At 47.1% G+C, this 55,976-nt stretch carries 60 protein-coding genes and 1 pseudogene (2 of these 61 cut by a window edge); 16 read left to right on the top strand and 45 right to left on the bottom strand.

Annotated elements, in window-relative coordinates:
- The 5 genes from AB8S08_RS05495 to AB8S08_RS05475 form a co-directional block, all read right to left on the bottom strand.
- Window positions 1-2,621, bottom strand: partial view of an efflux RND transporter permease subunit gene (locus AB8S08_RS05495; RefSeq protein ID WP_369744041.1) — the 5' portion only. The gene continues 505 nt to the left of window position 1, outside the view; the window shows 2,621 of its 3,126 coding nt (coding positions 1-2,621); it begins with the start codon at window positions 2,619-2,621; its stop codon lies off the left edge, out of view.
- Entirely contained in the window at window positions 2,614-4,140 is a 1,527-nt protein-coding gene (locus tag AB8S08_RS05490) for an efflux RND transporter periplasmic adaptor subunit (protein WP_369744040.1), read from the bottom strand. The genes AB8S08_RS05495 and AB8S08_RS05490 overlap by 8 nt, the downstream gene beginning before the upstream one ends.
- Window position 4,141: 1 nt before the next feature.
- Window positions 4,142-5,431 carry a TolC family protein gene (locus AB8S08_RS05485; RefSeq protein WP_369744039.1) on the bottom strand — a complete coding sequence of 430 codons (1,290 nt, stop codon included), beginning with the start codon at window positions 5,429-5,431 and terminating at the stop codon, window positions 4,142-4,144.
- Window positions 5,432-6,091: 660 nt separating this feature from the next.
- Window positions 6,092-7,726 (bottom strand): PepSY domain-containing protein, encoded by a 1,635-nt coding sequence (locus AB8S08_RS05480; RefSeq protein WP_369744038.1) that lies wholly within the window; start codon window positions 7,724-7,726, stop codon window positions 6,092-6,094.
- Window positions 7,727-7,734: 8 nt separating this feature from the next.
- Window positions 7,735-8,466 (bottom strand): hypothetical protein, encoded by a 732-nt coding sequence (locus tag AB8S08_RS05475; protein WP_153827119.1) that lies wholly within the window; start codon window positions 8,464-8,466, stop codon window positions 7,735-7,737.
- A gap of 332 nt (window positions 8,467-8,798) precedes the next feature.
- On the opposite strand from AB8S08_RS05475, the gene AB8S08_RS05470 reads away from it, so the two are divergent.
- A complete protein-coding gene (locus tag AB8S08_RS05470) occupies window positions 8,799-9,545 on the top strand; it encodes a MauE/DoxX family redox-associated membrane protein (RefSeq protein WP_369744036.1) in 747 nt (248 codons plus the stop codon).
- Window positions 9,546-9,571: 26 nt separating this feature from the next.
- Here the strand turns inward: AB8S08_RS05470 and AB8S08_RS05465 are convergent, their stop codons facing one another.
- The 26 genes and pseudogenes from AB8S08_RS05465 to AB8S08_RS05340 all read right to left on the bottom strand — a co-directional run bounded on the left by AB8S08_RS05465 (window position 9,572) and on the right by AB8S08_RS05340 (window position 26,813).
- A complete protein-coding gene (locus AB8S08_RS05465; protein ID WP_369744035.1) occupies window positions 9,572-10,882 on the bottom strand; it encodes an APC family permease in 1,311 nt (436 codons plus the stop codon).
- Window positions 10,883-10,903: 21 nt separating this feature from the next.
- Window positions 10,904-11,338, bottom strand: coding sequence for a DUF4440 domain-containing protein (locus AB8S08_RS05460; protein ID WP_055437789.1), 435 nt, complete (start codon window positions 11,336-11,338; stop codon window positions 10,904-10,906).
- Between the two features lie 17 nt (window positions 11,339-11,355).
- A complete protein-coding gene (locus AB8S08_RS05455) occupies window positions 11,356-12,204 on the bottom strand; it encodes a copper resistance D family protein (RefSeq protein ID WP_369744034.1) in 849 nt (282 codons plus the stop codon).
- Window positions 12,201-12,551: a copper resistance CopC family protein gene (locus tag AB8S08_RS05450; protein ID WP_011234483.1), complete on the bottom strand. Its 351-nt coding sequence runs from the start codon at window positions 12,549-12,551 to the stop codon at window positions 12,201-12,203. The genes AB8S08_RS05455 and AB8S08_RS05450 overlap by 4 nt, the downstream gene beginning before the upstream one ends.
- Before the next feature lie 26 nt (window positions 12,552-12,577).
- On the bottom strand, window positions 12,578-13,321 hold the full coding sequence (locus AB8S08_RS05445; RefSeq protein ID WP_110076776.1) for a copper resistance protein B: 744 nt from the start codon (window positions 13,319-13,321) through the stop codon (window positions 12,578-12,580).
- Window positions 13,322-13,332: 11 nt separating this feature from the next.
- Window positions 13,333-15,090 (bottom strand): copper resistance system multicopper oxidase, encoded by a 1,758-nt coding sequence (locus AB8S08_RS05440; protein ID WP_369744032.1) that lies wholly within the window; start codon window positions 15,088-15,090, stop codon window positions 13,333-13,335.
- Window positions 15,080-15,298: a twin-arginine translocase TatA/TatE family subunit gene (gene tatA, locus AB8S08_RS05435; protein WP_290654276.1), complete on the bottom strand. Its 219-nt coding sequence runs from the start codon at window positions 15,296-15,298 to the stop codon at window positions 15,080-15,082. Before tatA ends, AB8S08_RS05440 begins: the two co-directional genes overlap by 11 nt.
- A 2-nt stretch (window positions 15,299-15,300) precedes the next feature.
- Window positions 15,301-15,792, bottom strand: coding sequence for a DUF411 domain-containing protein (locus tag AB8S08_RS05430; RefSeq protein WP_034732809.1), 492 nt, complete (start codon window positions 15,790-15,792; stop codon window positions 15,301-15,303).
- 66 nt (window positions 15,793-15,858) lie between these two features.
- The gene (locus AB8S08_RS05425) at window positions 15,859-16,203 is read right to left on the bottom strand and encodes a hypothetical protein (RefSeq protein WP_092842002.1); all 345 of its coding nucleotides are present in this window, start codon (window positions 16,201-16,203) and stop codon (window positions 15,859-15,861) included.
- Between the two features lie 661 nt (window positions 16,204-16,864).
- A pseudogene (locus tag AB8S08_RS05420) lies at window positions 16,865-17,329 on the bottom strand (site-specific integrase); the annotation flags it as partial.
- Between the two features lie 78 nt (window positions 17,330-17,407).
- Entirely contained in the window at window positions 17,408-17,590 is a 183-nt protein-coding gene (locus AB8S08_RS05415) for a hypothetical protein (RefSeq protein ID WP_369744030.1), read from the bottom strand.
- 148 nt (window positions 17,591-17,738) lie between these two features.
- On the bottom strand, window positions 17,739-17,954 hold the full coding sequence (locus AB8S08_RS05410) for a GDCCVxC domain-containing (seleno)protein (protein WP_072243337.1): 216 nt from the start codon (window positions 17,952-17,954) through the stop codon (window positions 17,739-17,741).
- A complete protein-coding gene (gene merC / locus AB8S08_RS05405; protein WP_034823179.1) occupies window positions 17,942-18,331 on the bottom strand; it encodes an organomercurial transporter MerC in 390 nt (129 codons plus the stop codon). The genes AB8S08_RS05410 and merC overlap by 13 nt, the downstream gene beginning before the upstream one ends.
- Window positions 18,332-18,396: 65 nt before the next feature.
- Complete coding sequence (locus tag AB8S08_RS05400) at window positions 18,397-18,774, bottom strand: MerR family transcriptional regulator (RefSeq protein WP_008950466.1); 378 nt, start codon at window positions 18,772-18,774, stop codon at window positions 18,397-18,399.
- A 214-nt stretch (window positions 18,775-18,988) separates the two neighbouring features.
- Window positions 18,989-20,074: a saccharopine dehydrogenase family protein gene (locus tag AB8S08_RS05395; RefSeq protein ID WP_369744028.1), complete on the bottom strand. Its 1,086-nt coding sequence runs from the start codon at window positions 20,072-20,074 to the stop codon at window positions 18,989-18,991.
- 125 nt (window positions 20,075-20,199) lie between these two features.
- Entirely contained in the window at window positions 20,200-20,613 is a 414-nt protein-coding gene (locus AB8S08_RS05390) for a hypothetical protein (protein ID WP_369744027.1), read from the bottom strand.
- A 108-nt stretch (window positions 20,614-20,721) separates the two neighbouring features.
- The gene (locus tag AB8S08_RS05385; protein ID WP_369744026.1) at window positions 20,722-21,222 is read right to left on the bottom strand and encodes a DUF2199 domain-containing protein; all 501 of its coding nucleotides are present in this window, start codon (window positions 21,220-21,222) and stop codon (window positions 20,722-20,724) included.
- 91 nt (window positions 21,223-21,313) lie between these two features.
- Window positions 21,314-21,988 (bottom strand): hypothetical protein, encoded by a 675-nt coding sequence (locus AB8S08_RS05380; RefSeq protein ID WP_092839476.1) that lies wholly within the window; start codon window positions 21,986-21,988, stop codon window positions 21,314-21,316.
- Between the two features lie 75 nt (window positions 21,989-22,063).
- Window positions 22,064-22,507 (bottom strand): T6SS immunity protein Tdi1 domain-containing protein, encoded by a 444-nt coding sequence (locus AB8S08_RS05375; protein WP_110077045.1) that lies wholly within the window; start codon window positions 22,505-22,507, stop codon window positions 22,064-22,066.
- A gap of 100 nt (window positions 22,508-22,607) precedes the next feature.
- Complete coding sequence (locus AB8S08_RS05370) at window positions 22,608-23,030, bottom strand: hypothetical protein (RefSeq protein ID WP_153827398.1); 423 nt, start codon at window positions 23,028-23,030, stop codon at window positions 22,608-22,610.
- 108 nt (window positions 23,031-23,138) lie between these two features.
- On the bottom strand, window positions 23,139-23,561 hold the full coding sequence (locus AB8S08_RS05365; protein WP_369742930.1) for a hypothetical protein: 423 nt from the start codon (window positions 23,559-23,561) through the stop codon (window positions 23,139-23,141).
- 138 nt (window positions 23,562-23,699) lie between these two features.
- Complete coding sequence (locus AB8S08_RS05360; RefSeq protein WP_369744024.1) at window positions 23,700-23,999, bottom strand: hypothetical protein; 300 nt, start codon at window positions 23,997-23,999, stop codon at window positions 23,700-23,702.
- 92 nt (window positions 24,000-24,091) lie between these two features.
- Entirely contained in the window at window positions 24,092-24,397 is a 306-nt protein-coding gene (locus AB8S08_RS05355; RefSeq protein ID WP_369744022.1) for a hypothetical protein, read from the bottom strand.
- Between the two features lie 110 nt (window positions 24,398-24,507).
- On the bottom strand, window positions 24,508-24,915 hold the full coding sequence (locus tag AB8S08_RS05350; RefSeq protein ID WP_369744020.1) for a hypothetical protein: 408 nt from the start codon (window positions 24,913-24,915) through the stop codon (window positions 24,508-24,510).
- Window positions 24,916-25,334: 419 nt separating this feature from the next.
- Window positions 25,335-25,961, bottom strand: coding sequence for a hypothetical protein (locus AB8S08_RS05345; RefSeq protein ID WP_369744018.1), 627 nt, complete (start codon window positions 25,959-25,961; stop codon window positions 25,335-25,337).
- 390 nt (window positions 25,962-26,351) lie between these two features.
- Window positions 26,352-26,813: a hypothetical protein gene (locus tag AB8S08_RS05340; protein ID WP_369744017.1), complete on the bottom strand. Its 462-nt coding sequence runs from the start codon at window positions 26,811-26,813 to the stop codon at window positions 26,352-26,354.
- Window positions 26,814-26,933: 120 nt separating this feature from the next.
- Here AB8S08_RS05340 and AB8S08_RS05335 point away from each other — a divergent pair, with 120 nt between their 5' ends.
- The 3 genes from AB8S08_RS05335 to AB8S08_RS05325 all read left to right on the top strand — a co-directional run bounded on the left by AB8S08_RS05335 (window position 26,934) and on the right by AB8S08_RS05325 (window position 29,318).
- Window positions 26,934-27,377 carry a hypothetical protein gene (locus AB8S08_RS05335; RefSeq protein ID WP_369744015.1) on the top strand — a complete coding sequence of 148 codons (444 nt, stop codon included), beginning with the start codon at window positions 26,934-26,936 and terminating at the stop codon, window positions 27,375-27,377.
- Window positions 27,378-27,486: 109 nt separating this feature from the next.
- Entirely contained in the window at window positions 27,487-28,194 is a 708-nt protein-coding gene (locus tag AB8S08_RS05330) for a hypothetical protein (RefSeq protein WP_369744014.1), read from the top strand.
- 500 nt (window positions 28,195-28,694) lie between these two features.
- Window positions 28,695-29,318, top strand: coding sequence for a hypothetical protein (locus AB8S08_RS05325; RefSeq protein WP_369744012.1), 624 nt, complete (start codon window positions 28,695-28,697; stop codon window positions 29,316-29,318).
- 83 nt (window positions 29,319-29,401) lie between these two features.
- Here the strand turns inward: AB8S08_RS05325 and AB8S08_RS05320 are convergent, their stop codons facing one another.
- Together AB8S08_RS05320 and AB8S08_RS05315 are read right to left on the bottom strand one after the other, a co-directional pair.
- Window positions 29,402-29,566 carry a hypothetical protein gene (locus AB8S08_RS05320; protein WP_369744010.1) on the bottom strand — a complete coding sequence of 55 codons (165 nt, stop codon included), beginning with the start codon at window positions 29,564-29,566 and terminating at the stop codon, window positions 29,402-29,404.
- Window positions 29,567-29,631: 65 nt separating this feature from the next.
- Entirely contained in the window at window positions 29,632-30,336 is a 705-nt protein-coding gene (locus tag AB8S08_RS05315; protein ID WP_369744008.1) for a zeta toxin family protein, read from the bottom strand.
- A gap of 691 nt (window positions 30,337-31,027) precedes the next feature.
- Between AB8S08_RS05315 and AB8S08_RS05310 the strand changes: the two genes are divergently transcribed.
- The 5 genes from AB8S08_RS05310 (at window position 31,028) to mobF (ending at window position 35,962) form a co-directional block, all read left to right on the top strand.
- On the top strand, window positions 31,028-31,294 hold the full coding sequence (locus AB8S08_RS05310) for a hypothetical protein (RefSeq protein WP_369744007.1): 267 nt from the start codon (window positions 31,028-31,030) through the stop codon (window positions 31,292-31,294).
- A gap of 78 nt (window positions 31,295-31,372) precedes the next feature.
- A complete protein-coding gene (locus AB8S08_RS05305) occupies window positions 31,373-31,654 on the top strand; it encodes a hypothetical protein (protein WP_349276134.1) in 282 nt (93 codons plus the stop codon).
- Window positions 31,654-33,414, top strand: coding sequence for a type IV secretion system DNA-binding domain-containing protein (locus AB8S08_RS05300; RefSeq protein WP_349276133.1), 1,761 nt, complete (start codon window positions 31,654-31,656; stop codon window positions 33,412-33,414). The genes AB8S08_RS05305 and AB8S08_RS05300 overlap by 1 nt, the downstream gene beginning before the upstream one ends.
- A complete protein-coding gene (locus tag AB8S08_RS05295) occupies window positions 33,411-33,641 on the top strand; it encodes a hypothetical protein (protein WP_369744006.1) in 231 nt (76 codons plus the stop codon). Before AB8S08_RS05300 ends, AB8S08_RS05295 begins: the two co-directional genes overlap by 4 nt.
- Before the next feature lie 20 nt (window positions 33,642-33,661).
- Window positions 33,662-35,962: a MobF family relaxase gene (gene mobF, locus AB8S08_RS05290; protein WP_369744188.1), complete on the top strand. Its 2,301-nt coding sequence runs from the start codon at window positions 33,662-33,664 to the stop codon at window positions 35,960-35,962.
- 57 nt (window positions 35,963-36,019) lie between these two features.
- On the opposite strand, the gene AB8S08_RS05285 is transcribed toward mobF, so the two are convergent.
- The 5 genes from AB8S08_RS05285 to tehB all read right to left on the bottom strand — a co-directional run bounded on the left by AB8S08_RS05285 (window position 36,020) and on the right by tehB (window position 39,197).
- Window positions 36,020-36,640 carry a hypothetical protein gene (locus AB8S08_RS05285; protein WP_289096986.1) on the bottom strand — a complete coding sequence of 207 codons (621 nt, stop codon included), beginning with the start codon at window positions 36,638-36,640 and terminating at the stop codon, window positions 36,020-36,022.
- A gap of 3 nt (window positions 36,641-36,643) precedes the next feature.
- Window positions 36,644-37,627: an RHS repeat-associated core domain-containing protein gene (locus AB8S08_RS05280; protein ID WP_369744005.1), complete on the bottom strand. Its 984-nt coding sequence runs from the start codon at window positions 37,625-37,627 to the stop codon at window positions 36,644-36,646.
- 338 nt (window positions 37,628-37,965) lie between these two features.
- Window positions 37,966-38,238: a type II toxin-antitoxin system RelE/ParE family toxin gene (locus AB8S08_RS05275; protein ID WP_369744004.1), complete on the bottom strand. Its 273-nt coding sequence runs from the start codon at window positions 38,236-38,238 to the stop codon at window positions 37,966-37,968.
- The gene (locus AB8S08_RS05270; RefSeq protein WP_110076941.1) at window positions 38,235-38,522 is read right to left on the bottom strand and encodes a CopG family ribbon-helix-helix protein; all 288 of its coding nucleotides are present in this window, start codon (window positions 38,520-38,522) and stop codon (window positions 38,235-38,237) included. The genes AB8S08_RS05275 and AB8S08_RS05270 overlap by 4 nt, the downstream gene beginning before the upstream one ends.
- Before the next feature lie 105 nt (window positions 38,523-38,627).
- Window positions 38,628-39,197 (bottom strand): tellurite resistance methyltransferase TehB, encoded by a 570-nt coding sequence (tehB, locus tag AB8S08_RS05265; RefSeq protein ID WP_110076940.1) that lies wholly within the window; start codon window positions 39,195-39,197, stop codon window positions 38,628-38,630.
- A gap of 114 nt (window positions 39,198-39,311) precedes the next feature.
- On the opposite strand from tehB, the gene AB8S08_RS05260 reads away from it, so the two are divergent.
- On the top strand, window positions 39,312-39,614 hold the full coding sequence (locus AB8S08_RS05260; RefSeq protein WP_258306669.1) for a hexameric tyrosine-coordinated heme protein: 303 nt from the start codon (window positions 39,312-39,314) through the stop codon (window positions 39,612-39,614).
- Between the two features lie 12 nt (window positions 39,615-39,626).
- Here the strand turns inward: AB8S08_RS05260 and AB8S08_RS05255 are convergent, their stop codons facing one another.
- The gene (locus tag AB8S08_RS05255) at window positions 39,627-40,580 is read right to left on the bottom strand and encodes a GlxA family transcriptional regulator (protein WP_369744003.1); all 954 of its coding nucleotides are present in this window, start codon (window positions 40,578-40,580) and stop codon (window positions 39,627-39,629) included.
- A 97-nt stretch (window positions 40,581-40,677) separates the two neighbouring features.
- On the opposite strand from AB8S08_RS05255, the gene AB8S08_RS05250 reads away from it, so the two are divergent.
- Complete coding sequence (locus AB8S08_RS05250; RefSeq protein ID WP_369744002.1) at window positions 40,678-41,574, top strand: MBL fold metallo-hydrolase; 897 nt, start codon at window positions 40,678-40,680, stop codon at window positions 41,572-41,574.
- Here the strand turns inward: AB8S08_RS05250 and AB8S08_RS05245 are convergent.
- Window positions 41,571-42,110 carry an alpha/beta hydrolase gene (locus AB8S08_RS05245; RefSeq protein ID WP_369744001.1) on the bottom strand — a complete coding sequence of 180 codons (540 nt, stop codon included), beginning with the start codon at window positions 42,108-42,110 and terminating at the stop codon, window positions 41,571-41,573. The two genes, AB8S08_RS05250 and AB8S08_RS05245, sit on opposite strands and share 4 nt — an antisense overlap.
- A 271-nt stretch (window positions 42,111-42,381) precedes the next feature.
- Entirely contained in the window at window positions 42,382-42,519 is a 138-nt protein-coding gene (locus AB8S08_RS05240) for a hypothetical protein (RefSeq protein ID WP_369744000.1), read from the bottom strand.
- 23 nt (window positions 42,520-42,542) lie between these two features.
- On the opposite strand from AB8S08_RS05240, the gene AB8S08_RS05235 reads away from it, so the two are divergent.
- Complete coding sequence (locus AB8S08_RS05235) at window positions 42,543-44,402, top strand: hypothetical protein (protein ID WP_369743998.1); 1,860 nt, start codon at window positions 42,543-42,545, stop codon at window positions 44,400-44,402.
- Between the two features lie 12 nt (window positions 44,403-44,414).
- Here AB8S08_RS05235 and AB8S08_RS05230 read toward each other — a convergent pair whose 3' ends face one another.
- Window positions 44,415-46,697: a sulfatase-like hydrolase/transferase gene (locus AB8S08_RS05230; RefSeq protein ID WP_369743996.1), complete on the bottom strand. Its 2,283-nt coding sequence runs from the start codon at window positions 46,695-46,697 to the stop codon at window positions 44,415-44,417.
- Between the two features lie 75 nt (window positions 46,698-46,772).
- On the opposite strand from AB8S08_RS05230, the gene AB8S08_RS05225 reads away from it, so the two are divergent.
- Window positions 46,773-47,819, top strand: a complete 1,047-nt coding sequence (locus AB8S08_RS05225; RefSeq protein WP_369743994.1) for an LLM class flavin-dependent oxidoreductase — start codon at window positions 46,773-46,775, stop codon at window positions 47,817-47,819.
- Window positions 47,820-47,847: 28 nt separating this feature from the next.
- The gene (locus AB8S08_RS05220; protein ID WP_369743993.1) at window positions 47,848-48,264 is read left to right on the top strand and encodes a VOC family protein; all 417 of its coding nucleotides are present in this window, start codon (window positions 47,848-47,850) and stop codon (window positions 48,262-48,264) included.
- A 9-nt stretch (window positions 48,265-48,273) separates the two neighbouring features.
- Here the strand turns inward: AB8S08_RS05220 and AB8S08_RS05215 are convergent, their stop codons facing one another.
- The 3 genes from AB8S08_RS05215 to AB8S08_RS05205 form a co-directional block, all read right to left on the bottom strand.
- On the bottom strand, window positions 48,274-50,490 hold the full coding sequence (locus tag AB8S08_RS05215; protein WP_369743992.1) for a sulfatase-like hydrolase/transferase: 2,217 nt from the start codon (window positions 50,488-50,490) through the stop codon (window positions 48,274-48,276).
- Window positions 50,491-50,499: 9 nt separating this feature from the next.
- Window positions 50,500-52,647 (bottom strand): multiheme c-type cytochrome, encoded by a 2,148-nt coding sequence (locus AB8S08_RS05210; RefSeq protein ID WP_369743991.1) that lies wholly within the window; start codon window positions 52,645-52,647, stop codon window positions 50,500-50,502.
- 91 nt (window positions 52,648-52,738) lie between these two features.
- Window positions 52,739-53,818: an AraC family transcriptional regulator ligand-binding domain-containing protein gene (locus AB8S08_RS05205; RefSeq protein WP_369743989.1), complete on the bottom strand. Its 1,080-nt coding sequence runs from the start codon at window positions 53,816-53,818 to the stop codon at window positions 52,739-52,741.
- A gap of 87 nt (window positions 53,819-53,905) precedes the next feature.
- On the opposite strand from AB8S08_RS05205, the gene AB8S08_RS05200 reads away from it, so the two are divergent.
- Together AB8S08_RS05200 and AB8S08_RS05195 are read left to right on the top strand one after the other, a co-directional pair.
- Window positions 53,906-55,225 (top strand): flavin-containing monooxygenase, encoded by a 1,320-nt coding sequence (locus tag AB8S08_RS05200; protein ID WP_369743988.1) that lies wholly within the window; start codon window positions 53,906-53,908, stop codon window positions 55,223-55,225.
- A gap of 8 nt (window positions 55,226-55,233) precedes the next feature.
- Window positions 55,234-55,976 carry the 5' portion of a bile acid:sodium symporter family protein gene (locus tag AB8S08_RS05195; protein WP_369743986.1) on the top strand. 139 nt of this gene lie beyond the right edge of the window, so the window shows 743 of its 882 coding nt (coding positions 1-743); its start codon is at window positions 55,234-55,236; the stop codon falls past the right edge of the window.

The following is a 55,976-nucleotide window of genomic DNA, read 5'->3' as shown; positions in this document are numbered from 1 at the left end:
GCGAGCGTTAACGGAATCACGTAAGTCAGTTTTTCCTTTGCCCTTTCCATATATTCGTACTGCCCGGACCAGGTAACTGAATACCCTGCTGGCAACTCGAGTTCTTGTTCTACAACCTTCATTGCTTTTTCAACATAAGTGCCGACATCAACTCCCTCAATGTCGACAAAAGTCCAGCCATTAAGTCTTGCGTTTTCGCTTTTAATTGCCGGCGGTCCAAGTTCAACGTAGACATCAGCCACATCCGCCAAACTAATACGCTGCCCGTTTGGCGTAACTAAAGGTAGCTTCTTTAATTCTTCCGGCGAATCACGGTAATCTTGAGGGTAGCGCAAGTTTATTGGGTAACGTTCAAGCCCTTCAATGGTCTCTGAAACATTCATTCCGCCAATAGCCGTGGCAACAACCTGCTGAACATCCTCAATGTTCAAGCCATAACGTGCAGCCTGCTCTCTTTTTATGTCGACTTTGACATAGCGTCCACCAGCCACTCGCTCTGAATAAACAGAAGCCGTACCATCGACATCATCAAGTATCGTTTCAAGCTGCTGACCGATCTTCTGAATTTCATTAAGATCAGCTCCGGCAACTTTTATACCTACCGGCGTTTTTATACCTGTCGATAACATATCAATGCGAGTTTTAATGGGGTAAACCCACGCATTGGTCAGCCCCGGAAACTTTACAAGCGCATCCAGTTCTTTTTTCAACTTCTCAGTGGTCATACCGTCTCTCCACTGATCTTTCGGTTTCAGTTGAATAAAGGTTTCAATCATCGTTAGGGGTGCCGGATCAGTGGCGGTATCCGCTCGACCAATTTTGCCAAAAACCGTCTTCACTTCCGGTACCGTTTTTATGAGCTTGTCGGTTTGCTGCAACAGCTCCCTTGCTTTACCAATTGATAATCCGGGATAGGTAGTGGGCATATACATCAAATCGCCCTCATCCAAATCTGGAATAAATTCACTACCAATTTTGTCAATCGGCCAGACACCAACGGCCAGGATAACAAGCGCTCCGCCAATTGCTGTCTTGGGGTATTTCAAAATGCCTTTTAAAAGCGGTTTATACCCGGCGATCAATAACCGATTAAGCGGGTTTTTCCCCTCAGGTGTTACCTTTCCTCTGATAAAATATCCCATCAACACGGGGATAACGGTAATCGCTAAGGCTGCACTGGCTGCCATTGCGTAAGTTTTCGTGAAAGCAAGCGGAGAAAACATCCGCCCTTCCTGGGCTTCTAAGGTAAATACCGGCATAAAGCTGACGGTAATAATGAGCAAGCTAAAGAAAAGAGCAGGGCCCACCTCTGAAGCAGAGGCGGCAACCACCCGCCAGCGGTTCTCTGCTGTCAGTGGCGTTTTTTCCATATGCTTATGCATATTTTCAATCATGACGATGGCACCATCGAGCATAGCGCCAATAGCGATTGCGATCCCTCCAAGTGACATAATATTCGCGTTAATTCCTTGCCAATACATGACAATAAACGCGGTTAAAATACCCAAAGGCAAGCTGATAACGGCAACCAGCGAGGAGCGGACATGGAAGAGAAATATCACACAGATAAACGCGACAATAGCGAGTTCTTCTACTACACTTTTCCAGAGACTTTCCACGGCATCCGAGATAAGCCCCGAACGATCATAGACAGTGACTATATCGACACCTTCTGGTAGCCCAGACTTTAATTCTTCCAACTTTTGTTTAACGCCATCAATCGTTTTTTGGGCATTTTCTCCGAAACGCATTACCACAATACCACCCACGGTTTCTCCCTCACCGTTGAGTTCGGCGATACCGCGTCTCATTTGGGGGCCCACACCCACATCAGCAACGTCTTTAAGTAATAATGGCGTGCCATTTTCATCAACGCCAAGCGGGATACTCTCTAAGTCTGACACACTATCAATATAGCCTGAGGCCCGGACCATATACTCAGCTTCCGCCATTTCAACCACCGACGCCCCCACTTCCCGATTGCCTCGCTGGATAGCATTTTGTATGTGAGCAAGAGGAATATTGAATGCGCGCAGCTTCTCCGGATCCACTTTCACCTGGTACTGCTTTACCATCCCGCCGAGGGCGGCAACTTCCGAAACCCCCTCGACCGTTTGCAGTTCATACTTTAAAAACCAATCCTGCATACTGCGTAACTCACTCAAATTGTGGTTACCCGTGCGATCAACCAAGGCATACAAATACACCCAACCAACCCCTGTTGCATCAGGGCCTAATTGCGGTCTTGCATTAGAAGGCAGTTTCGGAGCAACCTGAGACAAATATTCCAGTACTCGCGAACGCGCCCAGTAAGCGTCTGTATCTTCGTCAAAAATGATATACACATAGGAGTCGCTGTAAAACGAATATCCACGGACGGTTTTAGCGCCGGGGACAGACAGCATAGCGGTTGTTAATGGATAGGTTACTTGATCTTCTACCACCTGCGGCGCTTGACCCGGATAGCTGGTTTTAATGATCACCTGGACATCCGACAAGTCCGGCAGTGCGTCTACGGGCGTATTCTTAACCGCAAAAGCACCAACACCCACGAGGATTAATGTCGCCAGAAGAACGAAAAAACGGTTACTCACTGACCATCGAATGACTGACTTAATCATGGTTATGCTCCTGCTCTGTCACTTGTTTTTGCTCAGGAATATGAATCGATGTGAGCTGGTACTGTTGCTTCCCGACTTGCGTTATTTCCGCATGCAAGGATAACCCCGTGCTAAGCTGAGAAAGTTCAACATCCGAAGCAACATCGAAGTCCATCGTCATTGCAGGCCAGTCCCATTCAGAAATCTCACCGTGCTCCAGCGTAACCATCGAGTGTTGAGGCATAACATTTTTAACGGTTGCTTCAACCCAGACAGCTTGAGCTGTTGTGTCACTTGACATGCTGCCATGGCTCTCGTTATCAACATGCGTGTCATGTTGCATGCGCTTAAAGTCAGAGGACTTACTGGACTCAGAATCAATCAAAAACTGAGCTGAAGTAACGATGTCATCACCTGCCATGAGACCCGATAAAATTTCAACTCGCGAGCTCCCTAACCGCCCAACATCAACATTAACTGATTTAAATTTCCCATCACCCAGTGCCAGGACAACTCGGTTCGAATCACCCATTCGGATAAGCGCTTCTTTAGGGATGATTAAGTTTTTGTCGCCTAAACCAGCCTTAATGTTAAGATTCGCAAACATGCCCGGTTTTAAAAAACCATCTGGGTTATCGAAGTGAATTCGAACTTGTCCCGTCCGAGTTTTAGGGTTAAGTGACGGATAGACATAATCAACCTTTCCTTGCCACTCTTTACCTGGAGCATACTCAAGGTTCATTTGAACGTCATTGCCTACCTCAACCTGGTTCAATTGCCGCTCAAAGACTTCTGCAATAACCCAAATTTTATCCAGTTGAGCAATGGTCATTAAATTCATACTCGGCGTTACAAACGCACCTTCACGCACAGTCAGTCTATCCAATACCCCGGACTGCTTTGCTTTTACCGTGATTGTTTTCTGAATTTTACGAGTTTCTTTTAACTTTTTAATCTCAGATTCAGAGACTTGCAGAGCTCTTAAGCGTTCTTCAGCGGCATCAATTAGCACCTGATTACCTCTTTGCGAGGCCAATACAAGCTCCTCTTGCGCATTAACCATTTCAGGAGAGTAAATACTGTATAAAGGCTCGCCGGCTTTAACCGAGTTACCAACCGCTTTTACGAAAAGCTTCTCAATCCAGCCTTCAACACGAGGACTTACTGTTAATACTCGGTCCTCATCAAACTGAACATAGCCAACTGTTTCGATATCTAGGTTGAGTCTCGAGGACGTGACGGTTGCAGTTGTAACCCCAAGGTTATTAATAACGTCGGGATCAATTCTCACCGTACCAGGTGAACTCTCTTCTGCATCATCGCCATAGTAAGGAATAAGGTCCATCCCCATTGGAGACTTTCCTGGTTTGTCTCGACGATAATTGGGATCCATCGGAGCCACCCAATATAACGGCTCTTTTTCTGCATTGCCCGATGAACGATCAGACACTTCAGTCGATTGCATTACATAGCCAATAGCGCCAGCGCCAACTGCAAAGCCTACAGCTAAACTTATAAGAGATTTGGTGACTGTTTTCATTTTACACTCCTGAAAGTAATAAGTAGTTTGCTTCGGCAATCAATTTTTGGCGGTTGATGGCGATTGCTAATGCATCAATTTTTGCGTCGATTTCCGCAATCTGTGACCGTACCGCCTCGGCAAAGTCGCCATCATCATTGTTGTAGGCAGTCAATGCGGCTTCAGACTGGGCGGACATTTGTGGAAGTAGCTCTTCGTGATATAGGGCAGCACGTTCATTCAAACGGTTCAGTTGTAAAAACGTACTGCGTAAATTGGCTATTAACTGCCTGGCAACCAATAACTTCTCAGTTTTTTTTGCTTCCGTTTTAAACTTTGCTGAGCGTACCTGCTTATCCTGTTTGTTATCAGTAAATAAAGGGACATCGAACGTAACCCCGACTGACAGCAAGTCGGCACGGTCATTGCCGCTTGGATCGTCGTTTCTATGGCCATATTTCAGATTGGCTGACCATTGCGGTTTATAACCTTGCTGAGCGAGCTCGACAGATGTCTCCGACGCCAAAATGTCTTGATCGGTCGCTTGCAAAACCGGGTGTTCTTTTATCAATTCGTACAAGGCTTGATTCGGTATTGTCGAAGGTGATAGCAATGTCTTCTTCAGCGTAAGACTCGGAAGGTCATCCGGTAACCTTGATTTCGCTATAACACCTATCCATTCCGACAATTCGCTTTGAAGTTGCTCCTCTTTTTGTCGCAGTGACGTCAACCTATCATCCAGGCGTGTAAGCTCAAGTTGGGCTCTAATAACATCTTGCTGCCGTGCTTTTCCCTCGGTACTGGTATAACTCGCCTTAGCCGTCGACACTAACTGTTCAAAAAGCGCTCTATCCGATTCAATCAAGCGAATACTTTGCTGAGAGAAAAAGATATCTAACCACAACTTAGTGACCGTTGTTTTGACTTTAGCAATGCGATCCGCTCTCAAAAACGGTTGTTTTTGAGCTAATTGGTTTTTCTGCTTACGAGACAACGATAAAGTGTCTCCTCTGGGAAATGCTTGTGAAACACCGACGACTAACTGGGCCATCCCTTCCTGTCTTGAACTAAAACTGTCAACAGGGAAACTGGCAGCCGTGAATGATATTGTAGGGTCAGGCAAACTGGAAGAGGCTATCGCTTCACTCGCGAATGCCTCTTGGGTTTGCTTACTTGCTGTTAGCCAAGGGTCTTCTTGTACAGCGATACTCACTGCGTCTTGCAAATTCAAAGGCGGCTCTTGCGCATTTGCAAAATTTGGCACCACTACAGTCAGAACACTTAAATAAGCCATTCTTCTTAAAAGTTTCATATTGTTACTCTCAAAAACTGTGAATTTCTAAATTAAACACAGACCAAGTTATGAGTCGGACCGTAACGAGGACGACGAACGACGTCGTAACGACAATGACCGAACCAAAGCTTATAGCTGTGCTTTTACCTGGACGATAAACGCGCCAGGAGCGAGAAATTTAGTACTTTTTAAGAGTAGATTGGGGGCCGAAATAGCGAGAGAGAGTGCTTTTCTTTAATATTCGTATCTAAGAATGAGGAAGCGTTAAAAACCAGCTTATCAATAGGCGGAACGGTGGATTGCTCAGAATAAACGACAGTAATTGACGGGCTGTAACAATGACGCATCATTGAATCAGAGCAACAGTTATCGGTAAGAGAATGTGACACTTCGCAATCTGCAAGATCGCAAACTTGCTCAGTAGGATCGTGCATACATGCCTTTTCCGTACTGATAGTTTGTGAAAATGACATTGTTGTTACTGCTAATAGCAGTAGGGCAATGATTAAACGATACATGCGAAGGTTCACTATAAAAACATGCTTGCATTGTATCTCTTTTGGCTGATAAAGATCAATCAATTAAAGGAAGTATCCATAACGAGGTAGTCAATCCAGGTGGCGATACGACTACTATATCACCACCCAGATTTACGACTAACTTAGGCGATTTTAAAGTCTAAATACCAAAGTCATCGAACTTTATGCGTTCTCGCGGAATACCAAAGTCAGCAAGAGACTTTAACGTTGCTTCTAGCATCGGCGGAGGACCACACACGTAAATATCTAATGTTTCTTTGTTTTTGCCGGCCAACCACTTCATTGCGGTTTCGTGCACAAAACCAGTTGGTCCAGTCCAGTCATCCGACTTGGCGCTCTCAGAAAGAACAGGTATATAAGTTAACCGCTCTTCTCTTTCAAACTCGTTTCTATAACAGAGTTCCTTTTGATATCGAGCACCGTAAAAGAATATGCAACGACGAGGAGAATCTGCTGCTAATTCACTTTGTATTAACGCTCTTAACGGTGCAATACCCGCGCCGCCCCCGATGAAGACTTGTGTATGAGAGTTTTGCTTTGCCAGTTGGAAGTCTCCAAATGGCCCAACGGCATCGACACGAGCGCCAGCTTCTAAATTACATAAGTAATTTGATCCCACCCCCGGCGGTACCCCTTCGCTTGGCGATGGCAGCAGCCTTATGTTAAATACAAACCGAGTCGGGTGAGGCCGCGTAGCAACCGAGTAGTGCCGTGACAATATTTCGTTTATATGTGGAATACGGAACTGCATAAATTGCCCGGCTTCATATCTAACGGGGTCTGAACTTACAAAAGTAAGCTCCATAATGGATGGAGTGAGTTGCCGCTTTGAATCAAGTGTTAAAGCAATATCATCGACTCCGACATTATGCAGCTTAACGTCATAATTGGATGACGTTCTGTGTTGACAAGATAGGCGCGTTCCTGCTTCTAATTCGTTGGCGCTCAATAACGCTTTATCAGCTGCTTTCGGGCTGGGTATATTGCTGCCTTGCAGTGTCACTTTACATAACCCACAGGTACCGCCTCCGCCACAATTACTCGCAATTGGTTGCCCTTTCTGCTGAAAATATTCTAGCCACGTTTTCTTACGTTTTGGATTAAAGTCACCGTCAGTAATATTTCGGCCTAAGAGAATTAAACCGGATAATGAAAACCAAAGAGCGAATAATCCAGCACTCCATATCAATAGATGATTAAAACTTCGACCGCCCGTGTAATCCATAAAGTGCAGACGAAACGCCCAGTCAGCGATTGTCCATGGCGTATTACGATGTTCCACAACCCGGGATGACGCTTCATCGATATATATTCGGGTATTAAGATCATCCTCGATATCAATGCGGAATCCTGAGGCATTCCAGCCATTCACTTCATCGCTTCCCTTGACTCTTTCAACCCTTTCAACCTGGCCCGGTCCATTGTAGCTATTCAGCGCTAGCTGAGTCGCCAAAGCTTGGTCCGTAGACCACCGTTCACCGGTATCTGCGTTGAAGTAAAGCAAACGTCCATCTGGCAGAGACACCTGATACTGACCTACCCCGGCAACACTGACCAGTTCAATGGAGTGAGCTAAGGGGAATCGTTGATGCATTTCAGTAACATCGATTTGAGGCGCTATTTTTTTAAGTGGGGGTTCAGAGTTTTTTGAGACCATATATTGGTGGCCTGACATTCCGTGATGTCCGGTTAAGCTAAAAAATAACCCACTCACTAGCCACAAAGCGACTTGAATCACTAAAACCAAACTCACCCAACGATGAAGCCATTGCATAAACCTTATCATTGAGCACCCCCAGTCGATTTTCTTTTAAACGTAATCGTATAAAAAAGCAGGACAGTGCCCGTTATCATTAAAATAAACGTACCGATAATAAAGCCCTTTAACCACCAGGTCTCGATATCCACACGCTCGTCGTAGTCCATTATGTGTAACATCCAGGCGATATCAAACCCCCGCCAAAACGTATGTCGCTTTACCAAAAGCTCCCCGGTCGTTTCAGATAAATACAGACTGGTATTACCGAAATCGTCATAATTTACCTGCCAAATCGGTAACAAAGCACCACTCACTTCTGTTGGTGGGTTATCAGTCATGTAAACGACCGATTCAATAGCGTCGGGATCCTTCGTGTAATATTGATTCGCTAACTCTTTAATGTGTTGTTCGGTTATATCAATACGCTGCAGCGACTCCGCATTAACTAAAAACGCTCCCTCGTTCCTCTCTATTTTATACACCGGCTGTAACTTCTGATTCAGCCATACGCTTTTTAACGACGTTTTTCGTGTTTCTGGATAGCGGCTCAACAGGTCATTTAAGCTTGATATTTCAACACCTTTCGGTATTGGCTGGCTTATATCCTGAACTAAGTGATCACCATGAATATAATCCAAATCGAAGAATACCATGTAAGCGCCACTGATTGTCCAAACAACCATTTGCAGGCCAAAAATCAAAGATAGCCAACGATGCCAAACTCGCCAGCTACTGGAGCGTTTCTTTTGAGTCATACCCTACCTCAAATTTAATAAAACAAACCTGCCGCTACCAGGGAAAAGCGACAGCCAGTCTAGTCTTTAAAAGCTGTAACGTACCTTCAGATATAACTGACGGCCTAACAAGTCATATGTCATAGTGTCAGTATTGGCGTCCGTCCAACTTTTAAAATAAGCTCTTCAAGATGACTAGAAAAGCTATAAAAAAAGTTGTCCACTTTTTTCAAAATAAAAATGATTTTTCATTTTTAATGAATTTTTACCCTTTTCTGATTATTGATGCTTTTAATCTTTTGCCGACTATAATGCGTACACGAATACATAACTTTTACGTAAGGAACTTGGCTATGAGTCAATCAACTAAAAAAGCCACGCTTTACAGAATGTCGACACCTGACCACCAATGCCCTTTCGGTTTAAAAACCCGGCACTTACTTAAAGCCAACGGTTACGATGTGGACGACAACCTACTGGAAAGCCGCGAGGAAACCGACATATTCAAGGAAAAACACAACGTCGATACCACTCCACAAGTGTTTATTGGTGATGAACGCATCGGTGGGTACGAAGAGGTTCGAGCCTTTCTAGGAAAACCTCTTCCTGACCCTGACGCAACCAGTTACCGACCGGTTATTGCATTATTTATTATGACAACGCTCCTCTCTGTAGCCACGTCGTGGCTGTCTTTTGGTCGCGCATTTACCGTACAAACCATCGAGTGGTTCATCAGTTTCTCTATGGTGGTTCTGGCCTTGCTCAAACTCCAGGACGTAGAGAAATTCTCTACCATGTTTCTCAATTACGATCTTCTCGCCAAAAAATGGGTGCCTTATGGCCGTATTTATCCCTATGCCGAAGGCTTGGCGGGTCTGTTAATGGCAGCCGAATTCGCCCATGTCATATCCATACCCGTCGCATTATTCATCGGCATCGTAGGCTCTATATCGGTGTTTAAAGCCGTTTATGTCGACAAACGCGAGCTAAAATGCGCCTGTGTCGGTGGCTCCAGTAATGTGCCGTTAGGCTTCATTTCACTCACTGAAAACCTCATGATGGTCGCTATGGCTGTCTGGATGTTTTTTACAATGAACTAGAAAAAGAGCGCTATGCGCTCTTTTTCTTAACGCTTTTTACGTAAAAACAAAATCTCACCAGCGGCAATCAATGCCATACCGATAAGAGACGCCCAAATAACCAGCGGATCGCTTGTCCATTTCACCCATATAAAAGCGGCTAAAACGATGACATCTAGCGTGATTGCGCTGACAAGTATGTAAATATTGGCATTCACCTTTTGCCTTAGATGCCGTAATACGCCCCAGTGGATCGCAATGTCCATCACGATATAAAAAATAGCGCCCAGTGACGCAATTCGACTCAAATCGAAGAATGCCGCTAAGATCATAGCCATAACAATGGTGTAAACCAGCGTATGCTTCTGAATGGAACCTGGCATGCCAAAATGACTGTGTGGAACAAGCTTCATATTGGTCAACATGGCTAACATTCTTGAAACGGCAAACGCGCTGGCAATCACTCCTGATACCGTTGCTACAATTGCAAAAGCGACCGTCACCCATAGTCCGGTCTCGCCATAGACGGGTCTGGCTGCTTCAGCAAGCGCGTAGTCTTTCGCTTTCACAATTTCATCTATGGACAGGCTCGAGCCAACCGCCAGAGTGACCAGAAGGTATATTAACGCGCAGATAATAAGCGAAATAATAATGGCACGCCCGACATTTCTCTTAGGCTCAACAATTTCACCGCCACTATTGGTTATTGTTGTAAACCCTTTGTACGCAAGTATGCTTAAAGCAATCCCCGCTAAAATACCGCCACCCGTAGCTTCTTCTGGAATAGCCGATATCGATTCAAACTGAATGCCTGAGGCCCACAAACCACCAGCCGCTAAAATGACCAACCCTAAAGTCTTAACAAAGGCCATAAAAAACGAGAACGTTTGAATAAACTGATTACTCAAAATATTGATAAAAAACGCAAAGACCAGCAAACCCACCGCCAACAAAGGGATAAGCCACTGCGCTTCAAAAGAAATTAACTGGCTGGTATAAGACGCAAATGTCCGAGCGACTAAACTTTCATTAATGACCATAGAAAAGTACATCAAGAGTGCGAATATCGCCGTCACACTTCCTTTTCCATAAGCTTTACTGAGGAACATCGCAATACCGCCCGCTGACGGATAGGCTTTCGCCAACTTAACGTAAGAGTAAGCGCTAAAGCCGGCAATGATACCGCCGCACACAAATGCCAGGACAAACCACTCTCTTGCCAGCTGAGCAACTTGTCCGGTCAGTGCAAAAATACCAGCGCCAATCATCACACCAGTCCCCAGCGACACCGCCCCCCAAAGACTCAGGCTGCTTTTCTGATAATCCTGATGTCCGTGTTCATGAGCGTGTTCTGCCATAATCAGCTCCTGTGATTGAACTCAGTTGGACCAATGGATCCGGATGATTTTCCAGCCAGACTCAGTCGTATTTGATACGGTTACGGTTTCATTCATCGTTAAATCAACCTCACGCCCGTTATACTCCCCGGAAACGCTATACCGAGAAGTGATCACAGCAAGGCCATCGGCTTCTTGTACTGTCCTTTCAAGCAACTGTGAAGGAACCGCCTGGCTAAACTTAATATCTGACTTAAGGTGATGAGCACTGTACTCGGCCAAGGATCGTTCAACACCACCACCTTCAAAGATAAGCACATCATCGGAAAGCACGTCTTTAACGACCTCCGTGTCACCTTCAGTTAAAGCAGTTCGAAATGCATCAAGCACAGCGGTCGGCTCAGATAGTTTTTCGGCGCTACTGGGCGCTGAAATAAACATTACCGAAACCATAAAAACACTCACAAGTAATTTCATTCTTCTTATTCCTTACATTAACCGGGGGAAAACGCGCTGCTTAGCGCAGAGGCCAGGGTAAAAATAGTGACAGCCAATACCATTTCCGCCGTTATGGAGTTTTTGAGTCGCTTGGCGGCCGCGTTATCATTTAATTGCGGTACGAACTTTAATTTATGCAATGCGGCAACAAGGAGAATCAGCGCCACAAACACAAGTTTCGCTAGTAGTACCGTGTCATACGACGTAAGCGGCAGCTCTGGCATCCATCGCCCTGTTGCACTACGATACATAACCAAGCCCGCAATAAGGAGTATTGGAACCGCTGCAGACATATGCACACCAAAACGCTCCATAATGGCTTTCGCTTTAGCAAGCGGTACCGACGTTGCCAGCTTTCGCAATGAGTTAAGACTGCCGAACCAAACCCAAGCGACTAACAAGTGTGTTAAAAGCGCTAGCTTTCCCCACCAGACGGCGTCACTGCCGTGACCAATACTTAAGAAGCTCCATCCCATGAGTCCAATGGCGACAACATATAGCACCCACTTTATACGTTTTAGCTTAACAACGGAGTAAACAATCCAAGCAATAGCAACCGCTATCTGAAGTTGGATGAACAACCCAACAGGGCCGGTCCATATAAACTGCATGTAGGTCTTGTCAATCATGCCGGCAAAGCCTTCAGCAGCAAAACTACCGACTTTCAGAAAAAAATACAGAAGGCTTGCCAGTAATAGAAGCAACGCAACAAGGCTATTCTTTCGTTCAGACTGCTTTTTTAAACCGGACAAATAAACGATATAAGGCGAGGCGGTCATCACCGCGTTAAGCCAGAATATAAAGGCCAACGTTAAAACGCTGGCCACACTCCAAAGGGTCATCATTTCACCTCAAAGCTAAAATCACCCGATATTTTATGACTGTCCCCACCCATTGCCGTCCAATAAACCGTATAACCACCTGACGCCAAATTGTTTTTAACAGCAATTTCGTACGCTGCTTTGGGAGTCATGCTCATCGAAAAGTCCAGCGGATGCATTTTACCGTCATCTGAGTGCAGCATAATTTTAGCCAGACGAACATCACCGGAAAAATTCATCGTAATTTCCGTTGGTGACTCGGACAAAGTCGCACCGTCCTCCGGGCTACTGGATGTTAGGCCGACGTGAGCGCTGGCCCATGCACTAAAAAATAACGTGGTACCGAAGGCTAACTTAAGTATGTTTTTCATGTTGTTTCCTCTTTGTTTATTATCAATTAAAACCAAACTCTGGCCCCAAGGACCACGCCTGTTTCTGTGGTGTCCTCTCCCATTCGTTTCATTTCATCTGCCGTGTTGCCTAACGCGCCGTTCCAATAAACACCAATGTAGGGTGCAAACTCACGACTGATTTCGTGACGATAACGCAACCCCACACGCAAGTTGCTCAAGCCACTTTGCCGTTCATATTTGTCTGAATCTGTCAGGTTGGCTGTAAACTCAATGCGAGGCTGTAAGTACGATGTTTGGGTGAGCTGCCACTCGTACTCAGTTTCGCTGACAAACTGGACATCACCTTCTTCGTTCACCATCAACGAGTTGTCCATTTCAAACCAATACGGAGCCAGCCCCATGAAGCTAACAACGGCATAATTTTCCATAGAGGCATTGGACGATAAGGAGCCTCGCGTACCAACACCGGCCTGAAACGACCAAAACGGAGACATCAGGTAGCCGTATAACAACTCAGCCCTTTCCAAGTCAGTGGGCTCTCCGTCATCTTGAATATTTTCCCCCTCACTTTTGAAGACAAACCGATGATAATCACCACCGTACCAAGCCATCATGTCCCAAACGGCAACGTTCTCTTCCTCGTCTGTTCGCGTTAATTCCAGCCGGTCAAATAATACCTGCCCGGTGTAATATTCTTTAACGGGCTCTGGCCAGCCTTCCTCTGCATGTCCCGCCATTGCCACTGCGGGTAAAAGTGCTGTAGTGAACAACAATGATTTAGCGTACATAGCCTTCCTCCTTATGCCACATTTACCACACGAAACATGCCCGCTTTCATGTGATAAAGCAGATGACAATGAAATGCCCAGCTTCCCGGTGCATCAGCGGATATCAGTAGTGACACTTTCTCGCTTGGTTTTAAACTAATGGTGTGCTTACGAGGACGAGGATACTGTCCATTTTCAAGTTCCATCCACATACCGTGTAAGTGGATTGGATGATCCATCATGGTGTCATTAACCATCACCAACCTTAAGCGCTCGCCGTGACGGAACTGCACAGGGCCGTCAACTTCGGTGTAGTTCTTCCCGTCAAACGACCACATATACCGTTCCATATTACCGGTCAAATGCAGTTCAATCTGGCGCTCTGGTTCCCGCTTATCTGGCCATTCTTGGGCGCCAATAAGATCGCTATACACTAAGACTCTATGGTCAACATTATCCAAACCTATGCCCGGTTCATGGAGACGACTGGTCGGATTCATAGCTATCATGGCGGCAGCAGCTCCGTGACCACCTTCACTATGCTCAATTTTAATGTTTTCCACAGGAAGCTCTTTTTTATGCATCATTTCATGATTCATATGACCGTCTGTGCCGCTCATATTCATCATACCTTTCTCTTCCTTATTTCCTGACATCGCCATGGCCCCCATTCCCATCGCGGCCATACCACGTTCAGGCACCGCGCGTAACTCAGGAACTTCTGCTTCAAGGCCAATTTCTGGTGTTAATGTGCCTCTGACATAGCCACTACGGTCAAAGCTCTCCGCAAAAATCGTATAAGCCTTGTTATGCTTTGGCTGAACAATGACATCATAGGTTTCAGCCACTCCGATACGAAACTCATCAATAGACACAGGCTTCACCGGTTGACCATCTGCCGCCACTACAGTCATCTCTAGACCAGGAATACGTACATCGAAATAGCTCATCGCAGAGCCGTTGATAATACGAAGTCGCACTTTCTCACCTGGTTTAAATAATGCTGACCAGTTCATTGCTGAATCGCGACCATTCATCAGGTAGGTGTATGTACTCCCTGTCACATCAGCGATATCGCGAGGACTCATCCGCATTTGTCCCCACATTTCTCTTTGCTTCCAGGTTTTCTCTAACCCATGCTGGCGCACGTCCTCGAACGTCTCAAATATCGTACGCTTTTGGTAGTTATAGTAGCCTTCCGCTACTTTCAAATTACGAAAAACCTCATTTGGATCTTCGAATGTCCAGTCACTTAGAATAATTGTGTGTTCACGATCAGCGCCTATATCTCCGTCTTTTGGGTCGATAATCAGCGGACCTAAGTGCCCCAGTTGCTCCTGTAAACCCGAGTGGCTGTGATACCAATAAGTGCCATTTTGCTCAACGTCGTAGCGATACTTATAAGTTCGCCACGGCTTTATACCTTCAAATGAAACCCCGGGTACGCCATCCATATTTTCAGGCAAAATTATCCCATGCCAGTGGATTGACGTGTCTTCAGATAGTCTATTGGTCACATTTAGCTTGGCTCGCTGCCCTTCTTTTAAACGAATCAAAGGGCCCGGCATTTGGCCATTGATGGTTATTGGTGTTCCTACTTTATTTCCCACGAGCAGTGGGGACTTTGCAATGGTGAGATCAATCTCATCGTTTGTCAGGATCTGATCTTTAAAACTGCGTCCCTGAGGAGCAGCCCAAGTTGGAGCTACTTTGGCGATTGCTAAAGCAGACGCCATAGTGAATGCAGATTTAATAAACTTTCGACGCCCTTTGTTAAACTCATTGCTCATTATGACGCTCCTCTTTTGAGGTTAAATTTTGATAACGTTGAACGTCCTGTTCCTTATCAGACGGCTCATCAGAAACCGATGATTTAAACCCTTTAATCGCACTACCAAGATCGGAGCCAAGGGTTCGTAGCTTTTTGCTACCAAAAAGAAGGATGACAATAACTAGTAAAATTCCTAACTGAACCATACTCAAGCCGCCAAAACCCATATCTAAAGCCCTCCATTTGAGAGTGCTTGCTGCTGCTCTAAACTTGCTATCTGCTTATAAGGTGTAATTGAACCGTCCTCTTTGATTTCATAGACCGTATACGGTTGAAACCGAGTACCCATTTCCATACCAACAGACCCTACCGGCATGCCAGGAACAGTTAATCCAATGCCATTGGCCGACTTTTTCCCAGCTAAATAATGAGAAACCAATGTAGGAGGAACGTGCCCCTCAAAGACATAGCCATTACTAGAAATAGCGGTATGACAGGATTGGACCTCGGCACTAATACCGGCATCACGTTTTCGTTGGGTCAAGTTGTTCGGATGTTGTACGGACACACTAAAGCTATCGGGTAAAGCTTGTAACCACTTTTCACAGCAACCGCAGTTGGGATCTTTTAGAACGGTTAGTTGCTGCTCTTCTACATCGGTTGCAGATACAGACACGGAAAACAGCATCGCCAAAACAGCGATATTGCGTTTGATAGACATAATTATTCACCGATTAATAAGTTTTAAGGAAACACGCCGAGCGTGTGTTAAATTTCTAGTAACTTATTAAGCGGTAATTATTGGGGGACGGAATAAATTAGACGCGTGTTTAGCACGAATTGAGGTGTCGATGGTCGCATCGACTTTGGCAGAGAGGTTAACTACAGCGGCATTAACCGAAGAAGACTGTCCGACAAATAAAACCGAGCCGCCGGAGCAATGCCGAATGGTCATGTCAGCACAGCACGAGTTGTGCTTTTGCGTCTCATGCTCGCAATCGTTTGTGTCGGCTTCGTACATCATGCTGTGCTGCATTTGGCTGTTATCATGACATGCGTGAGCTTCTGCCGTTTGCGAAAACGACATCGACACCAATAGCACTGTCATTAATAACAGAATTCGAATTAGCACGAGCACCCTGCTTTTTGCAATTTAATAAACTTCAGTCTAACGTCATTTTAGCGCATGTCAAATAATAATGATGAATCACGAAATGTTCGCAGGTATGGGCTTTCTATGGATGCTGATTGTGGGAGCTATTTTTATTGTTCCCGCATGGCGTATCTGCCAACGAGTTGGCTACCCTGGTCCATTGGGTCTTCTGATTGTTATCCCTATCGCAAATATCATTCTTCTTTACTTTATAGCGTTCGGCCCATGGAAAAATGTTGATAAATAGCTAATTCACTTTAACCAAAGCAACAAGTATAGCTTTTCATCTCTGATCAGAAGCACGAATTTATTTGCCACTACACGTTCACAAGTTGCAGACCACTATAGCTATGTTCAACGTGTTAAGCGAGTATTGGGCATAGCCAAAAAGTTAAAAGATTCATTTGTGAAAAAGCTTTCAATCAAAAAACTAAAGCTGAAGTTTTAGTAACAAGGTAAGTAACACGCTTGAATCTTAATATTTTTTATCCACTATAAAACAATAAGTTATTAGATCTTATCGATTCCGCCTCCGGCACCATTATTGATAAGGCCTCGCTAGAAATAGCGGGGCTTTTCTTTTTCTGGCTTTGTACCAGATTTGTACCAGTTGTACCATCCACATTGCCCGCCACCCGTTTCAAATGATGACTCGCAAGGTGAGCGTACCGCAGTACCATCTCATACGATGACCAACCGCCAAGCTCCTGCAGCTCTTGTAAGCTTGTGCCGCGTTGATTGAACATGCCAGCTTGCCCATGTATGGGCGTAAATCGTGCCAACGAAAATTTTCAATACCCGCTCGTTTTAACGCTGCATGCCATGCTTTGGTTGATGTGCGCTCAACTGGTTTGCCTTGATACACAAAACAATAGTGAACATCGTCGCCCTGCACTTCTTGCAACACCGATAAAGCATCGTTATTGAGTGGCACGTTTATCGCCTTTCCTGATTTTGATTGATCAGGATGAATCCACGCAAAACCACGTTCTAAGTCCACTTGATCCCACCGTAGATAACTCACATTCGACTGACGCAAACCTGTAGCCAGTGAAAATTGAGCCATCAACCGCAGATGCTTAGGTAACTCATTCAATAAACGTTGTGCTTCATCGTGTAATCCCCCCGATTTTTCGGGGGATTACACATTGGCTGTAGGAAAAAGATTACGGATAAAGTTAGCTTAGTATGTGCTCGTTGATTTAGCCTGCAAGGTTAACGTTAAACCAAGTGCAGATGCCACCTTAGCGATAGTTGAAAATGTCGGATCTCCATCAGATTCCTCCACGCATGCATCCAAATATGCTTGAATGGCTTCGTCATTATCGAGGTGTTGTGTGTATGTAACTACCCCGGGGTTTGTCAACTGCAGTTAACAACCTGTGCGTTGACACGAGGTTTGAAGAGTATGGTTAGTTGGTAAAAGTGGCAAACGTAATATTGTGTAGGATAAAAACTTAATAGTTAAAATTCGACGAAGCTATGTCCGCTGTGTGCCATTAAGAGACATTCACTTAGCTCTTACAACAACTTTGGCCTTCTTGAATTGGTGGGCATTTCACTGTTCCATAAGAGCAGTATACACAACAATCGCCCTTCAAAGGCTTTAGGAGAACTTTGCAAGATTCACATTCATAATACCACTGGCAAGCGTTGGTTGACATTTCTTCGGTTTTACTGAAACCGCACTCAGGGCAAGTAATGGTAGAATTTAACTCTATACCTCGCATGTTTGCTCCTTCAAAGGTTTAACAATGTCCAATACGGACATTACAATCATCAAACAAATACCCACATAGAACAAATAAGTGCTCCAGTCATATTGCCATAGTGGATAGAGGGTTAACAAAACAGCTATAGGCCCAATAACTCCAAGAGTACCTCTCGTATGATTTTGGTTTTTATACCAGTTATACAAATTTACCAACAACGCCAAAGTTGCAAATATAGGTAACAAGGTATTTACAGCAATCCCCTCAAAGTGAGAGAGAAAGCCTAATCCCAATGCTGATGCTAATGAACCGAGAGCAGGGAAACACCCCGTACAACTGAGGGCTGCAAGCCAAACACCACCTGAGCCAACTTTATCTAAAATCTTATTAATCATTTTTAACGCCTAACATTATTTGAATGACTTGAGTGTAAACTCCGTAGATAGGTACGGAGTCAATGCTATTTTAGCGAATCGATTATTGGGCAGTGAGATTGGTCGTTATTGTTGCGGCATGAATTAGTCATTTCTTTTATGACGACTTCTAAGCGTTGAAGGTCAGCTATCTTACTTTGAATTAAGCTCAGTTTCTGCAAACCTAGAGATTCAACTTTGGCACAATCGCCATCCATTGACATCAAAGACGCTACTTCCTTTAGAGTAAAGCCAAGTGCTTTAGCCTTACAAATGAATTGTAATTGCTTGGTGATTGAGTCGTCATACACACGATAACCATTTTGAGGTTTTTGAGGTTGTTTTATCAAGCCTTCTCGCTCATAAAAGCGTATAGTTTCTACGCCTAAACCAAGTTCTTTAGCCAACTTGCCTATTGTTTTCATCGTCTAACCACAAAATCAACTTTAATCATGACATTAGTATATCAATACGAAGTAAAATTGCTCGAACTACCAATGACTGGTTTTCGCTCATTGCTGACCTTCGGCTTTGTGCCAACAGCGGACGTTTACAACGAATAGCTAAGCGGCGGCCCGATAGGGCCGTCCGGTGGACGGCCGCAAGGCCGGGAACGAACTTGAGCGACTGGTTGGATGTCTACGTCCCCGGCTCCGACACACTTTCTGTTACGAACAATCTATTGCCCAGCATCTCAAGAAGCGTCTCAAGATTCATTAGCTGTTCAAGGTGCAGTGCTCCCGGTGGCGCTGAGGAACTTAACAAGTACTCGGCGACGTGCGCTGCGACACGGCCAGTCACATCGGCTTCGCCATCTCCGGTAAGGGTGAAGCGGTTCGGGCACTCATTGCCGCCGATAGCATCCACCTGAACGGCGAATTGAGTCCCACCCATTGGCACCCAGTGAGAAAGTTTTGAAATAGTGTTAGACCAACGCCATAGAGGAAGAACCGACAGGAGCTGCGACTTCGCGAGCCACCAAAGAATTCTGGTAACCGCTCGCGAATCAAAACACAACCAGGTGTTTACGCTCTCGATTCCGAGCGTCGCTGGTAATGTATGCTGGTCCGAGAAGTCGAAGCGGTACCCTGTCCGTCGGCCGAATGGCTCTGGCATTGTGGTCGATAATCCTTCACAGAACGCACTCACTTCCTTGCGGGCACCATCCGTTTTTACGGAGAACTTATGCCCAAATTGCTTCAAGGTCCACTGGATCGCGGCTGCACCGTGGCTTTCACCAAGGCCCAGTAAGACGAAAATATCAGCACGTTTCAGCGGGCCCAAGCGCGATTGAGCATGGTCTACCAGTAAGTTCGTCAGACCCGGAGCGACACCAACACTAAAAACCGCCGTCGCATTTGCAGACTTCGCCGATGAGTCCAGGGTTTGTAGTTGACTGATCACATCGGCTGTAGCTGAAACATCTACATAATGCACCGAGTGGGTCAGGCACTGTTCCGCCACTGCAAAGTTATTATGCTCTACGCAGTTGACGACCACGGAGGCTCGCTTCAGAAGATCTCTATAGGTGCTCGGGTCAGTCGTATCCAGCTGTGCTGCTTCGGCCTGTTCGCCGAGTCGCTGTGCCATATGTTGAGCTTTGTTAAAGTCACGGCCGGCAACAACAATCCGACAGTTAAGTGCAAGTGCTTCGCATACTGCGGCCCCAACGGCGCCATACCCACCGAGCACGACGACGGTTTCTTTTTCGTTAGCTCTATTCATCAGAAAGCTCGACAAGCCAATCAATCCAACGCAAAGCACACGGGTGACGACCGCGCAGCGGTTGGCATCCCAGCGGCCGCAGGCCGCGAGTGCTGCGCCTTGTTATACGTGCTTTAGCTAAAATATCATTTAGCCACATAGTGACAGCCCCATTTTCGCGCCGAGGCTAGTGCAAACCCAAAACTGACTATTGAAAATACGGCTTGGTAATACATATGTTTTTCTGGCTGAAAAAGTACGGCATTTGCTATAGACACAAGAAAACCGAACGCTGATACAAACCATAAAAGCTTAATAGCCTGATCATAATGCCCATTCGATACGATACCACTATGCTGCTGAAAGCTTAAAACGAACGAAGTCAGCTTGTAAGTTAACCATACAAAGAATAATGAGATTATTGATATGAAAATTGCACCTGACACTTCGTGGAACAGTACGCCCCAAATTAGAGCGATTGAAGACCAGACAACCGGAAATAGAAATCCAATATTATCGGTTTTAACCAAGTATTTTGACTTAATTGAAAGTTGCTCCAACTCAGTACTCCGAAAACGTATAACGCAAAGCACACGGGCGGAAAAACGCGTTAGCGTTTGACGTCCCAGCAGCCGCAGGCTGCGCGTGGTGCGCATTGTTAAATGGCATTACCGGCATAAGTCTGAATACTCGCTAGACCGGTGTATTGTAATACCGCATTGCTGCTCTTTATAAAGAGAACAAGCTACGTCTTTAACGGTAACTACTGGCCTTGTTTTTGGTCCAGTAAGCTGAACCATCACTTCTGCATTTGAAACTCCGGTATTAAGATGAACATTATTTGCAAGTAAGCCTATAAATGGCGGCTCACTTACTTGCGCATCATCGTCCCATAATTCCCAAACTTTATTGAAGCTATTGGGCGAAACCTGCACCCAAACACCTAAGCAGTATTCGCGGCCAGTATCATGTATTGGCAAAGGCAATACACAACGTAGATAAAAATACTCATCATTGCACACCACATAATCGTTTGTGTACTTGCAGGTCGAATCTCTTTCTTCTTCATCCATAGAAGCAATGTCATCAGGCAAGCGATACGTGAGTTCAACATCAGTTGCCGGAACCATTTTTTCACAACATGGGCACTTTACTAATTCTTGCGACATAACTTCCTTTGCCATTTAACGCCCGCAGCACGCGCGGCTTTGTAGTGGAGGCGAAGCCGCAACGAAAAAGGCGTCGCCGTGCCTGCGCTTGTTAGCTTTTTTCACAGTTCTGCTTCCACTCTTTAAACAGCGATTTCACGGCTTCGCTGACTTCGCTACGAAGATGTAGATCATGTGCTTGTAGCTCATATTCATAGAATATGGATTCAAAATTAATTGTTTGTTTGCAGCTAAAGCTGCCTGCCGATTCAGAGCAATGGCCTATATACCAGTCCGATGGAATAGCTTTTCCTGGGTTCTTCAAAGGCGCAGATCGAACAAGGTGCCACATAAACAGAGGCTCGTGATACTCATAAACACGATAAAACGGCAGGCTTGGGTCTTTTTCCACATACACGGTATCTCTTTTGTCGTAAACGTTCCAAGCGGCTTCAGCCATTCCATTAGGATTGCCAATCTGTGAGCTTGCATATGCCAACCCCATTAGCTCATGCTCAAAATCTACCCCATTACTGTTGATATGGCTTAATGTGTATCCCGAAACCTTAGCCTTAATATTTTGAGCTGGGATGTATATCAATTCTTGACCATCCGAACTATCGAGCTCGTCAGCGATAGGTGCAAGAAATGCTTTCATAAATGAACTATCCGGTGAAAAACTAGATGGATAGCAAATTTTAGTGTCATCTAGTCGCACTTTTCTAAGGCTTTCGGCATAAGTAACTTGCGAGCTAAAAATCACCAAGATAAAGAGATAAAACTTCATACTTCTCCTGAAAGCTAACGCCCCAATATGCCGACGAAACGAGCGCAGCGAGTTGAGGTCGGAATAATTGGCTTGTTAGCTTTCACTTCTACCAACTTGTTTTGCTATTTGCCCACTCAAAGAAAAATGAACCTCGATGTCTGTTGGGTTAATATTGCTAATTTTATATTCACCACCTAACAACCAAGGTTGTATTAAACTATATATTTGGCCGTTAGATAATACTTTGCCAGATTGAATTAAATCACCGACCATTTGTATAGCAAAACATTCAACAACAAATTCTTTGTCTGATAGAAGTTCGTTAAACTGTTCAGGTGACTCAGCTACCTTAGAAAATTCTGCTCCGCCAGTATCTAACCACCAAACTTCTCTATTTTCGACATGCTGTACAAATGCGTCACCAGACGCTGACATCAGAATTGGTAAGAATTTACCCTCTAAAAGCCACTCCCAATCACTGAGTAAAGAGTCTCGATTTAGATGAGAAAAATTTACGGTTAAATCATTCAGAGTCATCGACACTTCCTGTGAAAGCTAACGCCCCGCTAAACGGCGAGCGTTAGCGAGTCCGGTGGAGGCCACGCTTTTTGTGGCCGGAACGAATTTAAGCGGTTTGTTAGGCATTTTTTTGCTCCAGTTTTACACCCATTGTCATGGGGGGAAAGACATGCCTGATTATAATTCTGCATTTATTCACTAGAACAAGGATAATTTCATTTACAGCGCCCTCACCCAAGTAATCTGTTTGAATTACTTCATCAACTTTCATCGGAAGGCACGAAGCATTGAACGGCGACTGACAATTTACTGACTCAATTTTTTCCAATGACAACGCCATCCCGGGATACCGACCAGCAATCCCAATTTCACATGGTTTGACCAAGAATATAGTTTGATCATCAAATAATAAATTAATGTCATAACAAATCAGAAAACCTTCATTAGTATCGTCTTGCCAAGCAGCATGAACCTTCTCATGGTTTTCCCCAAGACGAATTTCAACAAGGTATTTGCTATCTAAACTAATCTTTTCGTTCATGGAAATGCCTAACGCCTGCAGCAACGGCCGCAATGGAGCAGCGAAGCTGCGGAATGGAGGTCCAGCCCCGAAGGGGCGATGTTGCCTGCACTTGTTACACGTTGCGGACTATTTAAAAACACCGTTATCTCCTGCCTGCGCAAAGATATTGCCAAACCTAAGCTCTTGCTCTGTGAGCTGATATGGCAGGAGCACTACAACAGAGTAACCAGACTCATGATCTAGAGCGATTGCTATAGCGTCTGACTTTTCGCCGGTTTCTGGTAACGGGACACGGACATCATAGACTAAGGCGGTGGCTTTATATTCCCCTGACTGTGCTGCTGAGATGAAGGCCTGCTGAAGCATTGAGATAACTTCAGATGATGGAGGGTGCTCATCACCATCGTAAGCTGCAACACTAACTATTTCTCCGGATGGCGTCATTGCACCTCCGTAGGGGAAGAACTCACCATGCTGGGCTAGCAGCTGCTCTGCCAATGGCAATACGGCATCCATGAGTTGTTGTGATTCGGCTTTCCCTTGCTCCATGCTGCCTCCAAAGCAAAATGTTGAAAATAATAGGATTAATGTAGCGATGCTTAATTTCATAGTGACGTGTAACGCCGTGCGCATGCGCGCGAACTTGTGAGCGTCGCAGGGGCCGCAGGCTCCGAATGCCGCACTTTGTTAGGCGCTGGGTTTAAAAACAAAAACATAATGTGCTACCTGCAACGGATCGTTTTTAAGTGAGTCTGTAGCGGCATTAATGCTGGGCTGATTTCCAGCAGAAAATGAAGCACAAAAATCCGTTATCGGTTGCCGCTTACCGTCTGGAAATACAGCAAAAGCATCGTAGCCCAGAAAGATAAAACCATTCCCATAAATTTGTTTTATCACATCAACTGCATTCGTTCTGGCAACTAAACACTCCCGTCCAAACATGACAAACGGTATGCGCCAGCTTAGGAAAATTTCAGCCTGACTCATGGTTACCGCCTAACGCCCAAATTTAGCGCGGAAAGCCGCGCAGCGGGTTGACGTCGCAGCCAGCGCTGTTTGCTGGCGATAATATTTGCTTGTTATGTGACGATTGCAAAAGCCACCACCACTAGACAGATTAACAAAGCCCACGGGAATGGCGATGCCCACCAACTTAAGCTCTTTGAACTTGAAGCTTTGGCATTCTGCCGCCACAGCTCTTTTGATTCTTCAGTTTGTTTGTACTTTTCTCTGAGTTGAGGCCCGGGGAAAATAAATAACGTCACGCCAAAAAATATCGCATACCATCCCGAACTAAACTCATTAGGCGAATAAAACAGCCTGAACACGCCAAAGCTTATAAAGGCACACCCAATTATAATTTCAGACTTTGTTGGTAATTTCATCTTATCGAGTCACATAACGCCCGCCAGCAACGGCAAAAGCTTGATGGCGCTTTGTTGCGCAGTTTGCAAAAAAAGTGACTGCAAGTTTTTGTCCGATTTGACTGGCCTTGTTAGGTGCCAGATATGCTTCCACTGAACTTAAAACTAACCTGATAGCCATTGCCGCCACAGTAATCTCCGTATTCAACTATTAGCTCTGCATTTTTCAATAAGCTGTTGTGATAAAAAAGCCCGCCCAATTTAGCATCAATGCCATCTTGGCGCTCTAGATGAGGGAAAAACAGAAGATATGGTGTCTCCTTGCTTCCCACAATCACCACCGCTCCCTTGTATTCTTGTCCTCTGTATAACACAGGAACGGAGAATGTGTACTGATAGCCGAATTCACCTGCTTTGAAAGGAAAGAAAACTTCTTTTGAAATAACGCGATTTGCCTCGTTTGAACTGCATCCGATAGATGTTGCTTCCGCAAGCATTGAGAAAAGGCATAGAAGCAAGATGGTTGCACGAAGTTTCATGATGGCACCTAACATTTGTATATTGTGCGTGCGCGTTTAGCAACTCGTCCAATTGATGTTTTTCAGCTCTTAACTTACTGAGCAAGCAGGCATTCCTAACTTGAAAGAATCCGAGTTAGCACAGGCAATTTGAGCATGCTCACTTACACTCTAGCGAGCGCACGATATCCAATCTTTGTTTTTTGTTATGTCATTGACAGTAAACGACTTAAATAAAAAACACAACAGCAAAACGCGCAATATTCCCAAAGTGAATGTGCCGTGCATCGCTAGCGACACCGACACTTACTAATAACGGGCGGCTAGTCACTAGTTGGATTAGGCCGAAAATCATAAGGTCTGCTTTTCGCTCAAAGCTGACTAACGGCAATATAAGCAATATTTCTAAATTGCCCTGAGCTCTGCTCTCATTTGCTGCATTAGCTTGTTGCCGTTTCTTGAGTTTGCCGCCCCAGCTCTTTTAGCTCCGTTTGATATTGTTCTGTGCGTTGGTGATCTTGGGCGAGAGCTATTTCTGTAAACTGCCCCATAAACTCATGCGCCTTATCCATTGAAGTTTTTGTCAGAGCCTCCAGCTTAGAGAAAGTATCAATCATTTCATCTGTCGCCGTTAGCTTCAAACGGTTGGACTCAGCTTGAAGCTTCAGTACATCGTCGAGTCCTTCCTGCATTAGCGCTGAAACTTGGCTGCTGAACCACGTTATTACCCGATGCTCTTGTTGCTTTTCGCCTGACTTTGTAGCAGCAAGATAATCATTCAGATACTTATCAAAGATCGGGCGCATGCGGGCTGGGAGATCCACCTGATGCTTCCTTCCGAATGCATCTAAATTAGCCACGTAAGTCTCGTATTGGTTTGCCTTGAGTTCAAATACTTTCTTTCGTCTTTCGGCTTCCAAACTCAAATCAATTCGCAACTGAGCCATTGCTCTGTCATGGCTTTGCTTATTGAAATAAATAAACACCACCCACAAAACATTTATCAGACCAACCGCCCATGCGAAATACTCTGGGTTCTCTTGTATTGCTGTGTAAATCGCTGACATGAATATCCTTTCAGATGTTTCCTTGCATTTGAGTCGATTTCCAGTAAAAATAATCAGGTAAGGATGAAGAACGTTTCGATTAATAGCCCGTCAAACTATTAGTCATCGAATAGGCGCTCTAAATGGGCGCCTATTCAAATCACCCCACCCAATATGCAACCTTTCAAATTGAAAATTTACTAGCCTATTTATCTTTTTTAGGCCAATAAATCATTGCCAGACTAATGGCTACAAATAGCACTGGTGTGATCGTCATAATAATTGCTTGGGTTGTTGTCATAGAGCCCTCTCTGTTGTCCTGTAAGACAATCATATAGTTATCTTTTGCAGTATGCACTTGCGTTAAGCACGTCGATTGACGGCATGTTAACTGTCAATCTTCACAACTCATCAGGCTATCTCACCAACACGCATTTCATCAATCAACTTAATCAATACATTGCGACCATAGGCTGTTTGCATTAAAAGCCGAGGTTGTGTTTGCTCTAACGCTCTCGCCTCACTATCTAGCCACATGAGCAATAAATCGCAACGGCCATCAAAAAATGACAGTAATTTACACCACGTTCTCACAAAATGAAGCAACGTATCTGATTGCGAGGCGTTCAATTTTATCTGATTTGCCACTTTTAGCTTAACTGTACGCTCAGTCAAACCAAGCGCACCGATAATGAGCGGCATAGGAATGAAGTGTTGTAGCGAGTCAATCACGCAAGCATTAATCCCCTTTCGCAACTCTTGCTGCACCTTGGGTACCGGAATCGCGATACTTGCGCAAGAACGACCTTGAGCAAGTTCAACAATCCATTCGCTTAATGAACTCGTGTTTTCTTCCGCTGATGCAGTGTTCATTCAAATCCCTCAACCTACCTTCTGCAAGATTGTAGCGTCAATTTCAAATTATGTTACTCATGTTAACCATAGCATCAGTTTTTACGACTGAATTAACTGAGTATCAAATGGAGAAATCACATGGGAATTATCATCTCGGTTGCGTTTGCTGTCATGGTTATTGGCTATCTACTTGGTAAGGGAGACGTTGCTGCAAAACGCTCACCAGACTTGCTCGCTCCTGAACCTATCAAAAAAGCTAGTAAGCAGATTAAAGATACGAACACACGCCCCTTAAGCGCAGAGCTGCGGGGGTTACACGATTGTGATGATGAGCCAACACCGCACCGTTGCCAGTTTTGTTGGAGAAGTCACCGCACCTTTCACCACTCATGTCACCACTCAATGCTGCACGACGACTTACTCGACCCAACCAACCTGCTCTCGCCATTAAATCCAGCAAATAGTCATTCAGTGTTCGATGACGACATATTCACCCGCAGTATGAGCGATGACGATATCTTTAACATTAGTATCCATAACGACTCACTCAGCTCATTTGACTCACATAACCCATTTGATTAAAAGCCCTGAAGCCCCCCTATTTTCATGCTCTGCCAATCAGTAGCGCCAAATTCAAAACATGCTAGCGTGGTTACGCATTAATTAAATCAACCAACAAGGAGCCACAACGATGCACCACTCAAAAACCGTTTTCGATAAGGCGTTCGCGCATGCTGAACACACCAAATGCCTGTTTGATATGGAGCATCAACTAATTGCTTTGGTCGACAACCACCAGCAAATTTTAGGGGTCCTTCAGTTCGAGCTACGCGATGATAATTACGCGCAAATCGAAACCCTAGCCACTGCCGCCGAGAAAAAGGGTTATGGCTACCGGTTGTATCTAACCGCGCTTGCAGCGCTTAGTCCTGGAATGCAGCTTATTCCTCAAGCTTGCCAAGATAGTGATGTTTGTTTGGATATTTGGTACAAGTTTTACATGGAGCCAGACATCACCAAGACATCGTTAAACGGTACCAAGCATTATCGATTTGATCGTGATGCCACCTATTCTCACGAACTGGCCGGCCTTAACCCCGATATTATTTGTGAGCAATGGGGGGCTTGGGAAATCACCGACGATATTTATACCCATGTGAAATCCGGTGAATTGAATCCGCATCCATCGAATGTATCCTTTACGCTGCCAGAACGACGACGCGCACACATTGCTAAAACGGTAACGCCCTATGTATTCACCGCAGCACAGATTGACGCTTTGAATAAGTGTTTAAGTTTGGATTATGAAAGCCTTGGAGCGCCCGCCGCCGATATTCTGCGACAAGGCGTGTCGTTTCCAGCGCCCGGACAACTCGTAAGTTCGGCACAGGCGGCCTGAAGGGAGTGATTGATGACTAATCTTCAAGGTTTTTTTGTGTTGCTCGCACCGATTTTGGCGCTCTTTATCGGCTATTTGATCGCGTTTAAATGGAACCCTCATAAAGATAAAGATAAGTCGGACGATTAAGTGCTAGTGGCCCTAATTATTAACCTTAAATGGCATGACCGATACAAACTCAAAAGCCGCTCATTTTTAATGGGCGGTTCTCATTTTTAATGGGCGGTTTTCATTTTACTAATAGATGTTTAAATTTCCTAAAACAATACCTAGAGGTTCGCGGCCGCTAAGGTAGTTCGTGCTAATCCTGGCATAGGAATAACATGGTGGACATGGCCATAAAGATGCTCTAAATTATTACAAGTGGCGTTCGTCTGCGCCTGCAGCCTGCTTCGGCAAACCCAAAGGGAAGACGTATTCATTCAGTCAAATATAAACTGATACTTCATTTAGCAAAAGTATTCGCAGGCAGTGCTTGAGCGCTATTTGAGGATATTAGTATGTACGATCGTAATCCCCCAATACATCAGCCAGTGCCTTACTTTTCTAAGCGCGAGATTGACGAGCTAAAACGAAAAGCTAAGGAGCTCAAAAAAGACAAACCACGCCTTACACATACGCAATCGTTAGACTTGATTGCGAAGAGCTATGATTTTAGCCATTGGAAAGTCTTACAGAAACATACTGACGTTGATAAGGCTTTCAAGCAGTTATCTCAGCTCCCGGTCATAGCAATATTCGATATTAAAGACTATATGAGTTTTGCAGAATCGGCATTTGACGAGGGGTGGTGGCAATCATCAGAATGGTTTGGGCAATACCTGTTGCCTAAGCTATATCGGCATTATTGCGCAAACCCGCCAACATACGATTTGGATGATGAAGGAAACCTTGATATCTCCTTTGAAGATTTTTCCGAGGCATCCTCACCTGTTGCTGTTTTTCCATCCGTGACACCAGTAACTGATGAATCGATAGAGCTGTTTATGAAGGAATTGACTAACGCCGCTTTCTTCGCGCCAATGTATATTATTAAACGTGGGGTAATATTCGATTTATTTTCTGAAGTACTAGACGAGGAAACAAAGCGACTCAGGACCATTTTTGGCTTTGCGGAGCGCTGATCAACATCGCTTGTAAGTGGAGAGAGCTAGACCAAAAACGGAGGCAATCGCCTCCGTTTTTCATTAAATTCATTCGTGAAGCTCTATGACGTTGCCTTTTGGCGTTCAATCACTTCGTTCTGTGCCTCAATTGCTTTATCAATTACCCGAGCATACACACGCTTCTTCTCGCGCGATTTTGCATTTCGCACGAATTCTGACAGGTTCGAATTTTCAGGTGCTTTGCTACCAAAAATACGGCTAAGCATTTGTGTTTCCTCAATATTATTATTTCGTTTGCTTTGTCCACGTTGTTACATGATACAAAGGGCGCTTATTTTATCAACTGTTCCAACTCAATGCGAGTGAATTTCTCAGTAATCAAACTTTCAACATCTGTAACATTGTCATGATAAAACCGCGTATGGCCTCGGTTATTTTTAACCAATAAATCTACCTGGATTTGACTACCAAATTGTCTTTTCAGTTCCCGTACAACTTCCTGAGCTCCCAAAAATTGCTCAATGAACGTTTCAGGAAGAATTCGTCGCCCCTCCTCTTTCTCACGTGCTTGAACGAACTCCCACGCCATTGCTGGTGATTGGTAGACAAACAAAATTAGAACGTTTCTTTTACGATCAAGACAACGTTGAATATTTTTCTTAGCAATATCTAATTTCGATAACGTGCCATCTAGCAGGAATGATTGTTTACCTTGAAATGCATAGTCTAATGCTCGCTCGATAATCACGGATATTGCTCGTTGAAACAGGTACGAGTTTGCGCCGTTATATCCGGGGAACTTACACCGGAGATCGTCTGGGTCTAATCGAATCACATTATCCGAGCCAATCTCCTTCAAAAATATTTTGGATGATTCAGTTTTCCCAGCGCCGGGCGAACCACACATGAATACTGATACCGGATCTCGCTCTTTTGCGTAGATTGTTTTATCGGTGAGTTGACGCGCTAACTTCGTTTTATTTTTCTTTGCGTAAGTTATTGCTTGCTGCTCTATTTCCTTGTCCTCTGGCGACATGCGTTCTCCTTGGTGCTAAAACCTAACTTAATATTAGAGTAGCTCTTTACCAACACTTCTGGCATTTAACCAAGCTATACTCTCATCATCCAGTTTTACAGACTCTTGAGTGCAATTTTTCAATACATCCGCTAATGACTGTGTAGATTTAATCGCCTCTATTTGATTCGCCCCTAATCTGACCGAATTGATTAGCAAGTTCGATCTCGCATCTCTTCCGATTATCTGCTTTACCTGCATACCTTGGCTTCCTTTTAGTATGTCATACCAATACGAAAACGATTAATTTTCAACCTTAATTACGCATCAAATATTCCTGACAACGCTATTTTACTAGCATAAAATCGCGCACAAATCTGCATACCTACCCACCATCCAAAAACCTAAATAGCATGAAATCATGCTTTTTTGCCGCTCAAAATAGCATGATTTCATGCCAAGACCATGTGACCAAGTTGGCGGTGACCATGCTAATTTACCTTAATGGATTTTAAGCGACGCTGAGATGACGGATAGCTGCAGCCCTTGTGTAGCAAGGGTTGCAAAACAATGCACATTAAGGTACAAAGATAAAAATTACCCCAGACTACCTTGACATGGTAGGGGTTTCGCTGAGGGGCTGTCCCATGCTGAGCGCCGACGACGAGACTTGTTTGGGTTGGCCATTTACGCCAAGTATGACGACCCCACGTTGACCCGAGAGGCCATCGCCAAACTTGCCTGTGAACTGTTGAATGAAGACTGTCTGAAGCTGCCCGGCTTCGGTTTCTCAACCGTGCGTAATGATCTGTACCGCCTTGATGAAGAGCTACAGCACCCAGACCACGCCACGTTGAGATTCTTCAACTCGGTGCCTAGCGAACAAGAGATTATGAGCACAAACCCCACTCACCGTTGGTGGCCGCGCTGGCGCAGCGTCATCGCTCGCAAACTCCCGTATCTGGTACTGCCAGAATGATTTCGCTTTGTGCACCGCTGCCACGGTGCACAAAGCCTGAACCCCTTGATTTTATTCACGCAATCGGAGATTTCCCCCATGAATAAACAATTAAACAAAGCCGTTACGGCACGATTCTCAGGCGAGGATTTCACTCGTCTTCAAACCGAAGCAGAGCGCAGAGGCTGCACTGTGGCTGATGTCATTCGAAGCTCATGGACACATTACCAAGAGCAACAGCAATTGCAACAGCTTTTGCTCAAACTCGAACAGCGTCAGCGCAAAGTCCAGTTTGAAATGCTGTGCACAACCTTGGACTTGGCCGATGCAGATCGCAAACAAGCCTTAAGCCAACTGCACGGTAAGGGAGTGAAATTCTAATGAACAATCATCCCACCTCGTATCGTCGTCAGGATTGGGCAAGCATCCTGTTCGTTGGCAGCACCATCTGGCTTGCCACCTTTGTTGGCCTGCTTATCTGGTCTTGGTCATGGCTGACGCCATGGCCAGCGTTAAGTGTCCATGTGGACTATTGGCTGGATAGCGTAGCAGGATTGGTCGTTGACCAGTCCTTACGCCCTTGGCTTGGCTACTGGAGCGCGTTAGCCAAACAGGGCTGGCACTTGGCCTTTGCTCTGCACCTTGTCTTGCCAGCCTTGTTGGCAAGTATTCCGGCGTTTTTCAGTGCAAGACGCTTTTACGTGACCGGCGGCAAAGACGGTTACCGTCATATCTCTGGTGCACGTTTACATCAAGGCCGCACGGCGCTAAATCATGCTAAGCACATGGCCAAACGGGAAGCTAAGCAAAGTAGCAGCCAACCGGGCTTAAAACTGCACCCGCAATTGCAGATCAGCAAAGCCCGTGAGTCTGGCAACATCCTTGTGGTGGGCAACCAAGGCACGGGGAAAACCGTGTTTATTGCGCCTCTGATTGATCAGGTCATTGTTCGGGGCGAACGCGCCTTTATCTATGATGAGAAGCGCGAGTTTACCGCCTTGTTCTACCAGCCTGAAACCACCGTGTTACTGGCTCCATGGGATGCTCGTGGCACAGCGTGGGATATTCAATCTGATGCCCACAATGCGACACAGGCGCAGCTCATTGCCGAGCGACTCATTCCTGAGTCTCACGAACCATTGTGGTCAAACGGGGCGCGGATGTTGTTTTGCGGCATGATTGAAATATTGAACCATACCCAAACCCGTTGGGGTTGGTCAGAGCTGGCCGATATCTTAAGCTGTGACGAAGCCGTACTGCAAAGCCAGTTAAGCCAGTATTACCCACGCGCTGCGCGGTTTATCGTTGAGGGTAGCAAAACCACCCAATCATTCTTTGCGCAGCTTGTCGGTAGCTTAGGTTGGATTTACACCCTCGCTGATGCATGGCCAAAGGCGTATGAAGATGGCTTTTGTGTGCGCGACTGGGTGAGTGACCCAGAGACAGAAAAGCCCATCATTATCGTGCAAGCCGACAAACGCTATAAAGATATCGGGGCACCGTTGGCCAATACGCTCATTGCCCTGATGACCAGTCATATCTTGGCGCAGACCAACAGCACCAAGCGCGAGTTGTGGCTGTTTATCGACGAATTAGGCAACTTGCCCAAGAACCCAGCCTTGTCAGAATGGATGAGCTTAGGCCGCAGCAAGGGTTGTCGTATTTGCGGCGGCACACAATCCATCTCGCAATTGAAACACATTTACGGTGAGCAGGAAGCGGATACGCTTTTGAACATGTTTACCCTGTTTGCCTCCATGCGTGTGGGTGCGGCTGGTGAGACCGCGACCTATACCGCCAAAGCCTTTGGGGAGCGTGTCGTTGAACGCCCCACTTCCAGTGCCGGCCAAGGTGACGGCACCACACAAAACTGGCACCGGGAAACACTGCCATTGGTCAGTGCATCAAACCTTGTGCAGCTGCCGCAGCCCAATAAAAAAGGCGTGGTGGGATACCTCTTAATTCCCGGTTATAAGGCCGTGTATCGCCTTCGCTGGCCATACAGCAAGCTAAGCCCTGTCAGTGATGAGCATTGCCCGGCACAGTGGTTAACGGCCAAACCAACACCACTCGAAGCCCCTGAGCCAACAGACAAGCCCAGTCGCCGTGAGCAACTTAAAAAACAGAGGCAAGCCGCATGAATTCCATAGGTGCCATTAACGACATTTTGTATTACGAGAATGATGATTACTACCAGAACGAAAAAGGCGAACCACAGGGCAAAATGATTGGCCTTGCGACCAAAGGGCTGGGGATTAAGCGGGAGCTGGATCCCACGGTGTACCGCCGTGTGTTCAGTGGCTTTGCCCCTGACGGCCCCCCTTGTGTGAAAACGCCGGAGTCCACCACAGACCGGGCTGGGACTTGACTTTCTCTGCCCCCAAATCCGTGTCCATGCTCTTTGCTCGTGCCGATGACGATCTCCGAAAAGCCATTCAAGAGATTCAGCAAAAGGCCGTCGAGGAAGCGTTTGGCTTTATCGAGCAACATGCCGCCTTTACCCGACGCGGCAAAGGCGGTCATATTCAAGAGCGTGTCACCGGTTTAATCGGGGCGACCTTTGAGCACTGTACTTCCCGTGCACAAGACCCCCAACTCCATACCCACTGTCTCATTGCCAACCTTGCACCACGCGCAGACGGCAGCTGGGGCACGCTGGAATCGAAACACTTTTTCTTATGGCAGATGGCATCCGGTGCTATCTACCGCAGTGCCTTGGCTAACGGTTTGCGTGAGCTGGGCTTTGAAGTTGAAGCCGTGGAAGGTCACAAGCACTTTGAAGTCAAAGGCGTTGACCAAGGTATTTGCCAATTCTTTTCAAAACGTGCTGAAGCCATCAGAGCACAAATGGAAGCCATGGGCGTACACAAGGCCGCATCTAAAGTTGGGGATACCATTACCTTAAACTCCCGTGATTACAAGCAAACCGTGGACAGACCAAAGCTCTTTGCCTCATGGCAAGCAGACATGGACAGATTAGGCTTTACCCAAGCCGACATGGATAACCTACGTGAGCCAAACCTAATCCCCTTTCCTGAGCCGCTGCCGTTGCAGCATATCTTGGATAAATTGATTGAGTCCCAAGCGGTATTCCGCTTGCAGGATATCTATGCCGCTGTTGGGGTCGAAGCTCAGTTTAATCATGTATCACGTTTAGACATTGAAGATACGGTGCGAGAATTATTAGCCGACAACGACATGGTGAGCCTTGGCAAAGACCTCAGCAACAACCAGATTTACACCACTAAGGCCATGCTGGCCATTGAGCAAGACTTGTTAAACCATGCCGATAATATGCACGCCAGTCACCATTACAAGCTGGATGAACGCACCATTAAAAACGCCATTAGCCAACAAGGGCAGCAGCAAGGTTTTGCGCTGTCGGATGAGCAAGTCGAGGCGGTGTTTTCGGTGTGTCAGTCGAGTTTGGATATCATTCAAGGCCGGGCGGGAGCTGGGAAGTCCACATCCATGCAAGCCATGCGCTTAGCCTATCAATCCCAAGGGTTTAGCGTGCGTGGTGCCACCGTGGCTAGACAAGCGGCGCAGCAGCTTGAAAAGGACACCGGGATTGAAAGCACAACCTTGGCCAGCTTGTTAACCGAGCTAGGCAAAGGCAACGGCCAAGCCAAGTTCAAAGACACAGTGATATTGCTGGATGAAGCTGGCCAACTGGCCACGCCGGACTTGTTGCAATTGATGCAGGCCGCGCACACCGCTGGAGCCAAGCTGGTTTTGGTCGGCGAGCAACAGCAGATGGATGCGATAACCCATGGCGGCAGCTTGCGTTATCTTTCTCAGCGCCAAGGCTGTGCGCGAATTGATACCATCCGACGTCAACGAGAAGCGTGGGCACGTACGGCGGTCAATGACTTACGCGCTGGTAATGCCAAAGCGGCACTGGACACCTTTGCAGGCAAAGGCTTGCTGCATATCGAAAAGGACAGCCAGAGCGCCCGTGAGCAGTTGGTGAAACACTGGCAAGCGTACTCCGAGGTTAATCCCGACAAGCAAACCATGATCATGGCGCAGCGTTGGAAGGACGTAAAACCCCTCAATGACTTGGTGCGCAAGGTCTATCAAGAGCAAGGAAAACTGGGCACCGAAAACATCCTGACCGAGTGTGTGGTGTCCAATCAAAGTCTGTATTTTGCTTTCTCCAAAGGTGAGCGGGTCAGGTTTACCAAGAACGATTACAAACGAGATTTCACCAACGGTGAGCAAGGCACCATCACCCAAGTACTGCAACAAGGTGATGATATTCGTTTTACCGTCAAACTCGATTCAGGCCGCACGGTGAGCTTTTATCAGTCGGATTACTCGGATGAGCAAGGCAGGCTGCAACTGGTGCAAGCCTATGCGTGTACGGTTTACAGCAGCCAAGGTGCCACGATTGATGGCGATACCTTTGTGCTGTATACAACCGCCATGGACAGAGCCGCAAGTTACGTGGCCGGAAGCCGTCACAAAGACAACTGCCACTGGTTCGTCAATGGCCAAGAGCTGGATGCCCAAAGCGGCCAAGCCGACAAAGGTCAAACGCCTGATATGGCCACACACCTGAAAACATTAGCACGGTGCATGAGCATCAATAAACACAAAGCCATGGCCAGTGAGTACATTGCCGAGCAAGAGGCACAGCAGGAAGTCTCTCAGCAGATCACCAACGAGAACGAGTTGGCCGCTTAGACCCAGAAACAACAAAGCCCACGAGCGTGGGCTTTGTTCATTAATTATTAACAAGAATCAACTGGTTACTTTAGACTTAAACTCATTAGCAAACATTTCAAACTCTTCTTGCATAACGGGGTGAGCTGAACTCAAACGTTCCCTCTCTTTGTCAAGAATATTAAGAGCCTTTGATTTATCACCAAGTAAGAAATGATAACAGGCTAATTTTTCTTGTTGCTGTCTTACAGAGGTATACCTCAGAAGCCCGTCTAATAAATCAGAATGATTGGCAAAACGCTCTTCTGTTTTAAGAGATATAAAATTCAAATACCCCTGAAACGACTGTGCATCTTCGATGATGCTATCCCTCTCAAAGGTAAATTTAACGACATCATTATTATCATCAAATCCTCCAATATTAGACGAAAAACTAGCATACAAGTATGGAGAGTATTTTCCCTTATTGCACTCAGTCAAAAATGACTCTAACTTCCTCCAACCGACACCAAACATTGGATTTATAACAAGTGAATTAGCTGACTTGTCTGATTCGTTAAATCCGATTCTCAGATACAGATCATCACCATATTGTTTATAAAAAATACCTTCTTTCTTCTTTTTAAAGCCTATTTCTTTAAAAAGAGAAATACATGTATCGCTTAGTAATTTTCCCATAGGTACTAATTTACCGGACATCACCTAACACCTTTTCTCTTCAAACGAACACGCAATCTTTTCACCTACAGGTAAGCCAGCTTTCTCCGCATTAGCTCCCCGAGGTATGACCGGTTCTCCTCTACCAATTGCATCTTTAACTGCTTGCTGCCCTTTAGAAAGTGAAGCATTCCCTGTTTTCACCTCAACAAGGTTTGGCTGCCCATCTTTAGTCGTTACAAAGTCCACTCTAGCCCTATCACCATCAAGTGTTTCCACTGTAACTTGTTCACCACGGTTAGCATCACCTAACTCCTGACGAACTTTGGCTTCACCTGCTTTACCTTGAGCTTTATTTTGTGCCAGTTGATCCTTTTTGGATATTTGACTCGGACTTCCAATATCAGTTGTTTTTTGACCTGCACTATTAGCGCTTTGAGTGTTATCCGCGCCGTTAGTTGTCTTAGTGCCGCCATCAGTATTTGAGCTGCTTTCACTCTTTTGAGTCGTTGGCGTTGTATCGGTCTTCTTAGAAGCTTGACGAGCATCAGCAACCTTTTCAGCTCCCGCCCTTGCAGCTTTACTGGCTCCTGCTGGCACAAATGGAACGAGCGTGGCTGCTGCATCAATGGCTAAATCAGTTAAGCCCTCTGTCACCATATCATCGTTGCCAGTAGCCGCACCGTATGCAACTTTACCAACATCAAAAATAACATTACCCACATCCCAAATGGTGTCGATAACATACCCTGTTGGGTCTGTTCCGGCCATTGGGTTGTTCATGATGTAGCTGTATGGATTAATGCCTTGGCTGTTACCAACGAACTGGATCACAGGGTCTACAGACAAGAAACGACCAAGGTTATAATCGTACACCCGACCGTTCATATGAATGAGCTCAACGTCATCCAAATGCAGGTGGTCGGTAAAGCCGCGCCGAGTGATACCGATATTACTGATACCTGCATAGTCAGTAAAGTTTTTAAGGCGCGGCCGTGCCCCAGGCTCCATCAAAGAGCCATCTAGCATTCGCCGTTTACCAAAGGCGTCGTAGTCTAGCTGGTTTGTTCAAACTAAGCTACGTGGTACGCTTAATCGCTCAGCACCTCCTCGGTCAGCAGCTGCGCTAGCATTTATGGTGGTATGGACAGCTTAGTTGGTTAGCTTGTTCAGCTTCGGAATACCGCTAGGTTTCTAGAATAGGTCGAAACTTACGCGATCGAGCAACGACAGGGCAGAAACCACTTGCACCGTCGTGGCAGAATGACTAATATAGCCACCGTTCACACTCGTGAACGCCTCAGAATGTGCGTCCGTAGCTCAGTTGGTTAGAGCACTACCTTGACATGGTAGGAGTTACTTAATTATTAAGGCCACTTCATAGCCGCATGTAGGATTCGTAAAATTCTAAGGGCGTCCTTACTGAAATCATACACGACAATATAGTTTGCATGCACTACAAGCTCTCGAGTTCCAAGAACCCGTCCTTCACGGCCTATTTCTGGATATTCAGACAGATTTGCTACGCTTGACGAGACTTGATTATCTAGTTGAAGCGCCGCTACTGGGTTATCATTTTCGATAAAGTCATAAATTTGCTCACGATCCCGAATAGCTTCAGGAGTCCATTGCACAATCATCGTTGCTTATCGATGTTACGCTGCGTTAACGCTCTGCGTGCCGCAAACTTAGCCTCAACGTCACCCGCTGGAACCAAATTCCCAGCGTTAGCAGAATCAAGCCCTTGCTTCACTTGCTCCCTAAACCAGCTATCGTGCTCAGCCAACCGCTCTTGTTGCTGAACGTACTCACGCATAAAGTCACGTAGCAATTGCGCACTACTGCGATCGCGCGAGCGTGCGGCTTTTGAAAATTCACTTTTCAACTCATCGTTAACGCGGAACGTAAATGTTGCATCGCTCATATCTCCCCCCTTGTGTTACATTGTTAGTACAATGTAGCACCCGATCTTTGCTCCGTCTAGCTGAAGTCATTCTTTCCTATAAAGCGGATGACTTTAGATAAAAAACTAGTTTGTTGGTTTTCGCGCCAACATAGTCGCAAACTTCAATCGCGCCCCATTGTGCATAGTGCCCAGATCTTCATTGTATTTAACTAGCTCCCAACCTTGGTAGGTATCCCGTAATTCGCTTTCGTCAAATGTGAACGGAAACGGCATGGGGCACGGGTACTCGGCTGTGCTCATGGCGCATACAATTAAGTTGTAGCCGCCAGGCAACGTATGCGCTTGCATGTCAGCTAACACCGCAGCAACACGCTCTGGGTTTAAAAACATTAAGGTTACTGTGCACGCAATAAACCCGAAGTTATCGCTCAATTGCGCGTTGTTAATGTCGTATACCTGCGAATTAATGTTCGCAATGCCCTCTTCGGCTGCAATTTGCTGCAACATCGCAATGGCACTGGGGTTGCTATCTACAGCGGTGACATCAAAACCCTGCTGACTCAAATAAAGCGCGTTACGCCCGTTTGAACAGCCCATGTCTAGGACTTTACAAGGTTCAACCACCGCACATGCTTCAACAACTTCACTATGTGGTGGGTTTAATCCATAACGGCTATTTAAATCAGCTGACATTCTATTTCCTGCCCTGTCTATTCACGAATAACGAATAACGAATAACGCGCATTATACTTGCACTTTCAGAGTTAACAATCATAATAAATGCATGTTCAACAAGGAGGACGATCTATGCGTCAGTTATTACTTATTAGTTTTTTCAGTGTATTCATGATCGCGGCGGCTACGCCGGTACAAGCGCAAGACAAATCGCAGCCGTGGTTACCTAGTTTAATTACCGAAACCCCGCAGCAAGGTTTTGAGCTTGCCGTCAAACTGGCTCGCAAAGGGGTGACAAGCACACAGTCGAACAAAGAAGTGTTGTTTCGCGAGCGCGATAAATATTCCAACAATGCAGAAGATTTAATGATGGCATCGCAGGTGATCGCCCTGCACTATCAAACCATCGCAGCGGCTAATAATTATTGGCGTTAAACGAGCTTGTTGTTAGTGCCCAGTAAAGGTGCGCCGCCAAACTGAAGGGCTTACCTGATGGCGGCGCTGAAAGTGCTGGCGAAACGAGACGGTGTTATTAAAACCACAAAGCTCCGCAATCCTTTCAATAGAATGCGAGCCTGCTTCTAGCAATTCGCAACTGCGCTGTATGCGCTCATCATTTAGCCAGTTGATCAACGACTTACCGGTTGCTTTTTGAAAGTGACGCGTGAAAGTACGGCGACTCATCGACAAGCGTTCTGCCAACTCATCGATACGATGCGGTTGCTCAAGATGCTGACGCAGGTAGTCCAATAGCTTGTTGATGGTGATATCTTTGGTTGAATGAGCCACCGGCTGTTCAATATACTGCGCTTGCCCGCCCTCACGGTGCGGCGGCACCACCATCACGCGCGCAATTCGGTTTGCCGCCTGCACACCGCAGAATTTGCGAACAATATACAAGCAGCAATCAAGCCCCGCCGCAGTACCAGCTGAAGTAATCAACCCCGAATCTTCAATGTATAACGCATTGGTATCGAGTCTAACGTGCGGAAAGCGCTCCCTGAAATCCTGCTCGGCCAGCCAGTGCGTTGCAGCGCGGCGATTATCTAGCAAACCGGCGTAGGCCAACGCATAGGCCCCATAACACAACCCCACCACCAAAGCGCCACGTTGGTGAGCTTGTTGCAACGCATGCAATAACTCAGTACTCGGTCGAGCATTCAAATCATGCCAGCCCGGCACAATCACAATGTCCGCACTAGTCATGAGTTCAAGCCCACCATCAGATGCCACTTGAAAACCATGGTTAGCGGTATCGGCAATATGCGCTTCGGCCGCTACTTTTAATTCGAACAAAGGATGCTCAGTAAATATTGGACTGAACACGGTATAGGGCACCGAAAAATGAAACGGCGTTATTTCGGGGTAGAGCAATAAAGCAATGCGTGGAATAGTTTTCATGGCCCAATTATTTCGTTAAATGACATTTAGGTCAATCGTTTACCTAGTCAAAACCAAACATAATAGTTAGCGTTCAATCACTCAAAGGAAGCAACACATGAAACACAGTCTAAAAACACTTATTATGGCATCAGCCCTAATCGCCACAACGGCTTGCACTGGTGTTGGCGACACCACCCAACACCAAACGACTACAACAACCACCGAGGTAAGCGTTCAGCATATTCGCAACGCCACCGTAAAAATAACCTATGGCGAAACTACCTTCTTAGTTGACCCCATGTTAGCGGGAAAAGGCGCCTACCCTGGTTTTGAAGGCACCTACAACAGCCATTTACGCAACCCGCTGGTTGACTTACCCATGCCAACCGAGCAGCTTTTAGCAAATGTTGATGCGGTAATCGTTACACACACCCACTTAGACCACTGGGACGACGCAGCGCAACAAGTGATACCAAAAGCATTACCGTTATTTGTACAAAATGAAGCAGACGCAAAAACGGTACGGGACCAAGGCTTTACCGACGTTCGCGTGTTAGATCAAAGCGCTGAATTTGCCGGTGTTACCCTACAAAAAACTGGCGGCCAACATGGCGAAGATAGCGTGTATGCGGTGCCTCCGGTTGCGCAAATGCTCGGCGAAGTAATGGGCGTATTATTTAGTGCTCCTAACGCCAAGCAAGTGTACTTAGCTGGCGACACCGTATGGCGCCCCGAAGTTGAGCAAGTGCTTAAGGCTGAACAGCCAGAAGTGATCATTCTGAACACTGGTGCGGCAGTGATAAATGGGTTTGAACAAGCACCTATACTTATGGGTACATCAGACACCTTGCGCGTTCATCAAATGCTACCTAACGCCAGTATTGTTGCCGTGCATATGGATGCTGTGAACCACATGACTGTTAGCCGCGCTGACTTACAGCAGTTTGTGGACACCCAAGAAATTAGGGCAGCGGTTCGTATTCCTGCTGACGGTGAAACCTTATCGTTTTAAATAAACTTAGGCGCTGCGACACGCCGTGGCGCCTTCAACTGCTGCAACATACCCACAAGCAACTGGCCGACAGTGTGAACTTCACTATGCAGCGAATGATTATCGTCAACAAGCACCAAACGTACATTATGGCGCTGCGCCCAAGTAATAGCATTGTCTACCGGCACCACCTCGTCATGCCAGCCGTGCACGGCCGCAACTTGGCTAGCGACTGGGGCTGGGTAATGATTTGGGTAATCGGGTAAGCCAAACGCCGGCGCCATAAGTAATAAGCTATCGGGTTTTAAATGTGCTGATGCCGTGGTGCTGACGTAACCACCCATACTGGAGCCTACTAAAATCAGGCCGTTGTGTTCTGGCAGCTTGGTATTCAGCAGAATGTTCACGCGCTCGGTGGGATCATACGTTGAGGTATAATCCACGCTGATTGTCTGTGCGCCCTGCGCTTCAGCAATTTCTTGTAATTTCCTAATTTTACGGCCATGAGGGCCGGTTTCTTTACCGTGACTAAATACTACGAGTGGTTTGGTTGGCATGAGAAGTCCTTATCTTGTTATCGTTGGGTGGTGCCAAGCATTACGTCATTCGGCTTCATCGCAAGTCATCGCCCTGCACTATCAAGCGATTGCAGTGGCAAATAATGACAGAGATTAACCTTTAAACAAAGGTTCCCAAACTAAATGACATACAAATAATCTGCCGGTGTTCTTACGTGTATTCCCAGAGGCATTAACTATTCGTACCCCCACAGCCACCAAAATCGCTGAGACTTCGATTCGCGGTGACAGTGGTTGTTCAGACCCCATGTTACTTGACCACCACCCAGTACACCCGTTGGGTGAGTACACCTTGTTGCACTCTGCAGCGGCCATGCACCGCAGCAACCTGAGGTGCATGGTGGGTTTTATTGCGAAACCAGCAAACAGCGCTATAGTTAAATTTCATACCCTAACCAAAGACCAATCGCCATGATGAATCGTCAGCTAGCTATTTCTTTGAGTAGTCTATTAGTGCTATCCAGTTGCGCAAGCTGGGAAGCTGAACACCGCGAAGCCGTTGCACGCTCTTCCGCTCATCATTGGCAAAAATTGATGGAGCAGCATCATACCCAACCTACGGCTAGTGGGCCTAAATGGCAAATGCCTGATGCACAAGCCGAAGCTTATGCCAATTATTTAGAGCAGCTGCCAACGCCCAGAAGATTGCTAGAGGTGACCGGAGGCAAAGATTGTGCGCTGAATGAGCTCAGCCAAACCTTTGTTGTTCATCAACAAGCGCCCGAACTCGTAGAGCGGCAACGCAAAAAAACCGCGAAATCAGTGGATGTCGAGCAACGTGGCCGCACGGTGACGATTATTTCTGGCGATTGTAGTCTTGGTGAACTGAATGGCCCGGTGACGGCCTTGTATACCGATAACTATTACTCCCAATCTCAATACATTGCTGGTGAGACTCAATTCCTAGGCCGTATTGACGGTTTCTTTAAGAAGGGTCGACTGCATGGCGAAGCACGCGTCATTTCGATAGATAAATCGAACTCAAGTGGCAACTGGCGCGAGTCTTTAATGCTGAAGATAGGTATGTTTGACAATGGCTCTGAGGTAGGCCCCCATTTGATGATTTATGGTGAGGGCGAAAATCAGGTCATTACGTTAACGCAGTCTCTGCAAGACAATTACGTGCGAATGAACTCATGGATGTCAGGAAAACCTAATACCCGGTTTCATATGCTTAATGGCGAAATTGAGGGCTGGCTTGAGTTTGCGAGTTCTGTGTTAAAAGATGATCCGCAGTGTTATCGCATGGGACAAAAGGTCGAAAATCCTGCTTATTGTCAGCAGGTTGCACCTCGACTTGAGCAATTAATGCCAGTAGCTGTTGCAGCAGAATTGCCGCGGCTTGCGTCGTTTAATGAAATGGATACCATCCCGGCGGCGGCTCCACGTGCCGCGACGCCTGCCGTCCCTGCAGCGCCGAATGCCCCAACAGCGCCTGCAAACCCAACAAGCCCTGCACCACAGCAACCTATTGCTCAGTCAACTTGGAGTATTCCGCGAATCCCTGATCTGAATTGGCTCACAATGCCAAACCTCAAGCAGTTATATAGCGCTCGTGCCAACGAATATATTCCACGTTTACAGCAACAGCTGCTGACTAACATGGTTCAATATTTAACTCCTAAAGCAGGTCCTTCTTGTGTTTTGAATGATGACAGCACCAGCTATTTGCTGTTTCAATTAAGCAAAAGTGACTATGAACAACAACGAAATAAACAGCGTAGCCGAAATAATGTTTACACCGATGGACAGCCCAGCATCATGGTTGCGGAGGGCGCTTGTGAGAATGGCCAACTTGACGGCGACTTTGTCGTTATGTTCCGTTATCCACATAGCCTTAAGATGGGGGCTTATCAAGCATCGTCTAACATCTATGGTCGCATTGAAGGCACCTTTGTTGACGGCAAACTCCATGGCGAAATAAGCCGAACTTGGTTAACACAACATCAACCGGGCTCGATGGGCGCTACAGAAATAGCCGCCAGCTTAAGCATCTATCAACACGGCCAACGCGATGGTGAAGAGATACACGTCATTGCCATACCGAACAGTCGTTCAACCCGAGTAGTAAAATTAACCCCCTACTCTGTACAGCGCGAGAAAGCTGATATTTGGCTCAACGGAAGGCCTCAACTTTCTTCCATGATGAACCTAGGCGTGATTGATGGCTACGTAAAATATTACGATGGCTCCTTAAGCAATTTAGTGCAATGCTTTCAAGATGGCATTCCACAAACGAACGATAACTACTGTAAGCAGTTAGGATTTTAAACACATCGCAACCTATTGCCGCAACTCATGAGAATTAGCATTAAGATTGTTGCGGCAATCGTTCCCCATGTTGGCTTCGATAATGGCTAAGTCTTCGGCATCCGTCAGACCATCATAATTCAGATCAAACCAACTTGATTTGCCACGTTCGGGCTCAGCCCAATACTGCCAACCGTCTAAATCATCTTGGTTTACCTGCAAATCACCTGTACCGTCTCCTGGGCAGGTCACGGCGGTAGCAAGAAGCTCGTTGAGGGATGCCCGCAGCAAGCTTAAGCGTGCCTGGGCCTCACCATTAAGCTGGCTCTCCCCAGGGCTTACTAACAGGTTATCGGCCTCTCTATCCAGCTTTAGCTCAACCGGATTAGTACTTTCATTAACTTCATAAAACTCTTCACTATCAATAAGTTCACCTGAGTCACATTGCAACGTGGTTAAGCGCACCAATTTGTATTTATCGTCACGAAACGCAAGTTGTCGCTCAGGAAACAAGTCAACGCTCGGTTCACCAATACCTTCAAGGTAGGTATTTACTGCGCAGCAAGAACTAAAACCAGCACTGTTAATGTCACTGCCTGGCCCATACCAAACGCCACTTTGATCATGACAGACTTCCTCTTGCGGAAAGATTTGTACACACAAATTTGCCTGCGGAATAACACAGGGAGGCCCTGTTTCCGCGCGGATATTCATGCCGAGTTCAGCAAAGTTATAATCCCGTATTGCTTCTTGATTTGAATCTTGCAAATAAGGAACGATAGGTGCAGCATCTAAGCGTAACTCTGCGGCAAGTTCATCGCTATCAATCCCGGCTAAACCAGTAAACAAGCGGAACAAGTCAGTACTATTAATCAAGTGCGGCACATCTCGATTGGGTTCATCAAAGCCAGGGCCCGTTACAATCAAAGGAACCCACACCCCACTCTGATACAGGGTTCCCTTCGCCCGCAAGGGGTCAAATGGCAGTTTTACTGAAGGCATGTAGGTACCATTATCCGCAGTAATAACCACCACGGTATTACTCTCGTCGTTAAAAACTAAGCTACCATCGGCTTGACGTATGGCAATGTTAGTAGCTTCAAGCAACCGCCCTATTTCATGGTCAACGGCCTCCAACATATGTTGAGCAATGATTCGTTGTTGTACCGCGGTCGCTAATTCGGTTGGGTCGGCAATGCCTAAATCCGCCAACTGACTACTTACGGGCGTGCCGCAGCCCAACAAACTTAGGTTAGCATCCGCAACCGGCAGTAGCGCCGCTGGTGGCGGCTGCAATGGTGCATGCAGGGCAGAAAAACCAAGACTTAGCATCCATGGTGTTTGCTCACTTTGTTCACGCTGCTGCATCTGCTGAATCCATGCAATCGCCCGCTCCGCTTCTTGCACAGTTCGATAACCACGAGCGCCAGCATCGGTAGCACGCAGCGTTTGATTGCTACCATCCATGTTATTGATTTTCCATTCACCCGTATAATAGCCATTTTGATGATCAAACCTAAGTTCAAGCGCGCGATTAGCATCAAAGCTCAGACTATTGGGATCAAAAATACCACCGCGCTCAACACAGGTTCTGCCAGGTGTCGGATACTGTTCTAAATCATTCATCACTTGAAAAGTTTGATCGGCAAAGTAACAAACCCCGCGATCTGCACCATGTTCTTCATCCAGTGCCGTAATGGGCACCCAACCGCACTGATAAGTACCCTCTGGCGCAATTCCTCCCGCGGTTGTATCGATCGGGTAAGGCGCACCATCAAGATAACCGGCAAAATAATCCCAGCCTAAATCACGCATGGCGCTGTCACCAAGTGCATGGTTATCTGGCCCTAAATCAGACCCTGTTAGATGCATTTTACCGATAAGTGCGCTCACGTAGCCGGCCTCTGAACGCAGTAATTCAGGTACCGAAACCGCGTAGGGAGACATTTGGGAGTTGGCTAAATCCGTTGAAACAATTGCGTTTCGAACACCATTTCTGAAGGGGTAGCGACCATCAAAAAACGTCACCCGGGTGGGCGAACAGGTAGGCATCGTCCAAGTATTACGAAAACGCACCCCAGCTTCAGCAATAGCATTAATCGACATGGTATTTGCCGGTACCGCACCGCCATACCCAAAAGCCGAAAACTGATCGATACCTGCATCATCGATAACAATAAACAGGATGTTGGGTGGCGTTTCTGCCAGCGGCGGCTCTGGCGGCGTAGGTACTGGAGTTGCCACCTCAGAATCATTATTGCATGCGCTCAACAACACCGCTGATGATAAAACGAACATTCTAACAAGGTGCCACATAGGTTTCTTTCCCTAGCTACGTAACCACTAAGTAAAGACCCATTAATCGTTTCTGTCAAAGCTAGTGCTGCTCATATGGAAGTTATTTATACCATTGCTCCGCCAACCTCGATGTACGATAATGCCACTATGACAACATTATCCCTACTAGAACTGGTGCGTGTGACCACCGCAGCTGATGCTGGCACTGCCATTAATCACGCTCGTGATCTTGGTCATCACGCCGAACAATGGGGCTACCAACGAATTTGGGTAGCTGAACATCACAACATGCCGGGTATCGCTAGTGCGGCAACCGCATTGGTGGTTGCACACATCGCTGGCGGCACCCAATCCATTCGGGTCGGCGCAGGCGGTATCATGCTACCCAACCATGCGCCCTACATTATTGCGGAGCAATTTGGTACGCTCGCTCAATTGTATCCGGGCCGTATTGATTTAGGTTTAGGCCGAGCCCCTGGCACGGACCCCGTCGCTATTCGTGCTATGCGCCGTCCGGCTCATGCATCTGAGCAATTTCCACAAGATATCTTGGAGTTACAGAGCTACTTAGCACCAGCTAGCGAGTCACCAGCGATCTTGGCGGTACCAGCTACCGGTACGGAAGTGCCTTTATGGATTTTAGGCTCGAGTATGTACGGTGCCAGTTTAGCCGCCGAACTTGGCTTGCCCTATGCCTTTGCCTCCCATTTTGCACCTGCAATGCTCCTGCCTGCGCTGCAACTGTATCGCAGTAAATTCAAGCCCAGCAAGCAACTAGCCGAGCCCTACGCGATGGCGGGCATTAATGTGATTGCTGCTGATACGGACGCCGAAGCTACCCGTTTAGCTACCACTCAGCAGATGTCTTTTGCTGATTTAGCCGGCGGTCGCCAGCGCTTAAGTCAGCCACCCATAGACGACATTGAGAGCTATTGGTCACCAAGAGAGAAGGCAACCGCAGAACGCATGCTAGCGCGGTCCGTGATTGGCGCCCCTGCCACGGTGCGACAAGGCTTACAGAGCTTCATCAAGGAAACTGGTGTCGATGAACTCATGATTGTGTCGGACGTGTACGACCATCAAGCCCGCTTGCGTTCCGTTGAGCTTATTGCGCAAGCGATGCAAAATGACGAGCCGTAACCAGCCACAATCACCAGAGAGGCCCCACATGCAGCCAAGTATTTCGGTCATTACCTTAGCGGTTGACGATTTAGAACGCGCACTAGTTTTCTATCGCGATGGTTTGGGTTGGCCTACTGCTGGCATTTTGGGCACCCAATACGAATACGGTGCGGTGGTGTTTTTTGATATTAATCCGGGGCTTAAACTTGCCCTGTGGCCGCGTGCTAGCTTAGCTCGCGACACCGGGTTGCCACTTGCTGAGCCCACCTCAAGCAACATGCTGCTCAGCCACAATGTGGCTGAGCGCGACCAAGTAGATGCTGTATTTGCGCAAGCACTTGCCGCTGGCGCCAGCCTAGTCAAAGCGCCACAAACGGTGTTTTGGGGTGGCTACGCTGGTTATTTTAGCGACCCCGACGGCCATTTGTGGGAAGTGGTGTTTAACCCCGCTTGGCCAAGCTAACGCAGCCAGCTATTGCGCATCACACACAGTTCCTACAGCCGCTTCTATCAGCTGGAGATCGAGCTCGTTGGTTTGTGCATCAAAATTTACATCGTACCAACTTGAACCCTGCCAGCCAGCCGCAACAATGGCTTGGTAATTATCAATATCTAACTGATCAACCACACCATCATCATTGCCATCACCTATACAAGCAGGTTGCGAAGCCATGATAGCCGCCAATGCCGCGTTTAAATCCGCATACTGCTGCTGTAACTCAGTACTCAACTGCTCCAATGCAGCCTCACCCTGGCCCATCAGCAAATCACTGTCTTGCGTGTCTAATGTTGGCATATTCCGTTGGTTTACTTGGTAAAGCTCAATCGAAAAAATATCCACCGGATTGCCGCTACTAGGGTCAAAATCTAACGCATGATTTTGTACCAACTTAAAATCGTCATTCCGAATCGCTTGATAGTTGGTCCAGCCCGCCGGAATTTTATTAGTGCTGTAATTGTCAGGATCAGCAGCATAAATATCCCGATTCACTTGCCAGCATTGTTCCAACTCGCCCGATTGATAAGTTTCGGTGACCACCGGATTGTCGGCGCCAACGCCCCACCACACACCGCCATTATCTTCACAGACACCTTTACTTACCGGAGTATGAGAGCATTGCGCAGCAAACGCACAAGGACCGTTGCGACCGCCATCTTGCTGTATGTTCAAGCCACCTTGAGTGAAGTTATAATCGCGCAAACTAGTTTGCGTAGGATCTTCCAAATAAGCCAGCAAGCCAGCGCTATCAGGACCACCAGCCGCAATCGTCGCGGCGTCAAGACCGGCAATTTCTCCAAACAAACCATACACATCGGTAGTATTCACCAGATGCTCGACCGCACGATCCGGTTGTTCGATACCTGCCCCACCTACAATAAGCGGTACCCAGACGCCCGTTTGATACGCGGTACCTTTAGCTCGCGCACCATCAAAAGGTAGTTTCACCGTCGGCCCAAATGAGCCATTATCGCCCACTATCACCACCACCGTATTGCTGTCAGGATTGTACTGCAAGCCCGATTCGCCCTCAGTAGCAATGCCCGTTGCAATCAATAAGTTCGCCAAAGCTGTATCTAAACCTTCAATCATGGCATCAGAAATTCGTCTCGAATTAATAAAATTACCGTCGGTAATTTGACACTGTGGTGCTAATTGAAAATGCGACTGAGAAGGCAGCAGTGCTGCCGGTGGTGGCTGCAACGGAGTATGGGCAGAGCTGAAACTTAAGGTCGCCATCCAAGGTTGATTGCCATCACGCTGGTTGATCCAGGTGGTCGCAGCTTCTGCTTCTATCACCGAACGGTACCCACGGCCGCGCATATCGGTTAACGGTACCCGCTCTACTCCACTCGCATCATTAATTACCAGTTCAGAAACGTAGTGCGCATTTTCTCGATCAAACACCACAAACTCAGGCACAGTGTCGGTACAGGCTTGCTGCGGTACCAATACGCCACCTTGGCTCAGACACTGTAAACCGGCACTCTCACCCTGGCTATTAGTAGCAAGCTCGGTACACTGCGAGGGAGTATAGCAAGCCCCACTATCGGCACCATGCACGGGGTCATCAGCAAGCGTCGGAACGTACCCGCATTGGTAGGTACCAACAGCGGCGACACCGCCTGCGGTGGTATCAATGGAAGCTGGCAAGCCCCCTAACCAACCGTAAAAGTAATCCCAACCCAGCACCTGCGGGGTGGCATATTCAAACGGGTTCAGCTCGGGTCCGGCTAGATGAAACTTACCGAACAAACCGCTTTCATAGCCCGCTTGTTGCAATAATTTAGGCACCGTTGTGGCGTATGGGGATAATTGTGAATTGGCTAAGTCATTCGGGCCTAAGGCCTGATACATGTTAGTGCGCAGCGGATATTTACCTGCTAACAAGGCAGCGCGACCCGGTGAACACTCAGGCATCGACCAGGTGTTACGAAAACGCACTCCGGCCTTAGAAATAGCCTCAATGGTAGGCGTTGGCGGCGGATTAAAGCCACCGTAACCCATCACCTCCATTTGGTCGATGCCTACATCGTCCATAATCACAAACAAGATATTAGGCGGCTGCTCTGTTATCGGAGGCTCTTCTATCGGCGGCTCTTCGACCACTGGTGGCGTGTTTGGCATCTTATCTTCGCAGCCAGCTAACAGACTTAAACATAACAATAAACTGAGGTGAACCTTGTTCATGACAGGCTCCTAATAACGTGCAGGTGAATTAATTAAGGGATCAAACGGATTAAGTTGGCGCAATTGCTCCATTAACCGTTCACGTTCGTTGATATCATTACTGTACTGCCATAATGCCAAGCGCAAATGCCGTTGCTGCGGTGCCTGTGCGAGCGCCGTTCGCAATCTGTCCATCGCTGCTTCATGCTGGCCATTATCATAAAGTGCTATGGCTAACACATAACTGTAGTGAGCATTATCCGGAGCCAAAGCCACCGTTTGTTGCAGTTGCTCTAAACCAGCGGCCATCTCGCCTTGCCGAATCAACATCAGCGCTAGCGCAAAGGCTATTTCAGCCGCTTCACCTTGCTGTTGCTGAGCGCTTACCAAGAGCTGCTGGGCCGCCTTAGTGTCGGATTTTTCTAACCACTGTGCCAGGCCAATAAGCGCCGGAATATAGTGCCCGTTACGCTGCAATGCAGCTTGTAAATCATGCTGAACTTGTGCCTCAAAACCCAGTGTGGCAGCCACTAGTGATTGATTATAATGCCCCTGCGCAGTGCCTAGATGATGCTGCTGTAATTCACTGTATTCCGCTAGCGCGGCGCCTTCTGCTGCAGCCTTAAACGGGTAATCTTGCGCCAACAGTTGCTCTACGGCCGTCATCCGTACCGCCAGCTCGGGGTCCGCTAGCAGCTTGCTTAACTGCGGCATCAACCAAGCCGGATTAAACAAGGCTGGAGCCACCTCGATTGCCGCGCGTCGCACCCAAGCATCTGGATGCGTCAATCCGGCTGCGACTTGTTGCTGCGCCGCCAACGAGGGATAGTGACCTAATTCTGCTAATAGCGCCGCATGGCGGATAGCTGGCTGCTGCCCAGCTTGCAGTTGCTTTAGCAAGCCTTCCGCTGCGCCCGGTAATCCCTCGCGAGCTCGGTACAGGGCTTGAGCGTAGCCACCATCACGCGGCTCAGCATCTGGATACCAGCGCGCAAACGCAGCAACCACCTCAGCTGCTGGTTTATCTTGATGGCAGCCTAAACAGGCATCGCTATGCTCTAACGCAAGCGCTTGGGCTGGGTTGGGCGAACTAAAACTATGATCATGACGTAGATCATTGCCCATATAAACCCGTCCCGGCATATGGCAATTCACACACTGAGCACCGGCACTATCGGCGGGATGAAAATGATGCGCTGGCGAAGCAAAAGCCTGACCCTGCAACTTATTGAAATCTATGGTTCGTGGCGTATCCGCGATGAGTTTTGGCGTTCCTGCAGGGTTGTGACATTGGCTACACACCGCATTCGCTGGGGCGCGTAATTCACCACTGTGAGGGTTATGACAATCGCTACAAGTCACTCCTGCTTGGTGCATACGACTTTGCACAAATGAGCCGTACTCAAACACTTCATCTAGAATTTTGCCATCAACTTCATACAAATCGGCGCGCAATGGGCTGATTAAAAACTGCTGATGCACCCCTACGTTGGGCTGAAACGGTAGGAGTTCATTGCGGCGGCTATGGCACTGGGCACATACCTGTAATTGCTGATCTGAGGCGGCCAAGGACAACTCAAACCCGCCGCCGTCGGCTTGATGATTGCCAGCTGGGCCATGACAACTCTGGCAGCCTACGCCTAATTGTTGCCATGAGGATGCAAAGGTATCGGTTTTAGGCTGATACTGGGTTTGATAATTCGACACATGGCAGCTCAAGCATTGTGTATTGGCTAGGTGGACGGGTTGGCGCCAGTGCAACGGATGGTCTGGGTTATCGGCCACCTCTGGATAGAGATCAAACCACGTTTGCTGCTCCGTCGCAAAAGCCAAGTGATGGGCCTGCAAACGGCCATCAGGGTTAGCAATCAACACCTGTTGCAACGGCTCATAACCTATCAGCCACGCCGGTTGCTCGGTTGCTTTAAGCTCGCCTAGCGGCAGTTTATGGTCGTTGTTGGCAGGCGTCAGAGCCTTCGCATGATGAGAATTGCGCCACTGCTGATCCGCTTGTTGGTGGCAGCTCTTACAGTTGCTTTCGTCCACCCAGGCCGGGCTCGCCTTAGTAGCACTGACAGTGGCACTGGCAGTAGCACTAACAGTAGCACTGCCGGTGGCGCTGAGACCAAGCAGCAGTGCTAACCCAATCATGTAACTCAATCCCTGTCGAACCAACATGGCATGTGTACCGTTTCAATGACGCGCTGAAATATCGCTCAACTAGGCATGAGTAAAGATTGAATCCATAGCTTTGTCAATCAATAAGACACTAACGCTGCAAATAAGCAGTAAAGCTCATTCCTGTCCAGCGTTTAAAAGCTTTGGCAAATGCTTGCTCATCACTATAGCCAAGGTAATCAGCTAAACTCGCTTGAGTCAGTGCTACCGGCGCCGCAGCGGGCTTAGCCGTTGCCGCCAGAGCTGCGCGAGCAGCCTCAATTTGAGCGAGCGCCAACTGTTGCTTAAGCGTTTGAGATAACGCTAAAAAGCTACAGCCTTCAGCTTTTAAATAGCGCGCCAAAGTACGTTCGCTTACCGCTAACGTTGCCGCAACTTGGGCGCGGCTTAACCAAGGCTGGCGTTGTAACAAGGCCTCGCACTGCTCACGACAAGATTGCGCCTGTAACTGGGCTAACTGCTGTTGCGCCAAGGTGAGCATTTGCGCTTGCAGCGCTGGACTTACCTCGCGCTGCCGAAACTGCCAATCGCTATCACTAAACACAATGGCATTGTCGGGCTGAGCAAAACTCAGCTCAGCAGCTCCAAAAGCTTGTTGATAGAGCTCCGGCGTAACTTGCGGTTTATGTTTAAACGTCACCCGCACCGGCGTAATAGGTTTACCGGCCACCCAGGTAGCACCATGCGCGATACTGGCAAAAATTGCTTCAATCCGCAGTGCCACAGCTACCTTAAACTTATCGTGATAGGTGAGTTGCCAGCCATCGGTCACCTTACGTTTAGTAAATGCACCGCCCTCACCCACTAAACTAGAGAAAGTCACTAAGCTCTCTACGGCAGTGCTTAACGACGGCGAACTTAACAGTAAAAATCCAATAGTATCAAAGTGCTGGGGCTGCAAAGCTAAGCCAATCGTTAACCCAAGCTGTGGTTGCTGCAACTGCTCTAAGCTTTGCCATAACTGATCTTGTAGCGCAAGTGGCAGCCGTTGCTGGCCATCATAACGAGCCAATTGCTGCTCTAGCTCAGGTGCAAGCTTAACCTCAGCGGCGCTTAGCTGCTGCACAATCGCGTGGGTAAAACTTTGGATAACACTGGCTTTATCATGGTTCATGCACTTAGAGTAATGCAACTGTCCTAAATTAACCAGTAAAATGTCCGAACTAAGCATAGCTTGATTTGCGTCAATTGTTATTATCTAGCAATCGCTTGTAGAACAATAAAAACGCTAATAAAAAGTGATAAGGACCCCAGCAAAATGAATCCAATAGTGGTGATTGGTGCCGGCCCCATGGGGCTATGCAGTGTCAGACGGCTCGCCGAGCAAGGGCTGCCGGTGATCGGTTTAGAAGCTCACAATAACGTGGGTGGCCTCTGGGATATTGATAGCCCAACCAGCACCATGTATGAATCAGCGCATCTTATTTCATCCAAGCGGATGACTGAATTCAGTGATTTCCCGATGGCCGATGAGGTGGCCAGCTACCCTCGTCACGACCAGATGCGCCAGTATTTTCGTGACTATGCAGAGCATTTTCAGTTATATCAACACTATCGGTTTAACAGTCATGTTGAACGCATCGAGCCAACGGCAGATAAGCAATGGCTAGTTCATTATCGTGACGCACAGCAGCAACACCAGCAGTTAGTTGCCAGCCATGTACTCCTTGCCAATGGCACCTTACACCATCCCAACAAAGTGGCCTTTAAAGGTGAGTTTCACGGGCAGATGCTGCACAGCAGTGACTACCGTAGCGCCGATATTTTTGCGGGTAAACGGGTGCTTATAGTTGGTTGTGGAAACAGCGGGTGTGACATTGCCGTCGATGCCGTGCATCGCGCTGCCAGCGTTGATATGTCGGTGCGCCGCGGCTACTATTTTCTGCCCAAATTTGTGGCCGGTAAACCCATTGATACCCTCGGCGGCAAAATCAAGTTACCGCGGGCGCTGAAACAACGCCTCGATGGCTTGCTGATACGTTTACTCAGCGGCAAACCTAGTCATTATGGACTCCCCGATCCTGACTATAAAATGTACGAGTCTCATCCGGTGGTAAATACCCTGTTTCTGCATCATATTGGCCATGGTGATATTAAAGTACGCCCCGATATTCGCCAGCTCACGCCCAGCGGTGCGGATTTTGTCGATGGCCAACAGGCCGATTACGATCTGATCTTGCAAGCCACAGGTTACCAACTGCATTATCCCTTTATTGCAGCCGAACACTTGAATTGGCAAGGTCACGCACCGCAGCTGTATCTCAATATATTCAGTCCGCGCCATGCCAATCTGTTTGTGATGGGCATGGTCGAAGCTTCGGGGCTTGGCTGGCAAGGTCGTGATGAGCAAGCTCAATTAGTGGCGGCGGTGATTCGTCTGCAACAGGATAACCCCAGCGCTGCACAGAGTTTTTTCGACAAAGTACAGCAACATGCCAATCAGCGTATTGATGGCGGCATGAACTATTTGCAACTCGAGCGCATGGCTTATTACGTGCACAAAGAGAGCTACTTAAAAGCCCTAGCAACCGAGCGCCAAGCCCTCGCCTCTATGGCTGATAACCGCTCAAATCGCTAGGAGCACCTATGTCTGCGAGTTCGTTGTTGTTGCTAAATGGCATCCTTGCGTTGATGATGTTCGGCATTGCGTTGAGTCTTACCCCGGCCGATTTTAAGCGTGTTGCATTGCAACCGAAAGGCCCACTGGTAGGTCTGTTCGCGCAGTTTGTGTTGCTGCCACTGCTTACTTGGATCGGTATTTCATTGGTGCCCATGCCAGCTGGTATTGCCCTTGGCCTGTTACTGGTGGCTTGTTGTCCTGGCGGTAGTTTTTCTAACTTAATGACTTACTTAGCCCGTGGTAACGCGGCTATGTCGGTGAGCATGACAGGGCTCGCCAGCCTTGCCGCTGCGCTTCTCACTCCGCTAAATTTCATGTTCTATGCCAGCTTAAATCCGCACACCAACGCCTTGCTGCAAAGCATTGATGTTTCTACCGCAGACATGCTGCTGTTGGTACTGTTAGTGCTCGCCATTCCGTTGCTGCTAGGGCTCTGGTGCGGGCGACGCTTTCCTGCATTTGCGCAGCGCAGCGAAGGCTTGTTTCGAGTGATTTCGTTGCTGGCGTTATTTGGCTTTGCTGGAATTGCGCTGGCGGTAAACTGGCAAACCTTTATCACCGGCGCCAGCATTTTTCTCTTGGCCGTTATCATTCATAACGCAGTCGCACTCGCGATTGGCTGGTTTGCCGCCAGTGCGGTGCACTTAGCTCGCCCCGAAAAACGTGCGGTCACCCTTGAAGTTGGCCTCCAAAATTCAGGGCTTGGGCT

It is taken from the genome of Pseudidiomarina sp. PP-1MA, from assembly GCF_041200125.1.
GTDB lineage: Bacteria > Pseudomonadota > Gammaproteobacteria > Enterobacterales > Alteromonadaceae > Pseudidiomarina > Pseudidiomarina fusca.
The sequence above is the reverse complement of the archived record's forward strand: the minus strand, read 5'-3'. Positions and strand labels throughout refer to the sequence as shown.

What these genes read in the sequence shown, in the direction of transcription:
- AB8S08_RS05470 (WP_369744036.1), top strand. Translation starts at nt 8,799, where the DNA reads ATGAGTCAATCAACTAAAAAAGCCACGCTTTACAGAATGTCGACACCT.
- AB8S08_RS05235 (WP_369743998.1), top strand. Translation starts at nt 42,543, where the DNA reads ATGATGAATCGTCAGCTAGCTATTTCTTTGAGTAGTCTATTAGTGCTA.
- AB8S08_RS05250 (WP_369744002.1), top strand. Translation starts at nt 40,678, where the DNA reads ATGAAACACAGTCTAAAAACACTTATTATGGCATCAGCCCTAATCGCC.
- AB8S08_RS05330 (WP_369744014.1), top strand. Translation starts at nt 27,487, where the DNA reads ATGCACCACTCAAAAACCGTTTTCGATAAGGCGTTCGCGCATGCTGAA.
- AB8S08_RS05300 (WP_349276133.1), top strand. Translation starts at nt 31,654, where the DNA reads ATGAACAATCATCCCACCTCGTATCGTCGTCAGGATTGGGCAAGCATC.
- AB8S08_RS05375 (WP_110077045.1), bottom strand. Translation starts at nt 22,507, where the DNA reads ATGACTCTGAATGATTTAACCGTAAATTTTTCTCATCTAAATCGAGAC.
- AB8S08_RS05315 (WP_369744008.1), bottom strand. Translation starts at nt 30,336, where the DNA reads ATGTCGCCAGAGGACAAGGAAATAGAGCAGCAAGCAATAACTTACGCA.
- AB8S08_RS05370 (WP_153827398.1), bottom strand. Translation starts at nt 23,030, where the DNA reads ATGAACGAAAAGATTAGTTTAGATAGCAAATACCTTGTTGAAATTCGT.
- tatA (WP_290654276.1), bottom strand. Translation starts at nt 15,298, where the DNA reads ATGGGTTTTGGCGGCTTGAGTATGGTTCAGTTAGGAATTTTACTAGTT.
- AB8S08_RS05285 (WP_289096986.1), bottom strand. Translation starts at nt 36,640, where the DNA reads ATGTCCGGTAAATTAGTACCTATGGGAAAATTACTAAGCGATACATGT.
- AB8S08_RS05215 (WP_369743992.1), bottom strand. Translation starts at nt 50,490, where the DNA reads ATGAACAAGGTTCACCTCAGTTTATTGTTATGTTTAAGTCTGTTAGCT.
- AB8S08_RS05385 (WP_369744026.1), bottom strand. Translation starts at nt 21,222, where the DNA reads ATGTCGCAAGAATTAGTAAAGTGCCCATGTTGTGAAAAAATGGTTCCG.
- AB8S08_RS05220 (WP_369743993.1), top strand. Translation starts at nt 47,848, where the DNA reads ATGCAGCCAAGTATTTCGGTCATTACCTTAGCGGTTGACGATTTAGAA.
- AB8S08_RS05450 (WP_011234483.1), bottom strand. Translation starts at nt 12,551, where the DNA reads ATGAAAAACATACTTAAGTTAGCCTTCGGTACCACGTTATTTTTTAGT.
- AB8S08_RS05210 (WP_369743991.1), bottom strand. Translation starts at nt 52,647, where the DNA reads ATGTTGGTTCGACAGGGATTGAGTTACATGATTGGGTTAGCACTGCTG.
- AB8S08_RS05455 (WP_369744034.1), bottom strand. Translation starts at nt 12,204, where the DNA reads ATGATGACCCTTTGGAGTGTGGCCAGCGTTTTAACGTTGGCCTTTATA.
- AB8S08_RS05320 (WP_369744010.1), bottom strand. Translation starts at nt 29,566, where the DNA reads ATGCTTAGCCGTATTTTTGGTAGCAAAGCACCTGAAAATTCGAACCTG.
- AB8S08_RS05475 (WP_153827119.1), bottom strand. Translation starts at nt 8,466, where the DNA reads ATGACTCAAAAGAAACGCTCCAGTAGCTGGCGAGTTTGGCATCGTTGG.
- AB8S08_RS05360 (WP_369744024.1), bottom strand. Translation starts at nt 23,999, where the DNA reads ATGAGTCAGGCTGAAATTTTCCTAAGCTGGCGCATACCGTTTGTCATG.
- AB8S08_RS05240 (WP_369744000.1), bottom strand. Translation starts at nt 42,519, where the DNA reads ATGAAATTTAACTATAGCGCTGTTTGCTGGTTTCGCAATAAAACCCAC.
- AB8S08_RS05245 (WP_369744001.1), bottom strand. Translation starts at nt 42,110, where the DNA reads ATGCCAACCAAACCACTCGTAGTATTTAGTCACGGTAAAGAAACCGGC.
- AB8S08_RS05480 (WP_369744038.1), bottom strand. Translation starts at nt 7,726, where the DNA reads ATGCAATGGCTTCATCGTTGGGTGAGTTTGGTTTTAGTGATTCAAGTC.
- AB8S08_RS05200 (WP_369743988.1), top strand. Translation starts at nt 53,906, where the DNA reads ATGAATCCAATAGTGGTGATTGGTGCCGGCCCCATGGGGCTATGCAGT.
- AB8S08_RS05445 (WP_110076776.1), bottom strand. Translation starts at nt 13,321, where the DNA reads ATGTACGCTAAATCATTGTTGTTCACTACAGCACTTTTACCCGCAGTG.
- AB8S08_RS05270 (WP_110076941.1), bottom strand. Translation starts at nt 38,522, where the DNA reads ATGAGCGATGCAACATTTACGTTCCGCGTTAACGATGAGTTGAAAAGT.
- AB8S08_RS05255 (WP_369744003.1), bottom strand. Translation starts at nt 40,580, where the DNA reads ATGAAAACTATTCCACGCATTGCTTTATTGCTCTACCCCGAAATAACG.
- AB8S08_RS05465 (WP_369744035.1), bottom strand. Translation starts at nt 10,882, where the DNA reads ATGGCAGAACACGCTCATGAACACGGACATCAGGATTATCAGAAAAGC.
- AB8S08_RS05295 (WP_369744006.1), top strand. Translation starts at nt 33,411, where the DNA reads ATGAATTCCATAGGTGCCATTAACGACATTTTGTATTACGAGAATGAT.
- merC (WP_034823179.1), bottom strand. Translation starts at nt 18,331, where the DNA reads ATGATTAATAAGATTTTAGATAAAGTTGGCTCAGGTGGTGTTTGGCTT.
- AB8S08_RS05380 (WP_092839476.1), bottom strand. Translation starts at nt 21,988, where the DNA reads ATGAAGTTTTATCTCTTTATCTTGGTGATTTTTAGCTCGCAAGTTACT.
- AB8S08_RS05410 (WP_072243337.1), bottom strand. Translation starts at nt 17,954, where the DNA reads ATGCGAGGTATAGAGTTAAATTCTACCATTACTTGCCCTGAGTGCGGT.
- AB8S08_RS05305 (WP_349276134.1), top strand. Translation starts at nt 31,373, where the DNA reads ATGAATAAACAATTAAACAAAGCCGTTACGGCACGATTCTCAGGCGAG.
- AB8S08_RS05365 (WP_369742930.1), bottom strand. Translation starts at nt 23,561, where the DNA reads ATGGAGCAAGGGAAAGCCGAATCACAACAACTCATGGATGCCGTATTG.
- AB8S08_RS05225 (WP_369743994.1), top strand. Translation starts at nt 46,773, where the DNA reads ATGGAAGTTATTTATACCATTGCTCCGCCAACCTCGATGTACGATAAT.
- AB8S08_RS05355 (WP_369744022.1), bottom strand. Translation starts at nt 24,397, where the DNA reads ATGAAATTACCAACAAAGTCTGAAATTATAATTGGGTGTGCCTTTATA.
- tehB (WP_110076940.1), bottom strand. Translation starts at nt 39,197, where the DNA reads ATGTCAGCTGATTTAAATAGCCGTTATGGATTAAACCCACCACATAGT.
- AB8S08_RS05490 (WP_369744040.1), bottom strand. Translation starts at nt 4,140, where the DNA reads ATGAAAACAGTCACCAAATCTCTTATAAGTTTAGCTGTAGGCTTTGCA.
- AB8S08_RS05280 (WP_369744005.1), bottom strand. Translation starts at nt 37,627, where the DNA reads ATGCTAGATGGCTCTTTGATGGAGCCTGGGGCACGGCCGCGCCTTAAA.
- AB8S08_RS05325 (WP_369744012.1), top strand. Translation starts at nt 28,695, where the DNA reads ATGTACGATCGTAATCCCCCAATACATCAGCCAGTGCCTTACTTTTCT.
- AB8S08_RS05485 (WP_369744039.1), bottom strand. Translation starts at nt 5,431, where the DNA reads ATGAAACTTTTAAGAAGAATGGCTTATTTAAGTGTTCTGACTGTAGTG.
- AB8S08_RS05350 (WP_369744020.1), bottom strand. Translation starts at nt 24,915, where the DNA reads ATGAAACTTCGTGCAACCATCTTGCTTCTATGCCTTTTCTCAATGCTT.
- AB8S08_RS05430 (WP_034732809.1), bottom strand. Translation starts at nt 15,792, where the DNA reads ATGTCTATCAAACGCAATATCGCTGTTTTGGCGATGCTGTTTTCCGTG.
- AB8S08_RS05335 (WP_369744015.1), top strand. Translation starts at nt 26,934, where the DNA reads ATGGGAATTATCATCTCGGTTGCGTTTGCTGTCATGGTTATTGGCTAT.
- AB8S08_RS05275 (WP_369744004.1), bottom strand. Translation starts at nt 38,238, where the DNA reads ATGATTGTGCAATGGACTCCTGAAGCTATTCGGGATCGTGAGCAAATT.
- AB8S08_RS05395 (WP_369744028.1), bottom strand. Translation starts at nt 20,074, where the DNA reads ATGAATAGAGCTAACGAAAAAGAAACCGTCGTCGTGCTCGGTGGGTAT.
- AB8S08_RS05205 (WP_369743989.1), bottom strand. Translation starts at nt 53,818, where the DNA reads ATGCTTAGTTCGGACATTTTACTGGTTAATTTAGGACAGTTGCATTAC.
- AB8S08_RS05260 (WP_258306669.1), top strand. Translation starts at nt 39,312, where the DNA reads ATGCGTCAGTTATTACTTATTAGTTTTTTCAGTGTATTCATGATCGCG.
- AB8S08_RS05340 (WP_369744017.1), bottom strand. Translation starts at nt 26,813, where the DNA reads ATGAACACTGCATCAGCGGAAGAAAACACGAGTTCATTAAGCGAATGG.
- AB8S08_RS05230 (WP_369743996.1), bottom strand. Translation starts at nt 46,697, where the DNA reads ATGTGGCACCTTGTTAGAATGTTCGTTTTATCATCAGCGGTGTTGTTG.
- AB8S08_RS05400 (WP_008950466.1), bottom strand. Translation starts at nt 18,774, where the DNA reads ATGAAAACAATAGGCAAGTTGGCTAAAGAACTTGGTTTAGGCGTAGAA.
- AB8S08_RS05440 (WP_369744032.1), bottom strand. Translation starts at nt 15,090, where the DNA reads ATGAGCAATGAGTTTAACAAAGGGCGTCGAAAGTTTATTAAATCTGCA.
- AB8S08_RS05345 (WP_369744018.1), bottom strand. Translation starts at nt 25,961, where the DNA reads ATGTCAGCGATTTACACAGCAATACAAGAGAACCCAGAGTATTTCGCA.
- AB8S08_RS05460 (WP_055437789.1), bottom strand. Translation starts at nt 11,338, where the DNA reads ATGAAATTACTTGTGAGTGTTTTTATGGTTTCGGTAATGTTTATTTCA.